This window comes from Amycolatopsis sp. CA-128772 (assembly GCF_002904295.1).
GTDB lineage: Bacteria > Actinomycetota > Actinomycetes > Mycobacteriales > Pseudonocardiaceae > Amycolatopsis.
On record NZ_PPHG01000031.1, the window covers coordinates 1 to 55657 of the forward strand.

The following is a 55657-nucleotide window of genomic DNA, read 5'->3' on the forward strand; positions in this document are numbered from 1 at the left end:
GCGGCGTTCTCTCGGGGTATAGAAGGTGTGGTGTGTCGTTGCACTGGCCTGTATCTGGGTGGGTGCTGCGATGGTTCTCTGGGGGTGTAGCTCTGTGGCTTCTTGTTGTTGATCAAGAAGGAGCAGAGATACAACGTGCGAACATTCAAGGTGCAGTTGCCGTCGGGCGGTCGGTACTGGACGGTGCTGGACAGTGAGCTGGACGTGGTGCCGGCGGCCGATCGGTATCTGCGCGAGCTGCGGTTCGGCCGAGATCGAGCCGAGTCGACGGTGAAGTCCTACGCCGGCGGCGTGGTGTTGTTCCTGCGGTGGTGCCTACGCACCGGCCGGGACTGGACGACCGCGGCCACCGAGATGGGCCTGTTCATGACCTGGCTGAAATACACCCCGGCCGAGGACCAGGATGTCGTGTGTGGGCCGGGAGCGACGCCGGTGCGTGGGCCGAAGCGGATCAACAGGGTGCTGGTGGCGACGCGAGGGTTCCTGACATTCGCCGTCGCTCAGGGAGAGGCCCCGCAGTGGGTGCTCGGCGTGCTCTACGAGCTGGCCGATGACCGGGACCTGCCCGAGGTCGCACGGGGCGAGGACGCCCGGCTGGCTCACCGGCTGCGCGCCCGGCATCAGCTTCACGAGCCGGAGACTGCGGTGGACCGGGCCAGCGACGAGGAGGTCGTCGCACTGTTTATAGCGTGTCGCTCGGCTCGCGACCGGCTGATCGTGCTGCTGCTGGCCAGGGCAGGTCTGCGCCGGGGCGAGGTCACCGGACTGCGGCGCAGTGACCTGCACCTGCTCCCGGACAGCAGGTCCCTGGGCTGTGAGGTCCAGGGCGCTCACCTACATATCGTGCGGCGGGAGAACAGCAACGGCGCCTGGGCGAAGTCCCGTTACACGCGCTGGGTGCCGGTGGATTTCCTGGTCGTGCGATCGATCGATCAGTATCTGCTCGAACGGCAGGACTGCCCAGCCGCGGCAGAGAGTGACTTTCTGCTGGTCAACCTGTTCCAGCAGCCGTTGGGCAGTCCGGTGACGCCGGATGCGCTCAATGAGCTGTTCGAGATCCTCTGCGCTCGAGCCGGAATCACACGCAGTATCACGCCGCACAAGTGCCGCCACGCGTTCGCCAGTAATCTCGCGGACTCCGGCGCGGCGCTGGACGAAATCCAGAAGCTGTTAGGCCACGTCAGCCCATCCTCGTCCCAGATCTACTTACATCCGTCGAAGGACCGGCTACGCGCCGCAGTCGAGCGCGTCCCCACCCCGCGGACACTGATCGAGGGCGTCCGATGACGGCGACCCTGGCCCTTGCCGCGCCGGGCGCGGACCAGCCGGACGACATCACCGCCGGCCTCTGGGCGGCCACCACCACGGAGTTCCTGGACCTGCTGAGCTGGTCTAGCGACCGGCAGACGGTGACGTTCCCGCAGGCACATCCGCTGCTGGGCTGGAACGAGTGCGCGGTGCTCGGCTGTGATCAGCGGTCGAGCCGGGTCGACGGCTTCTGCTCAGCCTGCAACATCCGTTGGAAGCAGCACGGCCGTCCACCGCTCGAGCGGTTCACCGCGGTCGCTCGCGTCCGAACCCGGCACAACACGATCGAGCTCTGCGCAGTTCCCGAGTGCCAGCGCCCCTGGTCGACCCGCGGTTACGCGCTCTGCAGCACTCACCGCTACCAGCGGGTTTACGTGCTCGACCTGCCGCTGGAGCAGTTCGTCGTTCACCCGGACGTGGTCGGGCTGCCTTCGTTCGGGCCGTGCGACGTCGTTGCCTGCACCCGCGACCGGGTCGGCAAGGGCAACTACTGCCACACCCACTCATTGCGCTGGCGCACCTTCCGACGCCGCAAGGACCTGGCCGAGATCGACGAGCAGCACTGGCGCCGCACCCAGCCGGCCGCGGCGATCGGATGCGAGGTCAGCCTGCGCGGGCTGCCGCCCCGCGTCGTCGCCGAGGTCCTCTACGGCCTGCAGCAACGCACGGCGGAGGGAGTGAAGTCCGAGCACAGCGAGTTCCGGCCGCTCTGCGACCACATCCGCAGCAAGGAACTCAGCTCGGTGGACGAGGTCGATCCTGCTGACCTCTCGCCCGGTTCCCGCGCACTGGGCAACGCGTTCGTGGTCGCGAGCCGACGGCTGCGCCTGAACCCCGAGACCGAACGGCACAAGGACGTCTGGGATGCGACCGTGTTCGGCGCCCGGGGCACCCTACGCTTCACCGGCATCTCCCAGCCCTGGCTGCGGGAAGCCGCGAAAGCCTGGGCGCACGAAGATCTGCCACGCCGACGCGGCGGAGGCGCAGCGAACACCTGCCAGAACAGGATCAACTGCCTCGCTTTGCTGTCTGACAGCCTGCGCCTGCAGCGGGAGGACCGCGGTGAGATTCCCGCCGCGCTGGCACGGGTGGACATCACCAACTTCCTCAACCGGCTGGCCCACCTGCAGGCCGAGGACGACATCAGCGCCTACCAGCGGCTCAACGCCATCCGGAACCTCCGCAAGATGATCGGCGAGATGCGCGCATTGAGCCTGACCAGGCCCGGACGCCCGCTACACGGCCTGCCCGACGACTTCACCATCACCGCCGAGGACATTCCCGACGAGCCCGAGGACTCCGAAGCCGGCAAAGACCTTCCCGTCGAGGTCATGCGGCACCTGTGTTCGCACCTGCAGCGGCTGGAAACCGCGAGCTGCCCGGAGATCCGCATCGCGGTCGAGCTGCTGATCGACACCGGCCGCCGCCCGGACGAGATCTGCCAGCTCAAGCTGGAATGCCTCGAACGCGACGGCGACGGGAAACCGGTCCTGATCTACGACAACATCAAGGCCAACCGGAAGGACCGGCGGCTGCCGATCCCCGGAGCCACCGCGGCGGTCATCGAGAAGCAGCAGCAACGCGTCCGCGACCGCTTTCCTGACGAACCAGCCGGCAAGCTCAAACTTCTGCCCGCTCCGACGAGGAACCCCCACGGCACGAAGTGCATCACCGACAGCTGGGTCTCGGGCCGCCACCGCGAGTGGGTCACCGCGTTCCCCGAGGTCGAGGTCCCGGCCGCGGTCGAGATCGACGGCAAGGTGGTGACGAAGATGCTGCCCTTCGACAAGAAGCGGATCATTCTCTACGCCTACCGGCACACCTACGCGCAACGGCACGCTGACGCCGGAGTCGCCGTCGACGTCCTGCGCGAGTTGATGGATCACCGGGTGCTCGAAACGACGCAGTCGTATTACCGCGTCGGCGAGGAACGCCGGCGGGAGGCCGTCGAGCGGGTCACGACCATGCAGTTCGACCGGCACGGCAACCGCATCTGGCGTGAGGCGAAAGCCCTGCTCGACTCCGAACACGCCCGCCGCGCGGTCGGCGAGGTCGCCGTCCCCTACGGCGCCTGCAGCGAGCCCAGCAACGTCGCCGCCGGCGGACACGACTGCCCGATCCGGTTCCGCTGCGTCGGCTGCGGTCACTTCAGCACCGACGTGTCCTACCTGCCTGACATGCAGACCTACCTCGGCGACCTGCTCCGCAACCGCGAGCGGCTGCTGGCCACCGTCGACGCGGACGAGTGGGCCAAGGCCGAAGCGATGCCCTCGGACGAGGAGATCAAGCGGGTCCGTCGGCTGATCAGCCGAGTCAAGGCCGACCTCGATGACCTCACCGCCGAGGAACGAGCCCAGATCGAGGAGTCCGTTGCCGTCGTCCGCAAGACCCGCAACCGGGTCGTCGGCCTCGGGATCCCGCGCATCCGCCAGCCGCTGCCCGACGTCCGCCAAGAAAGGACAGCATGACCAACCCGATGATCGAGGGGCGGCGCGCGGACTCGGCTCGCCGTCGGCAACGCGTGATCAAGGCGATCAACGCGGCCAGCACCGGCGGCGGCGAGATCAGCGTGTCGGCGATCGCGCGCGCCGCCGGCGTTGACCGGACCTTCCCTTACCGGCATCCGGATCTGCTGGCACTGATACACACCGCCCAAACAGACCCGCCCGCCGGGCGCGGCGGGCCGATGGTCAGTCGGGCATCATTGCAGGCCGACCTCGCCAACGCCCAGGAACGACTGTCTCGGCAGGCTGCCCACGTCAGACAGCTGGAACGCAAGCTCTCCGAGGTCCTCGGGGAGCAGGCTTGGCGCGAATCCGGACTCGGAGATCCCGCGGACATCGACCAGCTCCAACATCGGATCACGCAGTTGGAGCAACAGGTCGTCACCCTGCGAGACCAGGCCGAGGAACGCGATCAAGAACTCGAGGCTGCGCGGACCGCCAACCGGGAGCTCATCGCCAACCTCAACAAACGAGGCTGATCGCAGGCACGATCGCCCTTGCGGGTCGAACCGCGAGGGCGATCGTCCCGCACGTCACGATTGCCTTCAGGCAACGAGCTTATCTACTCTAATTGACCTGAATGACCAACTTCAGAACCAATCGCGAAGGCCAACTAAGCGTCGACAATCGCGCCACTATTGAAGCCCGGCCAAAACTATGCACACGCAGGAGTAACTTCAGTCAACTCGACCGTCGAAGTGACGCAGACGCTATCCGACAAGGCGGTGTTAGTCCACCGCAAGTCGTTCCACTGCGTTGCATCACGTTCCAATCTGTTCCATCTTGTTTCCCGTGTTGCCGAGAACTTGTCCCCGGCTCGCCCTGCCGCCATATAGTCATGGAGCGAGCCCGGACCTAGGGGACAACCTCAACGGGCAGACAGGCAAAGAAAGCTCACCGGCAGACAGGCAAGGGAAGAAGCACCAAGTGGAGACCTAGCTGACTGACTTGATAACCAGATCGATGGCAGAGGAGGGTTCGACATGCTGACAATCGCACACAAGTGCCGCCACCTGGCGCTCCTACTGCTGGACACGGTGCACCCCTCTCCTCTCCTGCTGTCACTCAGGCCAGCAGATTACCTGCACCGCCCGCTCAGGCCAACGACTCGGCGAACAGAAACCGCCTCGACGGACACGCCGCCAGGCATGCTGCTCGGCGGGCCACCAGGAGGCGTTTGCGCAGCTAGAGGCCATCCGGACACGCCACGCTCACGACGCGGCACCGTCCCGCCGGCACGCCAATGGCGCACTGGCTGGCTCAATACGCACCACATGCACGACGGCATCGGGCGACGCTCCCAGTCGCGCCCAGCCCCTCTCTCCGTCAGGGCGCGAGCCTGCAGCATTTTCGCTGTTCAGAAGCCTGTCCGCTGCCCCTAGGATCTCCTGAGCCTTCCTCAGCCCGCCGGATCCCTTGATCTAAGCCTCCGCGCGAGTAGTGTTAAGCATGCGCTCACGCGCGCTGCCCGCAGTCCCGCCAAGCTGCGCGCTTCAACCTCATAGTCTCCCGAGCTCGTCTCTCTGTTGGTCCAGGTGGCGGCATCGGGATTAAGAAGGCCCTCCGACTGCAATCGGGGGGCCTTCGCCATGTCTCCTCTACGTCTTCGCATACAAATGATGCATTACCTCGAGCATGATCGCTCACTTCGACACGCTTCAACAGGCCACACTCAGGCCGCGCTTAGGTTCCTCTAAGCTTTGCGCTTAAGCAAGATCAATTGTCGCTCTTCTGTCAACTTTGCAGACAGCCGTGAGTTACTCTCCAACCATTTGCGTTTGCAACTGAAATCGATTACCTATGACACCACCCGCGCGGACGGCCACGGTTCCGTCTCGACTGCACCGAGGGCGTTACAGGTCGACGCGGAGTATTTGACGGCGACCCCATCGTGCTGGAATGATGCCCTTGAGATCTCCCGCCTTGCAGGGCACTTGATCTCGCCCCCGAAAGGATCATGGGGGCTTCTTCACCCATCTGGCGAACCGACCGCCACCTGGACCACCGAGAAACGAGCAGGAGGGAGGTTCTCATGCTCACCAGATTTCTTTCTGCTTCGCTGGTTTTGATGTTCGTCCTCGCGTTCATCTGGGAAGGGTTGTCCTTCGGCTTCGGCCTGGAGGTCACCCTGGCCGCCGGTTTCACCGCCGGTCTCCTGGCCGCCGAAGTCGTCCGCCGGATCATCGGCGGCGACAAGGGCGGCGGTCCGTCGATCGACGACGGCCCGCAGCACCCGGTCCTGAGCTGAACCAAACGGTGATCGGGGTGGCGCCCTCCGGGCGCCCCCCGGTCCCGCCTCTTCACCGAGGAGCGACATCATGTTTACCAAGCAGCCCGCCTTGCACGAGTCCATCATGGACGAGCTCATCAGCTTCGCGACCGATCTGCGGTGGGTCCGTCGCCTCGCGGGCGACCCCTCCTACCGCGAACTCACGCGCACGATCCCGTGGTCGCCCGCGTCGATCACCCGGAACCTGAGCGGAACCAAGCTTCCCACGTGGAAGTTCGTCGAGCAGTTCCTCCAGGCCTGCGAAGTGGACGACGACGACATCGAGGCAGACTGGAAGCCCCGGTGGGTCACGATCGCAGGCATGATCACCCCGATCGACAGCAAGACGGCGCCGAATCACGCCGCAACTGCGGCGCGGCAGATCGCCGGGCCCGTTCCCGCCGGGGCCGCCTGCGAGATCTGCGGAGCCTGGGTCGTCGACCACGCGAAGCACGACGACTGGCACGAAAGCCTCCTGGCTGAGCGGAAGCCGACGCGGTCTTTCGTTCGACGCCTCGCAGGCTAGACACCACACTGAAGATCAACAGGGCCCCTGCCGGCGCGACCAGGCAGGGGCCCTGTCTTACGTTCCCGGCGGGCTGACCGTCGCCGCCGCCGTCTCCACCTCTCGTCCGCTGCGCTGAAGATCCAGACGGCAGGTCGCCTTGCGCAACACGTGTTGCACTCGGTAGTTTTGCCGCCCAAGGTCTTTGAGCTGCGAAAACTCCCGCTGCACCGCGACGCACTGCCGAAGATCCCCGAGAGAAGCGGCGATGAGCCGGTTGCGGACGAGGAACCGGTGCCGGGCCGGCGGAGTCCCGGGCGGGTACTCGCTGACGACCGCACCGCCGGACAGGACGATCCGTTCCAGCATCTTGACGTGCCCGGCCGGATAGCCGGCATCGACGGCGCAGCCCAGCACGGCAACGGTGACCCCGGACGCGGCGAGCGCGCCCCGGTGCGCAGCCCCGTCGATGCCGTAGGCGGCCCCCGAGAAAACCGGCACACCTCGGCCGGCCAGCGCGTAGGCGAACTCGGCGGCGTGGTGTTCGCCGTATTCGGTGGCGGCACGGGCACCGACCACGGCCACGGCCCGGTCGGCGGCGGTGCCGAGCCCGACATCACCGCACACCCACAAAGCCAGCGGCGGAACGGCTTCGGCCACCCCACGCCGTGCAGCGAGATCGAGCGCGAGAAGCGGCCAGGCCGGCCACTCGTCGTCTTCGGGCACGACCAGCCGAGCACCGGCCTCGGCGGCCCGGGCGAAATCCTGGGCGACGAGGTCGTAGTCCCGTCGCGCCTCGGTCGCTTTCAGCACTTCGGCCGGGCAATCACCACGCCGAACCCGAGCAGCGGCGGCTACCGGCCCATACTCGGCGACGAAGGCAACGAGAGCGGGCGCGGGTGGCTCGGCCACGCGCAGCAGGTAGGCGCGGGCTTGCCGCAACTCGTCGGCGCTCATGTCGCCGCCCATTCCCGGAAGGCCGACGCCGACAGGTGCTCGGGGAGGAACCCGAGCCCAGCCGACGCCCAGTGCAGGACCGCCCGCCACGGCCAGGAATCCGCGCCGGAAAGGGCAACACCGAGCCAACCCTTGTCGACCCGCGCCCGGTCGGCCGACGCGACCGGAGCCGCTACTCGCCCCAGAACCGTGCGCGCTCTGCACAACAGACTCATGCCGCCACCCGCTCGCGGAAGGCCAGGGCCGATCCGACCTGGTCGGCTCCCGGGCGGGACTCGCCGTCCAGGTCCGCCAACGTCCAGGCGATGCGCAGGCAGCGGTCGGCGCCTCGGCCGCTCAAAGCGCCTCGGTCCATGGCTCGGTCGAGCAGAACCGTTGCGTTGGCGGGTAGGGCGAACTGACGACGCAGGGCCGGCCCGGGTACCTCCGAGTTGGACAGCCAGCCGTGCTCGCTCCAGCGTCGGGCCGCGCGTTCACGCGCCGCCAACACCCGCTGACGGACCGGTTCCGATGGCTCCGCCTCGCCGGTGTGGTGCGCGCTGATCGCGCTGAGTGGGCGCAATCGGACTCTCAGGTCGACCCGGTCGAGCAGGGGTCCGGACAGCTTGCCCAGGTAGCGGCGGCGGGCGCTCGGCGAGCACACGCAGTCCGTGTCCTTCGGCGGTGCGCACGCACACGGGTTGGTCGCCAGGACCAGTTGGAAGCGAGCCGGGTAGGTGATCGATCCCTTCACCCGGGAAATGCGCACCTCGCCTTCCTCGAGGACGGTCCGGAGCGATTCGAGGCACTGGCCGCCGAACTCGCAGACCTCGTCGAGGAACAGGACTCCTCGGTGCGCCCGGCTGATCGCGCCCGGCGACGCGATTCCGCTGCCGCCACCGATCAGGGCCGGTACGGAGATCGAATAGTGCGGGGCCACGAACGGGGGCACCGTGACCAGGGGCGAGGACTTCGACAACGAACCGTCTACCGAGTGCACCGCGGTGACCTCCAAGGACTCCTCCTGCGTCAGCTGCGGGAGGAGGCCGGGAAGCCGCTTCGCCAGCATCGTCTTGCCCACTCCGGGCGGACCGGTGAGGAGAAGGTGGTGCCCGCCGGCCGCGGCGACCTCCAACGCCCAGCGGGCCTCCGGCTGGCCGATGACGTCCGCCAGGTCCGGCACGTCCGGCGGTGGTGCCGGGGCGGGTGGCTCCGGACGGGTCAGCTCGGCTTCGCGATTCAGCCATGCCACGAAGTCCCGCAGGTGAGGCGCGCCCGCGACTTCGATGCCGTCCACGAGCGCCGCCTCGACGAGGGAGTCCGTCGGCACCACGGCTCGTCCGTATCCGGCCGCCCGTGCGGCCAGGAGGCCCGGGAGGATGCCGCGGACCGCGCGGATCCGGCCGTCCAAGGCCAGTTCGCCGAGCAACACGGTGCCGAGCAGCCGCGTTGCCGGGACCGCACCCGATGCCGCGAGCACTGCCGCCGCGATGCCCAGGTCGAAGGCGGAACCCATTTTGGGGAGGTTCGCCGGGGACAGGCCGAGCGTGACCTTGCCGTCGGGCCACGGTTGCCCGGAATTGCGCACGGCGGAGCGGACGCGGTCCTTCGCCTCGCGCAACCCGGCGTCGGGCAGGCCCACGAGGGTGATCCGGCTCAGCCCGCCGCCGAGGTCGGCCTCGATCTCGATCACACGGCCGTTGATGCCGAGCAGGCCCGCGGACCAGGCTTTGGCGATGGGCATCAGAACGCCGCCTCGATGTGCTGGAGGCGGGCCTGGGCGCCGGGTTCCGCGAGGATCGTCACCACGTCGTAGCGGACTGGGCACCAGCCGATGCGGAATTCGCGTAGCCAGCGTTGGGCCGCGCGGCGGACGCGGCCCGCCTTCTCTTCCGTGACCGTCTCCGTGGGCAAGCCGAACTCCGTGCCCGAGCGGGTTTTCACCTCGCAGACGATCACCCGGGTGCGGTCGGTGAAGACCAGGTCCAGCTCGCCCTCCCGGCAGCGCCAGTTGCGGGCCAGCAGGACGAGGCCGCGGTCCCGGAGGTAGCGGAGGGCCAGGTCCTCACCCCAGGCGCCCAGGTCGCGGCGGTGTCTTGCGAGTTCGTCGGTGCCCGTCATCGTGTGCGCCCCCTCGGCCGTTCACGTCCGTCACCGGGGCGGTCCCGGCGATCACGGTGCGTGTGCGTTCGACGATGCCAGCGGGCGGCGGGGCTTCACCAGACCCGGATCGCCGACCTGTGGACAACCGGGGTGCTGGGGACAACTCACCCACGGATCGCGGTCGGGACGCCCGGACGGTCGGTGGGGTGTGCTACGCGGCGAGGGCGCACAACGAACCGCGCCGGCTCCCCGAGGGAGAGCCGGCGCGGTCGAAGCGGGAGGTCAGCCCGAGAACGGGCCGTCCTCAGGGAGGCGGAGGTCCGGCTTGTCCAGTTCCTCCACGTTGACGTCCTTGAACGTGATGACCCGGACGTGCTTGACGAAGCGGGCCGGGCGGTACATGTCCCAGACCCACGCGTCGGACATGCGGACCTCGAAGTACACCTCGCCGCCGCCGTCGCGGACCTGGACGTCCACCGCGTTGGCCAGGTAAAACCGTCGCTCGGTCTCCACCACGTACGAAAACTGGCCGACTATGTCGCGGTACTCGCGGTACAGCGAGAGCTCCATCTCGGTCTCGTACTTCTCGAGATCCTCTGCGCTCATGAAATCCGCGCCCCTCCTCGGGATCGTGCTGGTGCTCCGCCGGCAGAGCGTTCATTGTGACCCACACCCGCGGCCGGGGCATGCAGCGGCAGGCTGAGTTGTGGCTCCAATGCCTCGTCGAGGACCGCAGCCAGGCTCGCCGCGCCGGGCGTCTCCAAGGTCTTTTCCAACGCCGCATACGTGAGCAGGACCGGCCGCGCCGGACGCAGGCCGCGCTTGACCGCCACCGTGGCCACGTTCGTGTAGGACCAGCGGTGGACGTCGCTCGGGCCGTGCTCGCGCAGCGCCGCCAGGTGGTCGGACGTGCTGTAGCCCTTGTGCACGTCGAAGCCGTAGTGCGGGAGTTCCTCGTGGTAGCCCGCCATGATGCGGTCTCGCGTCACTTTCGCCAGCACCGACGCGGCCGCGATGCAGGCCACCGAACGGTCGCCCTTGATGACCGCCGCGTTCGGGGCCGTCAGGCCCGGGACGCGGAAGCCGTCGGTGAGGATGTAACCCGGGTGTACGCGCAGCGCCGCCGCCGCCCGGCGCATGGCCTCCAGGTTCATCACCCGGATGCCGTAGAGGTCGACCTCTTCGGTCGGGACGACGATCACCGAGTAGTCGACGGCGCGGGCGAGGACCAGGTCGTAGACCCGGTCACGCGCCTTGGCCGTCATCAGCTTCGAGTCCGTGAGCTCGGTCAGCTTCGCCGCGTCGCCCTGCTTGAGCACGCAGGCCGCGACCACCAGCGGCCCCGCGCACGCCCCGGCGCCGGCTTCGTCCACGCCGGCGACCGGGCCGAGGCCACGGCGGTCGAGCGCGCCCTGCAGACCCCAGAAGAGGTCGCCGCGCACCACGGCTCGCGGTGGCCGGATCGGCTCGGCCGCCGTCAGGGGAACGGGAAGTGTCAAGGCTGGATCACCCGTCTGCCGGCAAGGGTCGGGTGGCTAGGGTTTCCGCCCGGCCGCCCGGCGCAGTCCGGACTTGAGCTTGCGCCCGAGGAACAGCGCCGGCCACGCCGCCGCGATCCCGGCACCCAGCGGAAGCCCGCCCTGCCAGGCCGGCGCGCCCAGCGCCACCGGCTGCGCCGACTCCTGCGGGTTGTGGTCGCTGATCCCACCCCACCGGCTCGGCGGCAGGACGATGATCCGCGCCTTGCCGATGATGTTGTCCACCGGGACCGCACCGTTCACGCCGCCGCCGCCCTGGAACCGGGAGTCGTCGGAGTTGTTGCGGTTGTCGCCCTGAACCCAAACCATCCCAGCCGGCACCTTGACCGGGTCGAAGGTCTTCTGCTCCTGGACGGACGGGTCTTCCCAGTGGATGTACGGCTCGTCGAGCGCCTTGCCGTCCACGATCATCCGGCCCTGCAGGTCGCAGCACTGCACGGTCTGGCCGCCGACCGCGATCACCCGCTTGACGAAGTCGCGCTCGTCCGGCGGAGCGAACCCGACCAGCGAACCGAGACCGCGCAGGCCCTGCACGATGATGTTGCTCGACTCCTGCGGCGCGATCTCGTTGTTGATCCACGCCTGCGGGCCCTTGAACACGATCACGTCACCCGGAGCGGGCTCGGTGAAATCGTAGGTGACCCGGTCGACCAGGATCCGGTCCCCGGTGCACCCGGGGCATCCGTGCAGGGTGGCCTCCATGGAGCCCGAAGGGATCATGAAGACCTTCGCGAGGAATGTCTGGATCAGGATCGTGAGCACCAGGGCGATCACGAGCAGGATCGGCAGTTCCTTCCAGAACGACCGTTTCTTGGCGGGCTTGGCTCGCCGCCGGCGGGATCCCCCGCGCTCCTCGGAACGGGACAGCCTGGGCTTGTCCTCTTCGGAGCGATCGGGGTCATCCTCGGGAGCGTTCTGGGACACGGGTTCGGCCACGTCGTCAGGCTACCGGTAACCGGGTGGTGACTCAGTTAGCCGAGGCCGTCTCGCGGTTCTCGCGGCGCTCCTTGATCTTGGCCTTCTTGCCGCGGAGGTCGCGCAGGTAGTACAGCTTCGCGCGCCGCACGTCACCGCGCTTGTGGACCTCGATCTCGGCGAGGTTCGGCGAGTGCACCGGGAAGGTGCGCTCGACGCCGACGCCGAACGAAACCTTGCGCACGGTGAAGGTCTCCCGGATGCCACCGCCCTGACGGCGGATCACGACGCCCTGGAAGACCTGGTTGCGCTCGCGGTTGCCCTCGATGACGCGGACGTGCACCTTGAGCGTGTCGCCCGGGCGGAAGTCCGGGATGTCGGAACGCAGCGACTGCTTGTCCAGCGCGTCCAGGGTGTTCATCGGTGGTCCGTCCTCGTCTTCGGTATGGCTTGCGTACAGATCCCGGGCGCGCAACGGTGCCGCTGCGGGCGACCCAGGGGGCTGCTGGCGGGCTCGTGGACGACGAGGTCCACTCACGCCAACCTGTCAAGTATTACAGACCGGGATCGGGCCGGGAGAACCGGCCCTCGGCCTGCCCGGAGTCCAAGCCCTCCAGGACCCCGCGATCGTGCTTGTCGAGACTACCTTCCGGCAGCGCGGCCAGGAGATCCGGGCGGCGGCGGGCCGTGCGCTCGAGGGCCTGGTCACGCCGCCAGCGGTCGATCAGCGCGTGGTTGCCCGACCGCAGCACGTCCGGCACGGCCAGCTCCCGCCACACGTCCGGGCGCGTGTAGCTGGGCCCTTCGAGCAGGCCGTCGGAGAACGAGTCCTCGGCGGCCGAACGCGCGTTGCCCAGCACGCCGGGCAGCAGCCGGACGACGGCCTCGACGATGACCAGCACCGCCGCCTCGCCGCCGACCAGCACGTAGTCGCCGATCGACACCTCGTCGACGGGCATCCGGCGGGCCGCGTCGTCGACGACTCGCTGGTCGATGCCCTCGTAGCGGCCGCAGGCGAACACCAGGTGCTTCTCCGACGCGTACTCGTGCGCCAGCTCCTGGGTGAACGGGCGCCCGGCCGGCGTCGGCACGACGAGCCGCGTCCCGGGACGGCAGACTTCGTCCAGCGCCGGGCCCCAGATCTGCGGCTTCATGACCATGCCGGGCCCACCGCCGTACGGCGCGTCGTCGACCGCGCGGTGCACGTCGTGGGTCCAGTCGCGCAGGTCGTGCACGCCGACCTCGATGAGGCCGCGGTCGATCGCCCGGCCCAGCAGCGCGGCGCGCAGCGGGTCGAGGTATTCGGGGAAGATCGTGACGACGTCGATGCGCATCTCAGGCGTCCAGGAGCCCTTCCGGCGGGTCGAGCACGACCCGGCCGCCGGCGACGTCCACGGTGGGGACGATCGCGCGGACGAACGGCACCAGCACCTCGCGGCCGTCGACGTCGAGCTCCAGGAGCTCACCCGCCGGCGAGTGGACGATCTCGACGACCTTGCCCACGACGGTGCCGTCGGCCAGCTCGGCCCGCAGGCCGGCCAGCTCGTGGTCGTAGAACTCGTCGGGGTCCGTGGTCGGCGGCAGCGTGGCCGTGTCGGCCAGCAGCAGCGCACCCCGCAGCGTCTCGGCGACGTCGCGGGTCAGGACCTCCTCGAAACGCACCAGCAGCCGCCCGCTGTGTTCGCGGGCGGCTGCGATGGTGAGTTCCCTCTTGCTGCCGTCACGCAGCTTCGTCGTGACGGCCGCACCGATCTTGAACCGCTCGTCCGGCGAGTCCGTGCGCACGTCCACCGCGAGTTCCCCGCGGATTCCGTGTGCCTTCGCGATGCGGCCTACTACGACGTCCATCCTGACCGTTTCCGAAAAGGCGCTCAGCGGTCGGTGTCGACGACGTCAACGCGGACGCCGCGGCCACCGATGCCACCCATGACGGTGCGCAGGGCGGTCGCCGTGCGACCACCCCGGCCGATCACCTTGCCGAGGTCGTCGGGGTGCACGTGCACCTCGAGCGTGCGGCCACGACGGGTGGTCAGCAGCTCGACCCGGACCTCGTCCGGGTTGTCGACGATCCCGCGCACCAGGTGCTCGAGGGAGTCCGCGAGGAAACTCACTCGGACTTCTCGCCCTCAGCGGCCTCCGCCTTCTCGGCCTCGGCCTTCTTCGGGGCGGACTTCTTCTTCGGCGTGGTGGCCTCGGTGGAGGGCTCCTCGCCGGCCGCGGCCAGCGCCGCGTTGAACAGGTCCTGCTTGGACGGCTTCGGCTCGGCCACCTTCAGGGTGCCCTCGGAGCCCGGCAGGCCCTTGAACTTCTGCCAGTCACCGGTGATCTCCAGCAGGCGCTGGACCGGCTCGGTCGGCTGCGCGCCGACACCCAGCCAGTACTGGGCGCGCTCGGAGACGACCTCGATCAGGCTCGGCTCTTCCTTCGGGTGGTACTTGCCGATCGTCTCGATGGCCTTGCCGTCCCGGCGGGTGCGCGCGTCGGCGACGATGATGCGGTAGTACGGCGCACGGATCTTGCCGAGGCGCTGCAGCTTGATCTTGACGGCCACGGGTGTGGGTTCTCCTCGAGTCTCTCTGGTGCTGGGGTGGGCGCACGCGGGCCGAGTGGGGACACGGACGCGGGCACCCGGAGGTCAGGAGCTTTCGCACGGTGAGAGGGTCCGGCGGAAGCAGGCAGTGACCCATTCTGCCAGACGGCACCCGCGCCACCGGAAAGAGGCTCAGAAAGAGGCCACTCCGAGCGCCCCGAGCAGGATGGTCAGCGCGGGCAGGAAGTTGTTGACCTGGTGCGCGACGATACTGCCCGGCAGCCGTCCGGTGACCAGCCGCACCAGGCCGATCGGCACCGCGATGACCAGCAGCAACGTCGTCCGCAGCGGCTCGAGGTGACTGGCCGCGAACACCGCCGTGGACAGCAGGAACGCCGCGACGCGGCCCCAGCGCTCGCTGCGCCACTGCAGCTGCTCGGCGGCGCCCCAGAGCAGGCCGCGGTAGATGACCTCCTCGCAGATCGGGCCGAGCAGCCAGAGGTAGACGAACATCACGACGGCCGCGGAGATCGACATCCGGCGGTCCTCGACCAGCGCGCTGATCGCCGACGTCGCGTTCGCGTCGCCGACCAGGTGCGTCCACAGGTAGGCCGCGACGGTGGTGAAGACGAGCCCGACGCAGCCGTACCGGACCCCCGTCTTGACGTCGGCCCAGCGCCACTCGAGCCGCAGGTCCACGACGGGCCCGTTGCCGCGCACGTAGGTGATCAGCACGGCCACGCCGGCCGCGATCATCGTCGGCAGCATGGTCCCGAGCAGCACGACGCGCATCGGCAGCGGACCGGGCCCGGTGTCGCCGACCAGGGCGGACACGAAGGCCGCGGACGCCAGCAGCACCACTTCGACGAGGAGGAAGGCCCCGAACCCCCACCGGTGCCGCGGCGGGGACGGCAGGAAGGCGGTCGCGGCGGGCTCCTCGGGCTCGGGGAGCGGCGTCGGGCCGGCAGCCGGGTCCCGGGGCTGGGAAGTGGTCACGCCTTGCCCTCCGCGTCGCTCGGCTCCTGCGTCGAGCCTAGCCGCCGGGATGTGATCGCACAGTATCCGTCCAGCTACTGTCCATCGAACTTCGCAACGATCAGTGCGCGACGAACAGCAGCACCGCGGGCGGCAGGTTGTTGGCCGCGTGGGCGATCACCCCGGCGCTGACCCGGCCGGACAGGTGCCGGGCCAGCCCGATCGCGAGGCCCTGGCCGAACAGCGCGATGGTGCGGGTCGGCTCGCCGTGCAGCTGGGCGAACACCAGCGAGGTGAGCACGAGCACCACCCACGGCGGCACCCGGTGGAACGACAGCGCGTTCCACAGGGTGCCGCGGACCAGCAGTTCCTCGGTGATCGGCGCGCCGGCGATGACGATCACCGCGGCGAGCACCAGCCACACCGTGTCGCCGTCGAAAGTGTCGGCGAGGTCGGTGAGCGGGCTGTCGGAGACGTCGTCGGCACCGTAGACGGCGATCAGCATCAGGTTGAGCAGGTAGCCGACGACCAGCGCGAGCACCCCGCAGGCGAGCCCGATCCGGACGTCGCGCCAGGTCGGCTTGAGCCCGAAGTCCGCGCGCAGGCCGTCGCCCCAGAGCCAGGACGCCGTCGCCGGGCCGAGGCCGAGCAGCAGGTTGGGCACGAAGGCCAGGAGCAGCAGCGGGCCGATGTCACGCAGCTCGAGGGGGTCGAATTCGCCGACGTTGCGGTTGACCGCCGCGGCGATGATCAGGTTGGTCAGGTAGTAGCCGGCGATCCCCGCGAAGAACGCCACGAAACACCAGTGCGCCCCCAGCACGCGCCGTGCGCCGTCGTCGTCCGTCACGCGCTCCACGCTAAAGTGCCGCCCCCGCAAGGAAATCAGCGGGGGTCTAGGCGTAGACGACCCCGCCGAGGACGATGTGCGAAGGATGCCGGAGGACGCCCAGGTCCTTCCGCGGATCCCCCGGGTAGACGAGCAGGTCGGCGGGGGCGCCGTCGGCGATGCCGAGGTGGCCGAGCCAGTCGCGGGCGGCCCAGGACGCGCTCGCGAGGGCCGCCTCGCGCGTCATGCCGGCGCGGTGGAGCGCCTCGATCTCGTCGACGAGCCGGCCGTGCTCGACCATGCCGCCGGCGTCGCTGCCCGCGAAGACGTGTACGCCCGCTTCGATGGCCGAAGCGACCAACCCGCCGACGCCGGCGTGCAACGCGCGCATGTGCGCCGCGTACGCCGGGTACTTGCCCGCCTTGTCCGCGATGCCGGGGAAGTTTTCGATGTTGATCAGCGTCGGGACCAGGGCGACGTCGTGGCGGGCCAGCTCGGTCAGCTGGTCGGCGCTCAGGCCGGTGCCGTGTTCGAGGCAGTCGATGCCGGCCGCGATCAGCCCGGGCAGCGCGGCTTCGCCGAACACGTGCGCGGTGACGCGGGCGCCGTTCTCGTGCGCGACCTTGACGGCTTCGGCCAGGACGTCGTCCGGCCACAGCGGCGCGAGGTCGCCCGCACCGCGGTCGATCCAGTCGCCGACGAGCTTCACCCAGCCGTCGCCGTCACGGGCCTGCCCGGCGACGGCCTCCGGCAGCTGGGCGGGGTCGTCCAGCTCGATCCCCAGGCCGGGGATGTACCGCTTGACCAGCGCGAGGTGCTGCCCGGCGCGGATGATGGTCGGCAGGTCGGCGCGCCGCTGCAGCGGGCGGACGTCGATCGGGAGACCGCAGTCGCGGATGAGCAGCGTGCCCGCGGCACGATCCTGCAGAGCTTGCGCGGCCGCCTCGTCCAGGGACACCGGCCCGCCGACGCCGATACCCGGGTGGCAGTGCGCGTCGACCAGGCCGGGCACGAGGAAGACGTCCCGGCCGAGGCTTTCGGCGTCCGGCACCGGCTCGAACGAGATCCGGCCGCCGGTGATCCACAGCTCCCCCGGCTCGCCGCCGGGCAGGAGCACCCCGGCGGCGTGGAGCGCGGTGCTCAATTGTCCTTGGGGTTCTTCGGGAGCTTGAACTTCGTCGGGTCGAAGCCCGGGACGTCGTTCATGCCGCCGAGCTGCGACAGGTCGGGCATGCCGCCCGGCATCTGCCCGCCCGGGGGCAGCATCGGCATGCCGCCGGGGAAGCCGCCGCGGACCTTGGGCTGCGTGGGGCCGCGCCCCTTCTTGCCCTTCTTGCCCTTGCGAGACTTGGAGCCGCCGCCCCCGCCGCCGAAGCCGAACCGGCCGGCCATCTGGGCCATCATCTTGCGGGCCTCGAAGAACCGGTTGACCAGGTCGTTGACCTCGCGGACGGTGACGCCGGAGCCGTTGGCGATGCGCAGCCGCCGTGACCCGTTGATCATCTTGGGGTCTTCGCGCTCGGCCGGGGTCATGCCGCGGATGATCGCCTGCAGCCGGTCCAGGTGCTTGTCGTCGACCTGGGCCAGCTGGTCCTTCATCTGGCCGGCGCCCGGGAGCATGCCGAGCAGGTTGCCGATCGGGCCCATCTTGCGGACCGCGAGCATCTGCTCGAGGAAGTCCTCGAGGGTGAGCTGGCCGCTCGACAGCTTCTCGGCGGCCTTCTCGGCCTGCTTCTGGTCGAAGGCCTGTTCGGCGTGCTCGATCAGGGTGAGGACGTCACCCATGCCGAGGATCCGCGACGCCATCCGGTCCGGGTGGAAGGTGTCGAAGTCCTCGAGCTTCTCGCCGTTGGAGGCGAACAGGATCGGCTGGCCGGTGACTTCGCGGACGCTCAGCGCGGCACCACCGCGGGCGTCGCCGTCGAGCTTGGTGAGCACGACGCCGCTGAAGCCGACGCCGTCCTGGAACGCCTGGGCCGTGGTCACGGCGTCCTGGCCGATCATCGCGTCGACGACGAACAGGACCTCGTCCGGCTCGACCGCGTCGCGGATGTCGGCGGCCTGCTTCATCAGCTCTTCGTCGACACCCAGGCGGCCCGCGGTGTCGACCACGACGACGTCGTGCTGCGCGCGCTTGGCCTCGGCGATGGCGCGGCGGGCGACGTCGACCGGGTCGCCGACGCCGTTGCCGGGCTCGGGCGCGAAGGTGACGACGCCGGCGCGCTCGCCGACGACCTGCAGCTGCGTGACGGCGTTCGGGCGCTGGAGGTCGCAGGCGACCAGCATCGGCGCGTGGCCCTGCTTCTTCAGCCACAGCGCGAGCTTGCCGGCGAGCGTCGTCTTACCGGCACCCTGGAGGCCCGCCAGCATGATCACGGTCGGCGGGGTCTTGGCCAGGTTGAGCCGCCGCGTCTCGCCGCCGAGGATCGCGACGAGCTCCTCGTTGACGATCTTGACGACCTGCTGCGCGGGGTTGAGCGCCTGGGAGACCTCGGCGCCCTTCGCCCGCTCCTTGATCTTCGCGATGAAGGCCTTGACCACGCCGAGGGCGACGTCGGCCTCCAGCAGCGCGATGCGGATCTCGCGCGCGGTGGCGTCGATGTCGGCGTCGGACAGCCTGCCCTTGCGCGTGAGCGTCTGCAGGGCGGCGGTGAGCCGATCGGAGAGGGTGTCGAACACGGGTGTGCACGCTCCAGCTGGGTCGAGAGTGGCGCGCCGGACCGGGCCGGCTCTGACGAGAGTAGTCGCTCCGGCTCGGTCTCTCCGCGGGTACGCACCCGGTAGTACGCCTACGTTAACTACTGTTCGAACCACTTTCGTGTGGTGCTGCCGAATTTGGTGGCGCTGCGACCGTATTTTAGTAAACATAGGTGCATGACCTCAGTCCCCGTCCTGCGCGAACCGGCCACCGACGCCGACGAGCCGGTGCCGCTCCGGCGGATTGCCGGCTTGTTCCGCCCGCACCGCGGGCCGCTCGGCGCGCTGTTCGCGCTGATCGTCGTGCAGGCGGGCCTCGGCGTCGTCTCGCCGTTCCTGCTGCGCGAGATCCTCGACGACGCTCTTCCGCACCGCGACACGCTGCTGATCAGCCTGCTGGCGGCCGGGATGATCGTCTGCTCGGTCGGCAGCGGCTCCTTCGGCGTCGCCACCACCGGGCTGTCCAACACCATCGGGCAACGGGTCATGAACGAGCTGCGCGTCTCCGTCTACGGCCACCTGCAGCGGATGTCGCTCGGCTTCTTCACGCGGACGAAGAGCGGCGAAGTGCTTTCGCGGGTGTTCAACGACATCGGCGGGGTCGACAACGTGATCACCACGACCGCCGGGTCGATGGTGCAGAACGCGACCACGACGATCGCCATCGCCACCGCGCTGGTCCTGCTCGACTGGCAACTCGCGGCGCTCTCCCTGGTCGTCGTGCCGCTGTTCCTGCTGTTCACCCTGCGGCTGGGCCGGAAACGGCGGCAGCTGGCCCGCGGCCGGACCCGCCGGATGGCCCGGCTGACGACGATGGTCGAGGAGTCCCTGTCGGTCACCGGGGTGCTGCTCGCCAAGACGATGGGCAACGAGCGGGCGATGCGCGAGCGGTTCGGGGCGGAGTCGCGGGAAATCGCGTCGCTGGAGCGGGACGCGGCGCTGGCGGGCCGCTGGCACCGGGCGTCGCGGGCGATGAGCCTGACCGTCATCCCGGCGCTGGTCTACTGGATCGCCGGGCTGGCGCTGGCGGGCGGGGCGTCGCCGATCTCGCTCGGCACCGTCGTGGCGTTCACCAGCATGCTCAACCGGCTGGTCGCGCCGGCGAGCGCGATGCAGACGATCGGGCAGAACGTGGCGACGTCGAAGGCGCTGTTCGGCCGCATCTTCGAGGTGCTGGACCTGCCGGTGGAGATCGCGGACAAGCCGGGTGCCCGTGAGCTGGAGGTGCGCCGCGGCGACGTCTCGATGCGCGGCGTCTCGTTCAGCTACGACGAAGGCGGGCCGCCGACGCTGCACGAGATCGACCTCGACGTGCCGGCCGGGACCACGACGGCCCTGGTCGGCTCCACTGGCTCGGGCAAGACGACGCTCGCCTACCTGGTCGCGCGGTTGTACGAGGTGAGCAGTGGTTCGGTGACGATCGACGGCACCGACGTCCGGGACGTCACCCTGGCGTCGCTCGCAGCCGGCGTGGGGCTGGTGTCGCAGGAGACCTACCTCTTCCACGACACCGTGCGGGAGAACCTGCGTTTCGCCAAGCCGGACGCGACGGACGACGAGATCGAGCGGGCGGCGAAGGCCGCGCACATCCACGACACCCTGGCCGGTCTGCCCGAGGGGTACGACACGGTCGTCGGCCAGCGCGGCTACCGGTTCTCCGGCGGCGAGAAGCAGCGGATGGCGATCGCCCGGATCCTGCTGCGCAACCCGCCGGTGCTCATCCTCGACGAGGCGACCAGCGCGCTCGACACCCGCACCGAACGTTCGGTGCAGGCCGAGCTCGACCGCCTCGCCGCGGGCCGCACGACGCTGACGATCGCGCACCGGCTGTCCACTGTGGAACACGCGGACCAGATCGTGGTGCTGGACGAAGGGAGGATCGCCGAACGAGGAACACACGACGAGCTGCTGACGCGCGGCGGGCGTTATGCCCGGCTGGTGCGGGGAACCCCTTAACCTGGGGCCATGCAGCCTGACACCCTCCACGCGGACGCCGAACTCGCCGACCTGGCCCGGCGGGTGCGCGAAGGCGTCGGACGGCTGAACTGGCGGATGCGCGGCGAGGCGGACCAGGGCAACCCGGGGCCGGCGGTGCTCGCGGTGCTGAGCCGGCTCTACCGGGCGGGCACGCAGACGCCGACCGAGCTGGCCGAGGCGGAACGGCTGCAGCCGCAGTCGCTCACCCGGATCCTGACGTCGCTCACCATCCGCGGGCTCGTCGATCGGGAGCCGGATCCCGAAGACGGGCGCCGTTCGCGGATCAGCCTCTCCGAGGAGGGCCTGGCCGTCCTGCGCCGGTACAGCTACCAACGCGAACGGTGGCTGGCCAACGCGCTGGAGTCGACGTTGTCGCCGACCGAACGGCAGCTGCTGCGGCTGGCTGCGGACCTGCTGATCCGGGTCGCGGACGCCTGAGGCGCTCGGCTCGGGGCGCCGGCCGCGGCCGGCGTGCGGACGCCTGAAAGCTGCCGTGGAGACCCCTCGATCCCTCCACGGCAGCCTTCGGACACCCCCTTGCCCCCACCGCCTCCCCGCGGTGTGGGTCGGGTTCCGGAACGGGCCGCTCCTCCTCCGGCCCGCCCCGGAACCCTGGTGCCCGGACGGCTCACCTCCCCAGGGGCCGTCCGGACTTCCCTCCTGGCCGGTGGTCCGGTACCCGCCGGCAGGACAAAGTCTGCCGCGCGGAGAGCGGCGAGTTGAGTGTGAGAACCCTCAATTACCCGTGGGTAGTAATACTCAGCCGGACGTCTTCATGCCCCTGCGCGTCGCCGCGCGCTTTGCCGTCGCACGTGCCTTCGCCGCCCTGGACGCGGCAGCCTTGGCCTTTGCGACGGCCTCGTTGCGCGCGCCCTCCGCTTCGGCGGCGCTCTCTTGCAACGCCGCGAGCAGGCGGGTTACTCCCTCGGTCTGCTCGGCGGCCGTCGGCTGGACGACCTCGGCCCCGTCGATCTTCGCCTGGACCAACGCCTGGAAAGCTTCGCGGTAACGGTCGGGGTAGCGGCCGGGGTCGAATTCGCCCGTCAGCTCCCCGACCAGGTTCACCGCGCGCCGCAGCTCGCCGGGGCGGATGTCGACGTCGGCGTGCCGGAAGGGGAAGTCGGGCTCGCGCACCTCGTCCGGCCACCGCATGGTCTCGAGCACGATGACCTGGTCGCGCACGCGCAGGGCGCCGAGCGTCTCGCGGCGGCGCAGCGCGACCGTGACCAGCGCGAGCCGGCCCGACTGCTGGAGGGCCTCGCTGAACAGCACGTACGGCTTCGTGCCCGCCGGCTCGGGTTCGAGGTAGTAGCTCTTCGCGAACCAGATCGGATCGACGTCGGCGAGCGGGGCGAACCCGCGGATGGCGATCGTGCGGCCCGGCATCGGGAGCGACGCCAGTTCGTGGTCGGACAGCAGGACGACGTCGCCGCCGGGGACCGGGTAGCCGCGGACCATCTCTTCGGGCGGCACTTCGGCGCCGTCGACCTCGCAGACCCGCTTGACCCGGACGCGGCCGCCGTCGGCTTCGTGCACCTGGTGCAGCGGGAGCTCGCGCTCTTCGGTGGCGCTGTACGCCTTCACCGGAACGGCGTAGCTGCCGAACCCGATCGTGCCCGTCCACACCGCACGCATGCGAACCACCTCCGCAGCTCCCAGGCTAGACAGCCACCCGCGCGGATCGACAGCTACAAACGGGTGTCAGGCGCGACGGCCTCGCTCACACATTCGAACGACGGCGTGACCTCGTCGAGCGCCTCCGCGGAGCAGCGGGAGGCGATGGCCGCCGCGCGGAGCACCTCGGTGACCACTTCGACGTCCAGCGGCGGGGCCGCGGCGAGCGCGGCCGAACCACCTTCGACGCGGGCGGCGAGGCCGGCGAGCGCGTGGGAGATGGCCTCCTGGCCGGCCACCAGCTGGGCGACGACGTCGGTGAGTTCGCCGGTCGTGGCGCCCGGGCCGCCGCACCGCAGGCCGGCGGCGAGTTCCTCGGCGCAGGTGCGCAGGTGGGTGGCGACAACCGTCGGCGGCAGCGTCAGCCGATCTTGCATCGATCACCTCTCGGGCCGGCGAAAGCAGCCATAGTGCCACCGCACGCGCCGTCACCGGATCCGACACACCGCCACTCACATATTTGACCGAGCGTTCTCGATAGCGCTAGGGTTTCGATCATGTCGCGGGTCAAGGAGTTCGACGTCGGCGAAGCCTGCGAGGGGGCACTCACGCTCTTCCGGCGCCAGGGTTACGAGGCGACGTCGGTCAGCGACCTCGTCGCGCACCTCGGCGTCGCCAAGGCCAGCCTGTACGCGACCTTCGGCACGAAGCACGACCTGTACGTCACAGCGTTGAAGCGCTACGCCGAACAGGCCGACGCGCGGGTGATGGCGCAGTTGTCGGAGCCGGGTTCGGGCGTGGCCGCGGTGCGCCGGCTCTTCGACGGCTACGTCGGGGAAATCCTCGGCGACGAGGCGAGGATGGGCTGCTTCGTCGTCAACGCGGCGATCGAGCTGCTCCCCCGCGATCCCGACGTCGCCCGGCTGGTGGAACGCAGCTGGGACACCCTCGAGGTCGCGCTGACCATGGCGCTGGAACGCGCGCGAGCCCAGGGCGAACTACGCCACGGCAGCGAGCCGGCAACGCTGGCGCGGTTCCTGCTGACCGTGCTGCAGGGCCTGCGCGTCCTGGGCAAGGGCGTCGACGCGGCGGGCCGGGTGCACGCGGCCGTCTCGCAGGCCATGCGGCTTATTCAAGACTGATCGGACCAGAAAGAAGGTACACGATGGGGGCACGTTTCGCGGGCAAGGTCGTCCTGGTGACGGGCGGCGGCTCGGGAATCGGACGGGCGACGGCGCGGGCGTTCGCGGCCGAAGGCGCGACGGTGGTCGTCGCGGGGCGCGACGAGCGGCGGCTCGAGTCGGCGGTGCGGGAGATCGGCGGCGACGCGAGCGCGGTGACCGTCGACGTGACCGGCTCCGCGAGCGTGGCGCGGATGGTGGAGACGGTCGTCGCGCGGCACGGCGGGCTCGACGTCGCGTTCAACAACGCGGGCATCCTCGGGTCGCCGGCGCCGGTCGCGGACCTCGGCGAGGACGACTTCGGCGCGGTGCTGGACACGAACGTCACCGGGACGTGGCTGTGCCTGAAGCACGAGGTCGCGCACATGCGGGCGCACGGCGGCGGCGCGATCGTCAACATGGCGTCGAACATCGGCGCGCACGGCAGGCTGCCGAACCTGGCGGCCTACGCGGCGTCGAAGGCCGCGGTGAGCGCGCTGACCAGGACGGCGGCGCGCGACCACATCGGCGACGGCGTCCGCATCAACGCGGTCAGCCCGGGGGCGACCGACACGGACATGTCCCGCCGCCCCGGCGAGACGGACGCGGACCGCGCCGCGCGGCTGAAGGACGCGATCCCGCTGGGCCGGGTGGGCGCCACGGCCGAAGTGGCCGCCGCGGTGCTGTGGCTGGCTTCGGACGAGGCGGCGTTCACCGTGGGGCACGACCTGGTGGTCGACGGCGGCGCGACCGCCTGAGCGGCCCACCCGGACGCGGGGACCGTTTCACGACTCACGGTTGCGCATGGCGGCTCTCCTTTCGGGCGCGGTGACGAGGGGCGGCGGCTCAGGACTCGCGGTTACGCACGGTGGCTCTCCTTCCGGGACGCAGGGCACGGCGGGCACTCGTTCAGGACTCGCGGTTACGCACAGCGCATCTCCTTCCGGGGCGTGATGGCGGGGTTTGCGGCAGCCTCAGGACTCGCGATTGCGCACGACGGCACTCCTCTCGAACGCGGGGACAAGGGGGCTCCGGCGGCTCAGGACTCGCGGTTGCGCATGACGGCCTCCCTCCGGCGGATCGCGCGGACTTCGGGACTCGGGGGCCTCAGGACTCGCGGTTGCGCATGGCGGCGGCCTCCCTTCACTGCTCCGAACGTGTGGCAATCATCGATCGCGGCCGTCCGGTGTGGTGGGGTGGTTGTGGATCGTCGGATCACCCCCAGGGGAGTTGCACCGCCTTGAGTATGGACGGCGCCCGTCCGGCCGAACGCCACCCGGCCCGGATCCGAGGGGCGCTGAACCCTGCTCGCTGGACGCTCTGGCGGCAGCGGCGGTCACTCGTCTTCTACTGCTTCCTCGTCGAATCCGCCGCGCTCGTCGCCACCGTCTGGACCGCCGTCGCGGTGCCCGTGCGGGGCTGGGACCTGATCGTCTTCGGCGTGCTCGCCGGGCTCGGCGTGCTGCAGGCCGAGCTGGGGCGGCAGGTCGAGCGCGTCCGGCGGCTGGTTTCCGACACCCCGCACATCAACCTGACGTCGGTCTGGACGTTCGCCGGGGTCCTGCTCCTGCCGCCGGCGCTCGGGGCCGCGCTCGTCGTCGTCCTGTACGTGCACCTCGGGACCCGGAGCCTGGCGCGGATCAAGCGCGTCCCGCCGTTCCGGATCGCGCTGAACGCCACGCTGGTCGTCGTCACCTGCTACTCGGCCGACTTCGTGCTCGCGCGGCTGGGGGTCGGCGACATGCCCGCCGCGCTGACCGCCGGCTGGCGCGGCGTCACCGCGATCGCGCTCGCGGCCGGGACGTACTTCCTGGTCGCGGCGATCACGATCCTCCCGGCGCTGACCATCACGACCCGCTCGGTCAAGGCGTTCTTCGGCGGCCTCGGCGACAACCTCCTCGAGGTCGCGACGCTCTGCCTGGGCATGCTGACGGCGCTGACGCTGGCGACGCTGCCCGCGCTGGCCGTCGCGATCGTGCCGCCGCTGCTGGTGCTGCACCGGGCGGTGCTGATCAAGCAGCTGGAGATCGCCGCGACGACCGATGAGAAGACCGGCCTGTTCAACACGACCGGCTGGCACCTGCTCGCCTCGCGCGAGCTGGCCCGGGCGCAGCGCAGCACCCGGAGCACGTTCGGCGTCCTGATGATCGACCTGGACCACTTCAAGCTGATCAACGACCAGCACGGCCACCTGGCGGGCGACACGGTCCTGCGCGCGGTCGCGGCGACGATCAAGAGCGCGGTCCGCGACTACGACTCGGTCGGCCGCTTCGGCGGCGAAGAGTTCGTGGTCCTGCTCCCGGACATCGGCCCGGTGGCGGTCCTGGCGGTGGCCGAGCGCATCCGGTCGGCGATCGAGGCCCTGAAGGTCGAGTACGAGGACGGCACCGAGGTCCGGGTGATCGCGAACCTGTCGGCCTCGATCGGCGTGGCGACCTACCCGGACGGCGGAACGGCCGTCGACCGCCTGCTGCAGGCCGCGGACAAGGCCCTGTACCGAGCCAAGAACGCGGGCCGCAACCAGGTGGTCGACGGCACGGCGACCGCCTAGGAAGCCGCCGGTTCCAGCCGCCAGAGGTCGCCGAGCACCTTCAGCAGGAGCTCTTGCCGCTCCTCGAGCACCGCGGGGGTCCAGACGTCGCTCGCGGCCACCTGGGAAGTCAGCACGAACGGCGCCCAGCTGGTCTTTTCGAAGTACTTGGTCTTCTTCGCCTCGAACTCGAGGTTGCTCGCTTGGGAATTCTTCCGCTTCGAGAGCAGAACCAGGTTCGCCAGGCGATGCACCCAGTAGGCCCGCTCCTGCGCGGTGAACGCCGTGGTCCACCCACTGCCCGCGGTCGGGTTCTGCGGCAGGACGTGCTCGACGCTGATCGACGGGTAGTCGTCGTAGCTCGCCCCGCCGTCCGACAACGCCGAGTCCAGGCGTTGCAGCACGTAGAGCCGGACGCGAAGCACCGTGTAGATCTCGGCGTCCAGCTTGCCGAGAGTCTCGTCCTGCTCGGCGGCGGACAGTTGCAGCGGCGACTCGGGCGAGTAGAGATCGCGGTCGTTCTCCATCCAGTCGAGCACGCGTCCGTAGCGCTCGATCCGGCGGGTGATGTCCACGCGGCGGACGAGCATGCTGCCGGCGAGCCGCTCGAGGTCGGTCAGGAACCGCAGCAGCGACGCCGAGTCGGCCGTCGGACGGCTGAAGGCGCTGATCGCCGGCGGGATCCAGTCCGTGTTGCCCAGCTGGTTCAGCCAGCCCAGCAGCCGGTTGATCGCTTTGGCGTCCGGTCCCCCGGCGTAGCCGGCCCGCGTGACCACCTCGAAGGCATCCGAGAAGGGGACGAGCACGTCGTCGACGAACCTCTTGCCGTCAGGAACCTTCTGCAGCACGGAGGCCCGGAACTCCTTGAGGATCGACTCGCGGGCTTTGGTCTTCGCGTAGACCATGCGGATGTGGGAGAAGAGGTCGCCGAAGTCGTCGCGCCCGAGGTCGTTCTCCTCCTGCACCCACTTGTTCGTGTAGGCCTCTTGCTCGGCGGCCGGGATCGCCCCGATGATCTCCGACTTCAGGATGTCGGTGTGCGTGAGGTCCAGGCCGCGTTCGTTGAGCACCGTGAAGATCCGGTAGGCGGACTCGAAGTCGGCCGTCGACACGACGACGAGGTAGGTGTGCCGGTCGATGAACGACACCAGCCGCTGGCACTCCTCGACCCCGAGCTCGCTCAACCGGTTCTGGAGCAGCACAGCGTTCTCGACCAGACGCGTGCGGCTGTCGGGGCGCACGTCGACCAAGGACGGCAGCGACTCGTTGCCGGAGCGTTCCTGGATGTACTTCTCGAAAAAGCCCTGGTCCTGGTCACGCAGGCGAAGGCGTGGCTGGTCCGCGGTCCCCTTGATCGGGTCGCCCTCCTGGAAGATCCGGCCTTCGAGGGACGCGGCGAAACGCGGCGAGACGTACTCGCGGAGAACGCTGAGGAGCACGGTCAAGGTGGTGAGGCGCTGCTGCCCGTCGATGACCGCCGCGTGGGCTTCCTTCTCGTCCTTGACCAGGACGATGCTGCCGAGGAAGTAGGGATCGGCTTCGGTCAGCGAATCCTTGGCCCGGGAGGCGGCGAGCAGATCGTCGAACATCTCGCCCGCCTGCTCGGTAGTCCACGCGTACGGTCGCTGGTAGCGGGGAATGGAGAAGTGGTAGGCGTCGGTGAAGATTTCGCCGACGGTGTGCTCCGCTGCTTGGATTCTGGTCCCGGCCATGCGAGTGAACTCGCAGGAAGAGGATCACTTGTTACACCAGTTACCGCATTGTTCGCAGCTGCGGGCTCCCGCAGCTGCGAACAAAGCCCTCAGGAAGCCGCGGCCAGGACGGCCTGCTCCACCTCGCGGCGCCAGCCCGGCTCGATGCGGCCGCTTCTGGGCGTTACCGCGAACGAGTCCACCACCGCTCCACCGAGCGTTGATGCCTTCGCCCAGCGGACCTCCGCATCACACCTGCGCAACGCTCCCGCCACCCGGAACAGCAAGCCGATTCGGTCCGCTGCGCGTAGCTCCAGGACCACCGTGTCCGGGCCTGATGTTTCGTCGTCGAACCACAGCACCTTCGGGGCCACCGGGGCCGATGGGGTGCCGTAGTCGCGTTCCTTTGCCGCCAGGCGCTGGGTCAGGGGCAGGGTTCCCGCCACCGCGCGGGCGAACTGCTCGCGCAACAGCGTTGCGTCCGGCAGGGAACCGAACTTCGGGGACGCCGTGAACAACCCCGCCCGGCCGCCCTCGTGGCCGCGCAGGACCGCCGAGTGGACCTCCAGGGAGTTCAGGGCCAGCACGCCCGCCGCCGGGGCGAGGAGCTCCGCGCGGGCCGGGACCGCCAGCAGGACCGTCACCACCTTCCCGTGCGAGCTGATCCGGATCTCGCCCGTGCCCGACGCCACCGCCGCGGCGACCAGCTCTCGCTGTTCGTCGTCCATCGGTGTGGGGGCGGTGAAACCCCGGCCGTGCAGGACTTCTTCGCACCCGGACACCAGCTCGGCCAGCAGGCGGGCCTTCCAGTCCGTCCAGACGCCCGGGCCCGTCGCCAGCGAATCCGCCTGGGTCAGCGCGTGCAGCAGCTCGACCAGGACGATGTCGCTGTCCAGGGTCTTCACCACCCGCGCCACCGTGGCCGGTTCGCTGATGTCGCGGCGGGTTGCCGTGTGCGCCAGGAGGAGGTGGTGGCGGACCATCGCCGACACCGTGGCCGTGTCGGCCGGGGTGAGGCCCAGGCGGGTCGCGACCTGGGCGGAGATCTTGGCGCCCAGCTCCGAGTGGTCGGCGTCGCGGCCCTTGCCGATGTCGTGCAGCAGCGCGCCGATCAGCAGCAGGTCGGGGCGCGACACCGTGGTGGTCAGCTTGGCCGCCTCGACGCAGGTGCGGACCAGGTGGCGGTCGACCGTCCACTGGTGCACCGGCGACCGCGGCGGCAGATCGCGGACCGCGCCCCACTCGGGGAACAGCCGGGACCACAGGCCGGTCCGGTCGAGCGACTCCACCGCGTCGACCAGGCCCTCGCCCGCGCCCAGCAGCTCGACCAGCGCGTTCAGCGCCTCGGCCGGCCACGGGGCACGCAGCTCCGGCGCCGACTCGGCCAGCGCCTTGAGCGTGCCGAGCGCGATCGGCTTGCCCGTGCGCGCCGACGCCGCCGCGACCCGCAGCAGGAGGGCCGGGTCCTTCGCCGGGACCGCGTCGCGGGCCAGCGCGACCTCGTTCCCGTGCAGCACCACGTTTTCCGCCAGCGGCGTCCGCGACGGCCGCCGCCCGAAGCGCGGCCGCGGTGGCTCCACAGTGGACCGCAGGGCGACGTCCAGCGCGTACGCGATCGTGCGGCCGGCCCCGGAAAGCTTGCGGGCCAACGTGAACCGGTCGCCGAAGCCGAGTTCGGCCGCGACCAGCTCGGCCTCCGGCGCCGACAGCACGTCCCGTTCCCGCCGGATCTCGCGCCGCAGCTCGGTGCGGACGTCGAGCAGGAGTCCCTTGGCTTCCAGGAGTTCCTCGCCCGGCCGCGCGGTGAGCTGCGCCGCGGCGAGGGCTTCCAGGACGGCGAAGTCCCGCAGGCCGCCGCGCCCGTGCTTGAGGTCGGGTTCGGCGGACTGCGCGATTTCGCCGCTGCGGGCCCAGCGCTGCCGGACCGACGCCGTCATGTCCGGGATCTGCTTGCGCGCCGTGCGGCGCCACTGGTCCCGCGCCGCGGACACCAGCCGGCCGCTCAGCTCGGCGTCCCCGGCGAGGTGCCGGGCGTCGAGCAGGCCCATGGCCACGCGCAGGTCCTCCGAAGCGACCTTCAGCGCTTCACCCGGTGTGCGGACCGAGTGGTCGAGCCCGACTTTCGCGTCCCACAGGGGATACCAGAGCGCGTCCGCGATCTCGCCGACGCCGCTGTTGCCGTTGTGCACCAGCAGCAGGTCGAGATCGGAGAACGGCACCAGCTCCCGGCGGCCGAGCCCGCCCACGGCGACCAGCGCGACACCCGGTTCCGCGGTGTCTACACCGGCCGCCGAGGCGCCCCTGCTCAGCCAGAACTCGTAGAGGTCGACCAGGGCCGCCCGCAGTGCGGACGCCCCCAGCCTCCCGTGCCTGCCCTCGAGCAAGCGCTCGGTGGCCTTGACCAGTTCGCCCCCGTCGGCCATCCCAGACGCCTTATAGGGCGTCCGTGCCGCGCTCGCCGGTCCGTACCCGGATGACCGTCTCCACCGGCGTCACCCACACCTTGCCGTCACCGATCTTGCCGGTGTGCGCGGCCGTGGTGATGGCGTCGAGGACCTTTTCCACGTTGGCGTCGTCGGTGACGACCTCGATCTTCAGCTTGGCCACGAAGTCCACCGAGTACTCGGCGCCGCGGTAGACCTCGGTGTGGCCCTTCTGCCGCCCGTAGCCCTGAACTTCGCTGACCGTCATGCCCAGCACGCCCAGCTGCTCCAGCGCGGAGCGGACGTCGTCGAGCGTGAACGGCTTGACAATCGCCGTGATGAGCTTCATGCCTTGCTCTCCTCGAGTTTCGCGGCCGGGGTGGCGGACTTGACCGGGATGGTCGTCGGGTGGCCGAGGCCACCGCCGGACCCGGTGAAGTCGTACGCGCTTTCCGCGTGCTGGGCTTCGTCGATGCCGCTGACCTCGTCCTCGGTGCTGACGCGGAAGCCGCCGGCCTTCTTGATCACGAAGCCGATGATGAAGGACAGCACGAAGGAGTACGCGAGCACCGCGCCCGCGGCCGCCGCCTGACGCCCCAGCTGGGTGAACCCGCCGCCGTAGAACAGGCCGTCCGCACCGAGCGAGTTGACGCTGGTGGTGCCGAAGAAGCCGATCAGCAGCGTGCCGACGATGCCGCCGACCAGGTGGACGCCCACGACGTCGAGCGAGTCGTCGAAGCCGAACTTGAACTTGAGCGAGATGGCCAGTGCGCAGACCGCACCGGCGATGAGGCCGATCGCGATGGCCCCGAGCGGGCTCACGAAACCACAGGCCGGGGTGATGGCGACCAGGCCGGCGACCGCGCCGGAAGCCGCGCCGAGGGTGGTCGGCTTGCCGAACTTGAGCTGCTCCACGACCAGCCAGCCGAGGACGGCCGCGGCGGTGGCGACGGTGGTGTTGGTGAACGCGACGGCGGCGAGGTCGTTGGCGGCCAGCGCCGAACCGGCGTTGAAGCCGTACCAGCCGAACCACAGCAGCGACGCACCGAGGAGCACGAACGGCACGTTGTGCGGCCGGCCGGTGTCCTTCGGCCAGCCCTTGCGCTTGCCGAGCACGATGGCGAGAGCGAGACCCGCGGCACCGGCGTTGATGTGGACCGCGGTCCCGCCGGCGAAGTCGAGCGCCTTCAGGTTGTTGGCGATCCAGCCGCCGACGGCGTTCTCGCCGATGAAGCCGTTGAACGAGAACACCCAGTGCGCGACCGGGAAGTACACGACCGTCACCCAGATGACGACGAACAGCGTCCAGCCCCAGAACTTCGCGCGGTCGGCGATGGCGCCGGAGATCAGCGCGGGCGTGATGATCGCGAACATCAGCTGGAACATCACGAAGGCGAGGACGGGCAAGCCGTCCGAGCCGGGCCAGGCGACCGCTGGCGAGGTGTCGGTGGCGGCGACCGCGAAGCCGGCGAGCTTGCCGAAGGTGTTTTCCAGCCCGGCGAAGTGGAAGTTACCGAGCAAACCGCCGAAGGCGTCGTCGCCGAAGGACATCGAGAAGCCGTACAGGGCCCACAACACCCCCACGACGGCCAGCGCGATGAAGTTCATCATCAGCATGTTCAGGACGCTCTTCGCGCGGACCATGCCGCCATAGAAGAACGCCAGTCCTGGGGTCATGAGCATGACCAGCGCGGCGCTGGCCAATACCCACGCGGTGTCTCCTGCGTTCAGCACATCGTCCTCCCGTGCCCTGGGTTCGTGCGTTGGCAGTTTTGGCGCGCGGTGTTTCACGGGGCGGCTCGCGAGGTTTCGCCCGCGTGAACTGTCCGCGCCCGGTTGTTACGGCCAGGTTTCCCCCGACCCCGCCTCGGGTGTCCGGTTGCGAAACGTCGTGGTCGAATAGCCCCATGACACCGGCCGACCACGGGAATGACCCACTGCCACCCCCGGTGGTCGCCGCACTGCGGTGTTCGGTGTGCGGCGACCCGATCGGCGCAGCGGGACGCACGCTGCGTTGCGGCAACCGCCACTCGTTCGATCTAGCGCGCCAGGGTTACGTGAACCTGTTGCACGCGCGAATCCCGGCCGGGACCGCGGACACCGCGCCAATGGTCGCCGCGCGCGCGGGCTTCCTCGCGTCGGGCGCGTACGAGCCACTGGCGGACGAGCTGGCCCGGGTCTGCGCGGAAGCCGGCGGCCTGGTGATCGACGCGGGCGCGGGCACGGGGTACTACCTCGCGCGGGTGCTGGAGACGTCGGAGGCGTTCGGGCTCGCGCTCGACGTCTCGGCGGTCGCGCTGCGGCGGGCGGCGCGGGCCCACCCGCGGCTGGGCGCGGCGGTGTGGAACCTCTGGGAGCCGTGGCCGGTGGGCGACGGTGTGGCGTCGGTCGTGCTGAACGTCTTCGCGCCGCGCAACGGACCGGAGTTCCACCGCGTGCTGCGGCCCGGGGGCCTCCTCGTGGTCGCCGCGCCGGCCCCGGACCACCTCCGCGAGCTGGGCGACCTGGTCCTGGCCGTCGACGAGCGCAAGGACGAGCGCCTCGACGCCACCCTGGGCGAGTACTTCACGCGCACGGACCGCACGGAAGTCCGGCGCGAGGTCGAGCTGACGCCGCGGCAGATCCGCCAGGCCGTCGAGATGGGACCAGCCGGGTTCCACCTGGACCGCGACGGCCGCCGGGAGCGCCTGGACGCGCTGAGCGAACCCCAGGTCGTCACGGTGTCGTTCACCGTCTCGTCGTATCGGAGGAAGGGATGAAGCCGGACTGGACGGTGTCCGCGTCCCGGCTCGCCGACAACGACTGGGTGCGGGCCCGCATCGGCGGCGCGGCGAAGCTGTACGGCTGCGCGCGGCCGGAGGTGCTGGGGACGATCTGGTGGTACTCGCTGTCGTCGGTCCTGGTCGCCCCGGCGGTCGAAGGCCTGGTGGCCGGGACGCCGGTCGATCCGTCGCTGGACGCGATGGAGCTCGACCTCGTCGCCGACGGGCGGTTCCTCGGTGCCCGGTCCACCCGTCCGCTCGACGGCGGCCTCCCCGCGCTCGGCGCCGCGTTCACCGGCGCCCTCGGGACCGCGATCGCCACCATCGCCGCCGTCAGCGGGGCTCGGGAGCGCGCGCTCGGGGCCATCGCCACGGACTCGATCGGCAACCGGCTGCTCTGGACGCCCGATCCCGAACGCGCAATGGCCCTCGCCGAGCCCCTGGTCGCCGCGATCGACCTGGGCCTGCCGAAGCCGCGCTTCGTGCGCGTCGGCCGTACGCCCGCGGTACGGCGTGCTTCGTGCTGCCTGATCTACGAAGCCGGCAACCCCAAGTGCGTGAGCTGCCCGCGTCAGACGCCCGAAGAGCGCGAAGCCCGCCTTCGCGCCGCCCTGGGTTAGAGAACCGCCAGCTCCAGCGCGGCGAGCCGCTCCGGGTCGGCGATGACCTCGATGCCCGTGATGCGGTCGCCGTCGACCTGGAACGCCAGGACCACCGCCAACCGGCCCTCGCGCACCATGAGCAGGCCGGGGGCGCCGTCGACCAGGGCGAGTTCGCTCGCGCGGGCCCGCTCGGACGCCAGGATCGCGCCCCGGCGGACGCTCTCGACGCCGCGCAGCTCGATCGGCGCCGGGCTCGGGCCGGCGAACCGGTCGGCGTGCAGCACCACGTCCGGGTCGAGCAGCGCCAGGAGCGCCTCGAAGTCGCCGCCGCGGGAGGCCGCGAGGAACGCTTCGACGACCTTGCGCCGCCGGGGCAGGTCCGCGGCCGCCGCCTCGCCGCCCTTCACCCGGCGGCGGGCGCGGCTCGCCAGCTGCCGGGTCGCGGCCGGGGTCTTGCCGATCACCGGCGCGATCTCGTCGAACGGCACCGCGAACATGTCGTGCAGCACGAACGCGACGCGCTCGGCCGGACCCAGCGCGTCGAGGACGACCAGCAGCGCCAGCCCGACCGTGTCGGCCAGCTCCGCCTCCTGGCCGGGGTCGCGGCGGTCGTCGTCCGGCTCGGGCTGCCCGTCCAAGGGCTCTTCGCGGTGGTTGCGCCGCGTGCGCAGCAGGGACAGGCAGATCCGGGCGACCACGGTGGTCAGCCACGCGGGGAGGTTGTCGATCCCGGCCGCGTCGGTGCGGTGGAACCGCAGCCACGCCTCCTGGACGGCGTCGTCGGCTTCGGCCGCCGAACCCAGCATCCGGTAGGCGACCGCGCGCAGCCGCGGCCGCTCCTGCTCGAACCGCTCGGTCAGCGTGTCCACTGTGTCCTGTTCCTTCCGCCGTGCGTCGTAGCAGTAGACCCCGCGGCGGCCGCCGATGTGCCCGGAACGCGTGTGATCCCGGTCATCCCCCGGCGGTCCGGCGGAGTACCTCGGCGAGCAGGGCCGCGGGCTCGGACACCGGCCCCGGGAGGCGCGCGAGCACCACCCGCCGCCGCTCCGACGGGCCGCCGCGGACCTCCAGCACGCGCACTCCCGGCGGCACGGCCTCGGCCAGCGAAGCCGGCAACGTGGTGAGGCCGCAGCCGGCGGCGACGAGGTTCAGCTTCGCCAGCCAGTCGCGGGCGGTGTGGGCGATCTCGGGCCGCTCGTCGAGCCCCGGCCACACGCCCATCAACGTCGTCTCCCCCGCCGACGGCCCGGCGATCCAGCGCTGCCCGCGCAGGTCCGCCACGTCGACCTCGCCGGCGCCGGCCAGCGGGTGGCTCGCGGGCACGGCGAGGCGGAGGCTGCGCTCGGACAGGGTCTCCAGGCGCAGCGCCGGCGTCTCGGCGTCCGGCGGGCGGAACGGCGGGACCGAGCCGAGCAGGGCCAGGTCGACCGTGCCCGCGCGCAGGGCCCGGACCAGAACCGGCGTCGTGCCCTCCCGGGTGACCACGGTGACGGCCGGGTGCGTGCGGCGCAGCTCGGCGACGACGCGCGGCACCAGCACCGCGCCCGCGCTGGGGTACCAGCCGAGGCGCACCGTCCCGGCGTCGGCGGGCAGCCCGGCCAGCTCGCGCCCGGCGGCGTCGATCTCGTCGAGCACCGCGACGGCGCGCCGCAGCACGATGGTGCCGGCGGCGGTGAGCCGGACACCGTCCGGCCGCCGGTCCAGCACCGGTGTGCGGGCCACCCGTTCGAGCGACGCGATCTGCCGCGACACCGCGGACTGCGTGTAGCCCAGCGCCGTCGCGGCGGCGGTCAGGGTGCCGCGTTCGGCGACCTCGCGGAACACGCGCAGGGCCACCAGGGAGACGTCGCCGAAGTCCATGACGTTCACGCATACCAGGGTTGCCGGATTCTCGCTTTTCGCATGGCTGCCGCGGATCTAGCGTGGCCGGTATGACACGTACCGCCGTGGTGACCGGGGCCAACCAGGGCCTCGGCTTCGCCCTCGTCCGCGGGCTCGCGGCCCGCCTCGCCCCCGAAGACCTCGTCCTGCTCACCGGCCGCGACGCCGGCCGGGTGGCCGCGGCCGCCGCCCGCGTCGCCGCCGATCCGGCGACGCGCAGCCGCGTCGAAGGGCGCGTCCTCGACGTCTCCGACGCAAGCGCCGTCGCCCGCTTCGCCGAGCCGGCCGACATCGTGCTCTCGAACGCCATCGGGCCGCTCGACCCGGACCGTCCGCAGGCCGAACAGGCCGACGTCTTCCTCGACGTCGCCAACAGCGGCACGCACGCGGTGCTGCGGTCGTTCGGGCCGGTCCTGCGCCCGGGCGGGCGGCTGCTGGTCGTCGCCAGCTCGCTGGGCACCCTCGGCCACCTGCCCGAGCCGCTGCGGCCGCGCTTCGACGGCGTCTCGCTGGACGACGTCGAGAAGGCAGTCGAGAACTGGCGCGCGGCGATCCACGACGGCACCGCCGCTGCGGCGGGCTGGCCGGACTGGATCAACGTGCCGTCCAAGGTCGCCCAGGTGGCGGCGGTGCGCGCGGTGGCGGCCGAACGCCGGGACGGCGACCTCGCGAACGGCACCCTGGTGGCGGCGGTCTGCCCGGGCCTGGTCGACACGCGGGCGTCCCGGCCGTGGTTCAGCGACTTCAGCCAGGCCCAGCCGCCGGACGAGGCGGCGCGGAAGGTGCTGGACCTGGTGTTCGCCGACGTCGACCCGGCCACCTACGGCGAACTGGTCCGGTTCGGCCGCGTGCTGCCGTGGCGGAGCTGACCCCGGTTCACAGCACGCAGAACTCGTTGCCCTCCGGGTCGGCCATGACGAAGTGGTCGGGGCGGCCGTCCAGCTCGTCCTGGCGCAGCACCGTCGCGCCCGCGGCGGTCAGCCGGGCGACCGCCTCCACCACCCGCTCCCAGCGCGTGTCCCACGGCACCTCGCGCCCGCCGCCGGCCTGGACGTCCAGGTGGAGACGGTTCTTCGCGGTCTTGCCTTCGGGCACCTTGAGGAAGCTCAAGCCCGGCAGGACGCCTTCCGGATCGCTCAGGTACGCGCCGTCGTCCCACTCCTCCTCGGGCACGTCGTGCTCGGCGAACCACGCCTCCCAGCTCGCGAACCCCGCCGGGGGCGGCCGTTCGATGTAGCCGAGGGCCACCGACCAGAACCTCGCCAAAGCGCGGGGTTCCGCGCAGTCGATCGTCACGCTCCAGCGCACCGTCACGGACTGGAGCGTAACCTCGCCCACGCCCCGGGAGGGCGTGTCATCCGGGGGATGATGCGGTTACCGTGGGCGGCGATGAGTGAACGCAGCTGGGGCTTCCGCACCCGCGCCCTGCACGCGGGCGGCACCCCCGATCCGGCCACCGGTGCGCGGGCCGTGCCGATCTACCAGACCACCAGCTTCGTCTTCGAGGACGCGGCCGACGCGGCGAACCTGTTCGCGCTGCAGAAGTACGGCAACATCTACAGCCGGATCGGGAACCCGACCGTGGCCGCCTTCGAGGAGCGGATCGCCAGCCTCGAAGGAGCCATCGGCGGGGTCGCCACCGCGAGCGGGCAGGCCGCCGAGTTCCTCACCTTCAGCGCGCTCACCGAGGCCGGGGACCACATCGTCGCCGCGAGCGGCCTCTACGGCGGCACCGTCACCCAGCTCACCGGCACGCTCCGGCGCTTCGGCGTCGAGACCACCTTCGTCAGCGGCGGCATCGACGACTACGCCGCGGCGATCACCGGCCGGACGCGGCTGCTCTACACCGAGATCATCGGCAACCCCGGGGGCGGCGTCGCCGACCTGGCCGCGCTGGCCGACCTCGCGCACGCGCACGACATCCCGCTGGTCGTCGACGCCACCCTCGCCACGCCGTACCTGTGCCGCCCGATCGAGCACGGCGCCGACATCGTGCTGCACTCGGCGACGAAGTTCCTCGGCGGCCACGGGACGACGCTCGGCGGGATCGTCGTCGAATCCGGGAAGTTCGACTGGGGCAACGGGAAGTTCCCGCGGATGACCGAGACCGTCGACAGCTACGGCGGCCTCCGCTATCGGGAGAACTTCGGCGAGTACGCGTTCTGCACCCGGCTGCGCGCCGAGCAGCTGCGGGACATCGGCGCGGTGCTCTCGCCGCACTCGGCGTTCCTGCTGCTGCAGGGCGTCGAGACGCTCCCGCAGCGGATGGACGCGCACGTCGCCAACGCCCGCGCGGTCGCCGAGTACCTCGAAGCCGACCCGCGCGTGGCCTGGGTGTCCTACGCCGGGCTGCCGTCGCACCCGCACCACGACCTGGCCCGGAGGTACCTGCCCGCCGGGCCGGGCGCGGTGTTCTCCTTCGGCATCGACGGCGGCCGGGCGGCGGGCGGGAGGTTCGTCGAATCGGTGGAGCTGCTGTCGCACCTGGCGAACGTCGGGGACGCGCGGACGCTCGTCATCCACCCGGCGTCGACCACGCACGCGCAGCTGTCGGCGGAACAGCTCGCCGCCGCGGGCGTCGGGCCCGACCTGATCCGGCTGTCGGTCGGTTTGGAGGACGTCGACGACATCCTCTGGGACCTCGACCAGGCGCTCGGCAAGGCGGTGGCCGGATGACGCACGACGTCGGTGCCGTCGAGCGGCGGGCGATCCTCCAGCGGACGAAGTCCGTGACGCTGATCGGCGCGTCGGCCAACCCGGCGCGGCCCAGCTACTTCGTCGCGACCTACCTGCTTTCGTCGACGCGGTACGAGGTCCACTTCGTCAACCCGCGGCTGGACACGCTGTTCGGGAAACCGGTGTACGCGTCGCTGAAGGACGTGCCGGGCGAGCCCGACCTGGTCAGCGTGTTCCGCAGGCACGACGACCTGCCGCAGGTCGCCGAGGAGGTCATCGACGCCGGCGCGCGGACGCTGTGGCTGCAACTCGGGTTGTCACACGAGCCGGTGGCCGGCCGGGCGCGGGACGCCGGGCTGGACGTCGTGATGAACCGGTGCGTGAAGATCGAGCACGCGCGCTTCGCGGGCGGGCTGCACCTGGCCGGGTTCAACACGGGCGTGATCAGCTCGCGGCGGCAGTCGGCGCCCTGATCGGGGAAGAGAACGGCCGTTCCCGGTGTTGGCCCCGGGTATGACCTTGGGGATCACGTTCTCCGGCGGCCCGACCGCCCTCCTGGAACTCGGCGGCGTCCGGCTGCTCACCGACCCGACCTTCGACGCCCCCGGCGACCACCCCGTCGGCGAGCGCGTGCTGGTCAAGACTGAGGAATCGGCGCTGACCGAAGAGGCGACCGGGGTGGTGGACGCGGTGCTGCTGTCCCACGACCAGCACCCGGACAACCTGGACGACCGCGGCCGCGCGTACCTCGCGACGGTGCCGTTGACGCTGGTCACGCCCAGCGGGGCGGCGCGGCTCGGCGGGACGGCCCGCGGGCTGGCGCCGTGGGATTCGACGCGGGTCGGGGCGCTGACGATCACGGCGGTTCCGGCGCTGCACGGACCCGAAGGCGCTTCGCGGCTCACAGGAGACGTCACGGGGTTCGTGCTGACCGGCGACGGGCTGCCGACGGTGTACGTGAGCGGCGACAACGCGTCGGTGGACCTGGTGGGCGAGATCGCGGCGCGGTTCCGGGTGGACATCGCGGTGCTGTTCGCCGGCGCGGCCCGCACGGTGTTCTTCGACGGCGCGCCGCTGACGTTGACCAGCGTGGACGCGGTGGAGGCGGCGAAGGTCCTGGGCGCGGCGAAGGTGGTCCCGCTGCACTTCCGGGGCTGGCAGCACTTCAGCGAGGGGCCGGACGTGCTGCGGAAGGAGTTCGAGGCGGCGGGGCTGGCGGACCGGCTCGTCCTGCTGGAGCCCGGGCAGCACGCGGAGGTCTGACGGGGGCGTGAGAGGCTGGCGGCATGGCCAAGCCGACTCCACTGCAGTTCCGGAACATCCTCGTCGCCCTCCTCGCGGCGGCGGGCTTCGTCTGGAGCGTCGTGGTCGGGCTGCCGTGGTGGGTGAGTGCCATCGTCGGGTGCGCCTGCGTCCTGTCGCTCGCCTCCGCCTACCTCAACCGGCCCGGCGCGAACTGACGCGTCTTCGCGAAATGGCCTCGGCTGACGTTGCGCCATGACGACGATCTGGGGCGTTCACAACGACCAGCCGCACCTGGACCTGGTCGGGAACGGGTTCGTCTCGATCGGCTGGGACGACCTCGGCGACCTCTCGGAGCTGAAGGATGACCGCGACGACGCCAAGGACCGGGTCGTCCGGGGATACCCGGACCTGAAACCGGGAGCCATCCCGGTCACCGCGGGAACGTTGCTCTCGTTCCGGTACCGGATGCAGCCCGGCGACATCGTGATCCACCCCCACAAACCGGACAGCACCCTCAACTTCGGCCGCATCACCGGTGACTACTACCACCAGGCCGGCGTCTCCCTCCACGCCAACCGGCGACCGGTCGAGTGGCTGCGAACCGGTGTTCCCCGGACGACCTTCTCGCAGAGCGCTCGCTACGAGATCGGTTCGGCCGTCACGGTCTTCCAGGTCAAGCGACACCGGCAGGAATTCCTCGGCTTCCTGAAGGGGCTGCCGACGTCGGCGGCCCCCGCCGAGGCCGAACCGGAGGCCGCCGCCGACGAAGCGGCCGAGCAACCGGATGCCGAACGGATCGAGACCTACACCCACGACTTCGTCATCGACACCCTGATGAAAAAGCTGGAGGGCGTCGACTTCGAGCACTTCGTCGCGCACCTGCTCGGCGCCATGGGGTACCGGACCGAGGTGACCAGCCCGTCACGCGACGGCGGCTACGACATCATCGCCTCGCACGATCCCCTGCTGCTGAAGCCGCCGATCATCAAGGTCCAGTGCAAGCGCACGACTTCGTCGATCGGGCGCCCGGAGGTGCAGCAGCTCACCGGGGCGTTGGCCGCCGGCGGATCCGAGCTCGGCCTGTTCGTGACGTTGGGCAGCTACTCCGCCGACGCACAGCACGAAGAACGGCACCGCCAGAACCTCCGGCTCATCAACGGCCGTCAGCTGGTCAAGCTGATCTTCGAGCACTACGGCAAGTTCAGCCTCGAGTACAAGCGGCTCCTTCCGCTGCGGTCCGTCTACGTCGTCGACAACACCGCGAACTAACGCGTCTTCGCGAAGCGGGCCTTCAGGTTCGTGCGGCCCGCTTCCGTGAGCCGGCCGAACAGCCGCAAGCGGGCCAGGCCGCCGTCCGGGTAGATGTCCAACCGGGCCTCCGTCACCTCCGGGCCGTCCGGGAGGGCGAAGCGGTGGCGCGTGTCCGGCTGCAAGCGCGTCTTCGGCAGCAGCGGGACCCATTCGCCGTACGTTTCGCGGCCGCTCACCGAGGCCCAGCCCGGTGCGTTGCCCTTCAGGTTGCTCGTGTCCAGCTCCACGAACCGGACGATGCCGGCGCCGGCCAGGCGCAGCGTCACCCAGTCGTTGCCGTCGTCGCGGCGGCGGGCCGTCTCCCAGCCCTCCGCCTGGTGGGCCGCCAGGCCCGGCGACAGGATGTTGTTCGGCGACGAATAGAACCGGTTGCTGCAGCCCGTGACGACCGCGCCGTTCTCCAGGGCCGCCAGGTCGAGTGCGTCCAGGTCGAGCAGCGCCGGGTCCGGGATCGGTGCGCCGTGCACGCGCAGGCGCGCCACTCCCCCGTCCGGGTGCTGGGTCAGCCGGACGTGCGTGTAGCGCCGCGATCCGTTGACCGCGTAGAAGTTCTCCGTGTGCCCCGAGGCCGGCGCGCGGTCGACCAGGACGTCCCAGTCCGCCGCCACCACCTCCGCCGCCGACGGGTAGCCCGGCAGCGACGTCGCCTCGACCGAGACGTGCGGCGGGTAGTTGCCCTTGAAGAACGCCGTGTCGACGACGACGCCGGTGACCGTGCCGGCCAGGCCGAGCCGGACGATGGCCTGGTCGTCGCCCGGTTCGCGGTGACGGCGGGTCTCCCAGCCGTCGTAGACCTGGCCCTTCGGGCCGAACGTCTCCGCCCGGTGCGCCGGCACCCAGGGGTTGACCAGGTTCTCCTTCTCGGCGAACAGCTCGTCGGTCGCCCACATCACCGTGCCGCCGAAGCGGCGGGACGCGAGGTCGGGCAGTTCTGTCCACTCCGGACGGTCGGACACCAGAGCCTCCATTTCAGCAGTTCCCCCGGGTCAGCAACGCACCGCGCGGCTCGTCGCCGGTGATTTCCGTGCCCCGCAGCCAGGTCGAGCGCACGACGCCGGCGAGCGGCCGCCGGTCGTACGCGCTGACCGGGTTGCGGTGCTCCAGTTTCGCGACGTCCACGACAAAGGCCTCGTCCGGCGCGAACACGCAGAAGTCGGCGTCGTACCCCACGGCCAGGTGCCCCTTGCGGCGCATCCCCGCCTGTGCGGCCGGCCGCTCGGCCATCCACCGGACGACGTCGGTGAGCGCGAACCCGCGCTGCCGCGCTTGCGTCCAGATCGCCGGCAGCCCCAGCTGCAGGCTGGAAATCCCGCCCCACGCCTGGCCGAAGTCGCCGCTGTCGAAGCGTTTCAGCTCCGGCGTGCACGGCGAATGGTCGCTGACGATCGTGTCGATGACGCCGTCGGCGAGCCCCTGCCAGAGCTGTTCGCGGTTGGCCGCCTCGCGGATCGGCGGGCAGCACTTGAACTGCGTCGCGCCGTCTCGGATCTCCTCGGCGACGAAGCTGAGGTAGTGCGGGCAGGTCTCCGCCGACAGCCGGACGCCGTCGCGCCGCGCCGACGCGATCAGCGGCAGTGCGTCCGAAGAGGACAGGTGCAGGATGTGGGCCCGCGCGGCGTGGCGGCGGGCCGCCTCGATCACCTGCGAGATCGCGTGGTTCTCGGCCGTGCGCGGCCGAGAGTGCAGGAAGTCGACATAGCGACCGCCGTGGGGCTCCGGTGCTTCGTCGATCTCGGTTGCGTCCTCGGCGTGGACGATCATCAGCGCGTCGAAGGAACTGAGCTCCCGCAACGCTTCGTCGAGCCCGGCCGGGTCGAGCGGCGGGAATTCGTCGACGCCGGAGTGCAGCAGGAAGCACTTGAAGCCGAACACCCCGGCTTCGTGCAGGCCGCGCAGATCGGTCACGTTGCCGGGGATCGCGCCGCCCCAGAAGCCGACGTCGACGTGCACCCGGCCGGCCGCCGCCGTGCGCTTGACCTCCAGGGCCGCGACGTCGACGGTCGGCGGCAGGCTGTTCAGCGGCATGTCCACGATCGTGGTCACCCCGCCCGCCGCGGCCGCGCGGGTCGCCGTCTCGAAGCCCTCCCACTCGGCGCGGCCGGGGTCGTTCACATGGACGTGCGTGTCGACCAGCCCCGGCAGCAGCACGACGTCGTCGCCGAGGTCGAGGACGCGGTCGCCGGCCAGAGCCGCGTCGCCGGGTTCGACCGCGACGATCCGGCCGCCGTCGACCCCGACGGTCGCCGGGCCTTCGCCCGCGGCCGTCACGGCCCGGGCGGCACGCACCACAAGATCCATCCGAAAACCCTTCTGCGGGAGGATGACCACCGCCGATTTCACAGTACGGAAAGGCGGTTTCGCACAACGACAGTAACCACGGCGCGCGCCGCTCGTCAACGACGGACATAGCGCGTTACGGTCATCCTTGTGCGGCTTGAAGCGGAGTTCACCAGCGAACCGTTCCACGGCGAAGGTTCGCCGCCCGAGCACGCCGTCGCCGCGCGTGACGCCGCCGCGGAAGCCGGGCTGGACACCGATTTCGGGCCACTCGGCACCCTCGCCCGCGGCGAGGCGAAGGAGCTGCTCGAAGCCCTCCCGGCGATTGCGAAGGCGGCCCTGGAGGGTGGCGCCACACGGGTCACGCTGCAGCTGCGCCGGGCCGACGACCCGGGCAGCGCACCCGTCGTCGAGCTGAACGACGCGCTGGCCCGGCTGATCGCCGACGTCGAGCGCGAACTGGGCGCCAAGCTGGGCGAACTCGACCGCGCGGGCAAGCAGCGCGCGGTGCGGCTGTTGCGCGAACGCGGCGCCTTCGGGCTGCGGAAATCCGTCTCGTCGGTGGCCGACGCGCTGGGCGTCACGCGGTTCACCGTCTACAACTACCTCAACCGCGAAGCGGACTGACCAGCGCTTTCAACAAAATGTTGACGGAACTCGGGCGCCGACGTACGGTCAGCTCGTGCTGCTCACCGAGTTCAACACCACCGACGTCCGCCCGCTGCTGACGGACTGCCTCGCCGTGCCCCGGTGGGTCGACGCCGTGCTGGCCGGGCGCCCCTACGCCGACGTCGACGCGTTGACCGCCGCCGCGGACCTGCCGCTGAGCAGCGACGAGATCCGCCAGGCCATGGCCGCGCACCCCCGCATCGGGGAAAAGCCGGCGGACGGCTGGGCCCGCTCCGAACAGTCCGGTGTGGACAATGCGGACGCGTTCGCCGCGGCGAACGCCGAGTACGAAGCCAAGTTCGGCCACGTGTACCTGGTCTGTGCGACCGGCCGCAGCGGCGACGAGCTGCTGAAGATCCTCCGCGAACGACTCGGCAACGACCCCGCGACCGAGCTGGCCGTCGCCGGCCGCGAACTGCTGAAGATCGCCGGACTCCGACTCGCGAAAGCGGTGACCGCGTGAGCCTCGTGACCACCCACGTCCTCGACACGGCGACCGGGCGCCCGGCACCGGGCATCGCCGTCCGCTTCGAAACCGCCGGGGGCAAGCCGATCGCCGAGGGCCGCACCGACGACGACGGCCGCATCCGCGACCTGGGGCCGGAAACCCTCGAGCCGGGCACCTACCGCCTGGTCTTCGACACCGGCGCCTATCTGGGCCCGGACGCCTTCTTCCCCGAGGTCACGCTGGCGTTCCGGATCTCCGACCCCGCGGCGCACCACCACGTGCCGCTCCTGCTCAGCCCGTTCGCCTATTCGACCTACCGAGGGAGCTGACCGTGGCCGTCACCCTGGGCCCCAACCAGTACGGCAAGGCGGAGGTCCGCCTGGTCACCGTGCGCCGCGAAGGCGCCGTGCACCACCTCAAGGACCTCACCGTGTCGACGTCGCTGCGCGGCGAACTGGCCGCGACGCACCTGACCGGCGACAACGCCGGCGTGCTGGCGACCGACACGCAGAAGAACACCGTGTACGCCTTCGCGAAGGAGGCGCCGGTCGGCGAGATCGAGGACTTCGGCCTGCGCCTGGCCCGCCACTTCGTCGGCACGCAGCAGAACATCACGGGCGCGCGGATCAAGATCGACGAGCACGGCTGGGACCGCATTCCGGTCGGCGGCGAGCCGCACGACCACGCGTTCAGCCGCTCCGGCGACGAGCGCCGCACGACGGCGGTGACGGTCCGGGACGGCCGCGCGTGGGTCGTGTCGGGCATCGACGGCCTGACCCTGCTGAAGTCCACCGGTTCGGAGTTCCACGGCTTCCCGCGCGACCAGTACACGACGCTGGCGGAAACCGACGACCGGATCCTGGCCACGGCCGTCACGGCGAAGTGGCGTTACCAGGGCGAGGACATCGACTGGGCGGCGAGCCACCGCGAGATCCGGCGGCTGATGCTGGAGACGTTCGCGACGAAGCACAGCTTTTCTTTGCAGCAGACGCTGTACGCGATGGGGGCGGCGGTGCTGGAGGGCCGGCCGGAGGTGGCCGAGGTGCGGTTGTCGCTGCCGAACAAGCACCACTTCCTGGTCGACCTGAGCCCGTTCGGGCTGAAGAACGACAACGAGGTGTTCTACGCGGCGGACCGGCCGTACGGGCTGATCGAGGGCACGATCCTGCGCGATGACGCCGAGGCCCCGGGCCCGGCCTGGGACATCCACTGAGTTGATAGAACGCTCTATCATCGAGGGGTGGCAGGGACCAAGGAACGCATCATGGCCGCCGGCGCCGAGCTCTTCCGGCGCAACGGCTACGCCGGCACCGGGCTGAAGCAGATCGTCACCGAGGCCGGCGCCCCCTTCGGGTCCCTGTACCACTTCTTCCCCGGCGGCAAGGAGCAGCTCGGCGGGGAGGTCATCCGCACCTCCGGGCTGGCCTACATCCGGCTCTTCGACCTCTTCATCGTGCCCGCGCCGGACGTGATCAGCGGGATCGAAGCCTTCTTCGCCGCCGGGATCGCGACGCTGGAAGCCACCGACTACGTCGAAGGGTGCCCGATCGCCACCGTGGCGCTCGAGGTCGCCGCGACCAACGAACCCCTCCGGCAGGCCACCGCGGACGTCTTCACCGCCTGGATCGACGCCGGCACCGAGAAGTTCGCGAAGTTCGGGCTGCCGCGGGAAGCCGCCCGGACCCTCACCATCACCGCCGTCAACAACCTCGAAGGCGCTTTTGTCCTCTGCCGCTCGCTGCGGGACACCGAGGCCATGGCCGTCGCCGGGGCCGCGACCGTCGACGTCGCCCGACGACTCCTTCAGGAGCGCACACAACTTTAGTCGGGGATCCAACACAAATCACCAAAGTGGCGCTTGACCGCGCAGCATCCGACACGGATGCTGCCCAGTGCTGGTCAAAAAGTGGTCTAGTCCTCCTGCCTCACACCGCCGTCCGGTTGGAGCCGCCATGCGCCGAGTCCTCGCCGTCCTCGCCACCGCCGTCGCCGCCGTCGGCCTGGCGAGCCCGCCCGCCGACGCCCTCGAAAACGGCCTCGCCCGCACCCCGCCGATGGGGTGGAACACCTGGAACACCTTCGAGTGCAACATCAACGAGACCCTGGTCAAGCAGACCACCGACCTGATGGTCAGCTCCGGGATGCGCGACCGCGGCTACACCTACGTCAACCTCGACGACTGCTGGATGACGCGCTCGCGCGACAGCGCCGGCAACCTCGCCGCCGATTCCGCGAAGTTCCCCAGCGGCCTCAAGGCCCTCGGCGACTACATCCACGCCCGCGGCATGAAGTTCGGCATCTACGAGAGCGCGGGCACCGAAACCTGCCAGCACTACCCGGGTAGCCTCGGCCACGAACAGGCCGACGCCAACCTCTTCGCGAGCTGGGGCGTCGACTACCTCAAGTACGACAACTGCGGCAGCCCGGCCGGCGAAAACCAGCAGGGCTACATCCGCCGTTACTCCGCGATGCGCGACGCGCTCAAGGCGACCGGCCGCCCGATCGCCTACAGCATCTGCGAATGGGGCAACTTCAGCCCGTCGACCTGGGCGCCGGACGTCGGCAACCTGTGGCGCACCACCGGCGACATCACCAACAACTGGGGCAGCATCGACTCGATCTACCACCAGAACGTCGGGCTTGCCGCCGCTGCGAAACCGGGTGCCTGGAACGACCCCGACATGCTGGAGGTCGGCGACGGCATGGACTTCCAGGAAGACCGCGCGCACTTCACGCTCTGGGCCGCGATGGCCGCGCCCCTGATCGCCGGTGCCGACCTCCGCAGCGCCAGCGTGGCCACCTTCTCGACGTACCTCAACGGCGACGTCATCGCCGTCGACCAGGACCCGCTCGGCAAGCAGGCAACGCGGATCTCGTCGTCCGGCGGGCTGGACGTGCTGGCGAAACCGCTGCAGAACGGCGACGTAGCTGTGGTGCTGTTCAACGAGAACAGCACCACGAAGACCGTCTCGACGACGGCGGCCGCGGCCGGGCTACCCGCTGCGCCGAGCTACCGGCTGACCAACCTGTGGTCGAAGGAGCTGACCACGAGCACGGGGACGATCAGTGCCGCCGTGCCGTCGCACAGCACCGTCATCTACCGCGTCAAGGCGAATTCGTCGGGCACCAGCGTCGGCACCGCGCACCCGATCCAGGGCGCGTCCTCGTCGCGCTGCATCGACGTCAACGGCGGCTCGGCGACCCCGGGGACCAAGGTCGACATCTGGGACTGCGACGGCGGCGGCAACCAGGCCTGGACGTTCACCAGCGCCGGTGAGCTCAGGTCCGGCGGCCTCTGCCTCGACGCCGGCGGCGGCACCAGCGCGGCCGGGACGAAGCTCGTCACCTGGACCTGCCACGGCGGCGCCAACCAGAAGTTCCAGCTGGCCGCCGACGGCTCGATCACCCAGGCCGGCCTGTGCATCGACGTCACCGGCGGCGACAAGCCCGCCGGCAACGTCAACGGCGTCCAGCTCGAACTGTGGAACTGCAACGACGACGCCAACCAGAACTGGCAGCTCCGGTAGTGGTGAGGTCCAGGGACGTCGTCCCGAGTCGAGGTGACCGCTGACGGCCTGTTCTGCAGTCAGGTGAAGGCCTCCGGATGTGAAGCGAGCTGTCTAGGAACCGCTTCACCGACCGGAGGCCTTCGTCTTTCACACTGACCCCACGCACCGACTCCGGTCGGCTACCGGCGAAGGCGCCGCCAGGATGGCTGACCGCAGCTGCTGATCCACGTCGATGTCACCGAGTTCGGCAACATCCCCGACGGCGGCGGGCACCGGTTCGTCGAACGGTTCCACCGCACCTTGCCAGCGGGCTGGGCCTACGCCCGCCTCCCCGACGGAAACCCTGCGGCGGGCCGCGTTACCAGGCTGGCTGCCCTTCTACCGTTACCACCGATCCTCCAGCTCAACCGGCGCAAGCCGCCGGTCACCCGGCTGACCACCCCCCTGGACACTCCCGCTGGATCAGGTCGCGGTCAGGTGCTCCGGCCGGACCGGGACGCGGGCGAGGGCGAGCCCGGTCGCGGCCCGGATCGCGGCCACGATCGCCGGGGTCGAGGAGATCGTCGGCGGCTCGCCGACCCCGCGCAGGCCGTACGGCGCGTGGGGGTCCGGGCGCTCCAGGACGTCGATGCTCATCGGCGGCATGTCCAGGACCGTCGGGATCAGGTAGTCGGTGAAGGAGGGGTTCCGGATCTTCCCGCCGGAGGTCTGGATCTCCTCCATCACCGCGAGCCCGAGGCCCTGCGCCGAGCCGCCCTGGATCTGGCCGAGCACGGCTTGGGGGTTCAGCGCCTTGCCGACGTCCTGGGCGCAGTCCAGCGCGACCACCTTGACCAGGCCGAGCTCGGTGTCGACGTCGACGACCGCCCGGTGCGCGGCGAAGGCGTACTGCACGTGCGCGGTGCCCTGCCCGGTTTCGGGATCCAGCGCAGAAGTCGGCCGGTGGCGCCACTCCACGGTTTCGTCGTAGACGTCGTCCGCGAGCACGTCGGCCAGGTCGGCGACCACCTGGCCGTCGGCGGCGACGAGCTTGCCGCCGACCACCCGCACCCGCTGGTCGAACCGGGACAGCAGCCGCGCCCGGACCGCCGCGCACGCGGCCTGCACCGCGCCACCGGTGACGTAGGTCTGGCGTGACGCCGACGTCGAGCCGCCGTTGCCGATCGAGGTGTCCATCGGCAGGATCGTCACCTGGTCGACGCCCAGCTCGGTCCGCACGATCTGCTGCATGATCGTCACCAGGCCCTGGCCGACCTCGCAGGCCGCGGTGTGCACGGTCGCGGCCGGTTCGCCGCCGACCAGCTGCAGGCGCACGCGGGCCGTCGAGTAGTCGTCGAAGCCTTCGGAGAAGCAGACGTTCTTGATCCCGACCGCGTACCCGACGCCGCGCACGACCCCTTCGCCGTGCGTCGTGTTCGACACCCCGCCCGGCATGTGCCGCAGGTCGAACGGCCGGTCCGATGGCATCGGCATGTCCCGCACGCGGTTAAGCAGCTCGGCGACCGGCGCCTCCGCGTCGACGACCTGGCCGGTCGGCATCAGGTCGCCTTCGCGCATCGCGTTGCGGACGCGGATCTCCACCGGGTCCAGGCCGCAGGCCGCGGCCAGCTTGTCCATCTGGGACTCGTATCCGAACGCCGCCTGCACCGCGCCGAACCCGCGCATGGCGCCGCACGGCGGGTTGTTGGTGTAGGTGCCCCAGCAGTCCACCGCCACACTGTCCACTTTGTACGGTCCGACGCCGAGGGTCGCGGCGTTCGCGACCACCGCGCCGGTCGAGGACGCGTACGCGCCGCCGTCCAGGAAGAGCCGCGTCTTCACGTACACGAGCCGGCCGTCTCCGGTCGCCCCGTGCTCGTAGTACATCTTCGCCGGGTGGCGGTGAACATGGCCGTAGAAGGACTCTTCGCGGTTGTAGACCATCTTCACCGGCTTGCCGGTGTGCAGCGCGAGGAGGCAGGCGTGGACCTGCATCGACAGGTCTTCGCGGCCGCCGAACGCGCCGCCGACACCGCCGAGCGTCAGCCGCACCTTCGCCACCGGCAGGCCCAGGGCCGCGACGATCTGCTGCTGGTCGACGTGCAGCCACTGCGTCGCGACGTACAGGTCGACGCCGCCTTCGGTGTCCGGCACGGCCAGCCCGGACTCGGGACCGAGGAACGCCTGGTCCTGCATGCCGACCTCGTAGACGCCGGAGACGACGACGTCCGCGGTGACGTCCTGCGGACCGCGGCGGATCTTCACGTGCCGGACGACGTTGCCGCCTTCGTGCAGCGAAGGCCCTTCGCCTGCGACGGCGGCTTCGGAGTCCGTCACCGGCTCGAGTTCTTCGTAGGTGACGCGGATCCGTTTCATCGCGCGGCGCGCGGTCTCCGGGTGGTCGGCGGCGACCAGCGCCACCGGCTCACCCTGGTACCGCACGACGTCGGACGCGAGCACCGGCTGGTCGGTGTGCTCGAGGCCGTAGCGGTTGACGCCCGGGACGTCCTCGTACGTCAGCACCGCGTGGACACCCGGTACGGCGAGGGCTTCGGCGATGTCGATCGCGGTGATCCGCGCGTACGGGTGCGGGCTGCGCAGGGTCACGCCCCACACCATGTCCTCGTGCCAGAGGTCCGAGGAGTAGGCGAACTCGCCGCGCACCTTCACCGTGCCGTCGGGGCGGCGCGGCGAAGCACCGACGCCGTTCGCGGTCGGCGTCGTGACGGAGGTGGTGGTCATCGGTCCTCCCGCAGTCTCGCGCTCGCGGCCGCCAGCTCGCGGGCGATGGCGGACTCGTCGGCTTCGCGCAGGGTGCCGTCCTCGACGACGGCCTTGCCGCCGACGAACAGCCGGCGCAGCGGCGGCGTGGTGCCGAGCACCAGCGCCGCGACCGGGTCGGTGATGCCGGCGTAGTTCAGCCCGGTCAGGTCCCAGACGGCGAGGTCGGCGAGCTTCCCGGGTTCGATCGACCCGAGGTCGCCGGCCCGGCCGAGGCAGCGCGCGCCGCCCATCGTGCCCATCCACAGCGCCTCGCGCGTGGTCAGCCCGCGGGGTCCGCCGCGCTGGCGGGCCTGCAGCAGCGCCTGGTGCAGCTCCTCGCCGAGGCCGCCGGACTCGTTGGACGCGGCGCCGTCGACCCCGAGGCCGACCGCCACCCCCGCGTCGAGCAGGTCGCGGACCGGGGCGATGCCGCTGCCGAGCCGTCCGTTGGACGTCGGGCAGTGCGCCGACCCGGTGCCGGTCGCGCCGAACCGGCGGATCGCCTCGGGCGCGAGGTGGACGGTGTGCGCCAGCCAGACGTCGTCGGCGAGCCAGCCCAGCTTGTCGGCGTACTCGGCGGGCGTGCAGCCGACCTCGGCGAGGCACTGGCGTTCTTCGTCGAGGGTCTCGGCGAGGTGGGTGTGCAGGCGGACGCCCTTGCGGCGGGCCAGCTCGGCGGCGCCGGACATCAGCCGCTCGGTGACCGAGAACGGCGAGCAGGGGCCGGCCGCGATCTGCAGGTGCGCCCCCGCGGCGTCGTCGTGGAAGCGGTCGATCGCCGCTTCGGTGCCGGCCAGCGCGTCGTCGGTCGTCTCGACGAGGTTGTCCGGCGGCAGGCCGCCGTCGGACTCGCCGCGGTCCATCGACCCGCGCACGACGTGCAGCCGGACGCCGATCCGCTGCCGGGCCGCGGCCAGCGCCGCGACCTGGTCGCCGCCGTCGCGCGGGAAGACGTAGTGGTGGTCGGCGACGGTGGTGCAGCCGGTCAGCGCCAGCCGCGCCATTCCGGCGGTGCCCGCGGCGTGCGTGATCCCGTCGTCGAGGCGGCCCCAGACCGGGTAGAGCTGCTTGAGCCACTCGAACAGCGTGTGGTCGGCGGCCATGCCGCGGGTCGCCCACTGGTAGAGGTGGTGGTGGGTGTTGATCAGGCCGGGCGTGACCAGGCAGCCGTCGGCCTCGACGCGTTCGTCGAACTCGCCGGTGAACACGCCTTCGCCGACTTCGGCGATCCGGTCGTTCTCGACGACGACGTGGCCGCTCGCGTACTCCTCGCCGGTGACCGTGGCGATGGCCGCGTTCGCGATGAGCGTCCTCACGCCACGCCTCCCTTGGCCACCGCGCGCACCGCGTCGAGGATCTTCTCGTAGCCGGTGCAGCGGCAGAGGTTGCCGGCCAGGGCTTCGCGGATCTCCTCGTCACTCGGGTCGGGCACGCGGTTCAGCAGGTCGTGTGCGGCGACGACCAGGCCCGGCGTGCAGAACCCGCACTGGACGGCGCCGGCATCCACAAAGGACTGCTGGACCGGGTCGAGCGTGTCGCCGTCGGCCAGCCCTTCGACCGTCCGGACCCCGCGGCCCTCGGCCTGCCCGGCCGCGACCAGGCAGGCGCACACCGGGACGTCGTCGAGGTAGACCGTGCAGGACCCGCATTCGCCCTGCTCGCAGGCGTTCTTCGAACCCGGCAGCCCGAGCCGCTCCCGCAGCACGTACAGCAGGCTCTCGCCTTCCCAGACGTCGTCCGCCTGCCGCGGCTCGCCGTTGATCGTGACATTCAGGCGCATGCGCGCTCTCCCGTCCGGTATTCGTCCCACGCCCAGGTCAACGTACGCCGCGCTAGTACCCCGAGCGCGTGCTTCCGATACGCGGCGCTGCCCCGGACGTCGTCGATCGGGGCCGCGGCCGCGCCGACCAGGTCGCCGAAGCGGCGTTTCAGCGAGTCCGGCAGCGGCTCGGGTGACGTCCAGGGCAGCTCGGCGGCCAGGAAGTCCTCCGCCTCCCGGGCGCGGCGCGGGGTCGGCGCGGCGGAGCCGATCGCCGCGCCGACCCCGCCGTGCCGGAGCGAAAGCGCGAACGAGCAGACCGCGATGACCATGGCGTTGCGCGTGCCGACCTTGGCGAACTGCTGCGGCCCGGCGTGCGCGGGCAGGTGGACGGCGGTGATCAGCTCGTCCGGGGCGAGGGCGTGGCGTTTCACGCCGACGTAGAACTCCTCCGCCCGGAGGAGGCGGGTCCCCCGGACGGAGGCCACCTCGATCCGCGCGTCCAGGGCGAGCAGCACCGGGTGCGTGTCGCCGGCGGGCGAGGCGGCGCCGAGGTTGCCGCCGACCGTGCCGCGGTTGCGGATCTGCGGCGACCCGACCGTGCGGGAAGCCATGGCCAGCGCCGGGACGGATTCACCCAGCTCGGTGATGACCCGGGAGTACGGGACGCCGGCGCCGAGCCGGATCGTGCCGTCCGTGTGGTCCACAGTGGACCACTCGGCCAGCTCGGGAACCGTGGTCAGGTCGAGCAGGGCCCCGGGGCGCCGGTGGTCGAAGTTGAGCTCGACCATGACGTCGGTGCCGCCGGCGATCGGCACGGCGTCCGGCCGCGCGGCCTTGAGGGCCAGGGCCTCCGCGAGCGTCGCGGGACGCAGGAACTCCACGGGCGTGCTCCTTCGTGAGGGGCGATAGCCCAGTAGACGACGGACCGGGCGCGGGCGGCAACGGCTGTGACCATGAAACGCACAGCAGCGGACCCGGGTGCGGTTGTGCTTTCCTACAAGCCTGATGACGACCGTGAAAACACTCCTGGGGCTGCCGGGGCTGCGGCTGCGCCCGCGGGCCGGGACCGACCTGCTCGACCGGCCGGTGACGCGCATCTACGTCACGGAGCTGTCCGACCCCGGGCGGTACCTGTCGGCCGGTGAGCTGGTCCTGTCCGGTCTGCTGTGGTGGCGCGCCCCGGGGGACGCCGAGCCGTTCGTGGCGGCGCTGGCCCGCTCGGGCGCGGCGGCGCTGGCGGCGTCCGGCGCCGACTCGGACGGCATCCCGGACGACGTGGTCGACGCCTGCGTCCGGCACCGGATCCCGCTCCTGGAGGTCCCGGCCGACCTGTCGTTTTCGGTGATCACCGAGCAGGTGGTGCTCGCGCTGGCGGCGGCGTCCGACAGCGCCCGCAAACGTCTGCAGGCCGCGGCGGAGGCCCCGGTCGAGACGCTCCTGGAGCGCGCGTCGGCGGAGCTCGGGCTGCCCTGCTGGGTGCTGTCGGGCCTGGGCCGGGTGACCGCCGGGACGGCCCCGCTGCCGATGCCGGCGGAGGACGTCGTCCGCCGGTACGCGGCCCGCGAGCCGGGGCCGCTGACGCTGGTCCCGGTCGAGGGCCGGCACGCGGTGCCGTGGCTGATCGCCGCCGGCGGGCCCCTGAGCACCGGGCAGGCGGAGCTGGCCGAGGAACTCGCGGGACTCGTCGGGGTGACGCGGGCCCGCGCCGGCCGGGCCGAGCCGCCGGTGCCCGCCGAAGCGTGCGTGGTCGCGTTGCGGACGTCGGGCAGCGACGAGAGCCGGGACGTCCTGGGCGAGTGGCTGCCGGACGCGGTCCTGCTCGAATCAGCCGGGGAAACGTCCTTCGCGGCGACGGCTGTGCCGCCTTCCCCGGCGGCGTTGTCCATTGTGGAGCCGCTGCTCCGGGCCACGCGGATCCTGTGCGGCATCAGCGATCCGGGCTCGCGGGACGAAGCCACGGAGAGCGCGCGGAACGCGGTGGCGGCGGCAGCGCGGCGCCCGGGCCGGGTGGCGGTGGTCCGGGCGGCCGAGGTGGACGTGCACGAGCTGCTGCTGGCCGGCGCCCCGGACGGCCTGCGCGCAGCGTTGCGGCGTCGTGTGCTCGGGCCGCTGCTGGCGTACGACGCCGAGCAGCACACGGACCTGGTGCACACGGTCCGGGTGTTCCTGGAGTGCTCGGGCTCCCCGACCCGCGCGGCGAAGGCCCTGCACGTACACGTGAACACGCTGCGTTACCGGATCGGCCGGGCGGGCGAGCTGCTCGGCGCGGATTTGACGGAGTTCACGGATCAGCTGGATGTGTACCTCGCGTTGCGCGCGGGGGACTGAGATCCGCGCCGGGCGGGGCTCCGCGGGCCGGCGGCGCCACCGCCCCGGAAGCCTGCCGAACAGCGAACCCACCCCGTTGCGCGCGACAAGCAGCCGGCTGTGCACCCCTCAGCGGCCACCTCGCGTTGCGCGCCGGCGGGTAGGCGGGAGGATGAGGGCGTGGACCCCGAAATCACTTCGGCCCGGCAGGCGGCGAACGATGCCCGCGTGCAGGCCTTCGGGCGGCTGCAGGGGGCCGCGAACCGGCTCGAATACCTGCTCGGCCGGGCGCTGGAGCGGGAATGCGGGATCACCCACCTGATGTACGAGGTGCTGCTGATCGTGGGGCGCGCCGGTGAGGAAGGGCTGACCATGCGCTCGATCGCGCAGGAGCAGGTGCTCACCACCGGCGGCGCGACCCGGCTCGTCGACCGGATGGAGGCGCTCGGGCTGGTGACCCGCACCGCCGACCCGCGCGACCGCCGCGTGCAGCTCGTACGGCTGACCGGGCTCGGCGAGGAAACCACCGTGCGGGCCAGCCGGCTGCACGTGGAAAACATCGAGGAGTTCTTCTTCCGGCCCCTGCCCGAGGGCCACCGCGAGCGCTTCGCCGAAGACCTCCGGACGCTGAGCCACTTCGCCCGTGACGCCCTCCCCCGGCTGCGCTAGCCGTGGGCAAGCGGAAAACGCCCCGCGGCGAGCTGCCGGCGACAGCCGAGGGCTTCGCCACCGCGCTGCTGGCCGCCGCCCGCGCCGGTGATGACGCACGGTGGCTCGCGCCGGGCTTCGAGCTCCCCGCCGAGCTGGCCCGGGGTGCGGAACTGGCCGCGCAGCCGCTGGTCGGCCGGGCCCGCCGGGGCGGCTGGCCGCCCGAGGACCTGCGTCAGGCCGCGAGCCGCCGCGTCGACGAGTTCGCCGGCTCGTACGTGCTCGACGCGCTCGCCGAAGCGGATGGCGTCCGCTGG

56 protein-coding genes and 1 pseudogene (1 of these 57 cut by a window edge) are annotated in these 55657 nt (G+C 71.0%); 27 read left to right on the top strand and 30 right to left on the bottom strand.

The window, feature by feature from the left end; genetic code table 11:
* The first annotated feature begins 108 nt into the window (after positions 1-108).
* From C2L59_RS14850 to C2L59_RS14870, 5 genes are all read left to right on the top strand, one after another.
* Positions 109-1287, top strand: coding sequence for a site-specific integrase (locus tag C2L59_RS14850; RefSeq protein ID WP_233223440.1), 1179 nt, complete (start codon positions 109-111; stop codon positions 1285-1287).
* A complete protein-coding gene (locus C2L59_RS48120) occupies positions 1284-3776 on the top strand; it encodes a site-specific integrase (protein WP_199199038.1) in 2493 nt (830 codons plus the stop codon). Before C2L59_RS14850 ends, C2L59_RS48120 begins: the two co-directional genes overlap by 4 nt.
* Positions 3773-4291, top strand: a complete 519-nt coding sequence (locus C2L59_RS14860) for a DUF6262 family protein (RefSeq protein ID WP_103349652.1) — start codon at positions 3773-3775, stop codon at positions 4289-4291. Before C2L59_RS48120 ends, C2L59_RS14860 begins: the two co-directional genes overlap by 4 nt.
* 1553 nt (positions 4292-5844) lie before the next feature.
* Complete coding sequence (locus tag C2L59_RS14865) at positions 5845-6060, top strand: hypothetical protein (protein WP_146060324.1); 216 nt, start codon at positions 5845-5847, stop codon at positions 6058-6060.
* Positions 6061-6130: 70 nt separating this feature from the next.
* Entirely contained in the window at positions 6131-6607 is a 477-nt protein-coding gene (locus C2L59_RS14870) for a helix-turn-helix domain-containing protein (RefSeq protein WP_103349654.1), read from the top strand.
* A 240-nt stretch (positions 6608-6847) separates the two neighbouring features.
* On the opposite strand, the pseudogene C2L59_RS14875 reads toward C2L59_RS14870, so the two are convergent.
* The 15 genes and pseudogenes from C2L59_RS14875 to ffh form a co-directional block, all read right to left on the bottom strand.
* Positions 6848-7543, bottom strand: a pseudogene (locus C2L59_RS14875) (DNA-processing protein DprA); the annotation flags it as partial.
* A 211-nt stretch (positions 7544-7754) separates the two neighbouring features.
* Positions 7755-9266 (bottom strand): YifB family Mg chelatase-like AAA ATPase, encoded by a 1512-nt coding sequence (locus tag C2L59_RS14880; protein ID WP_103350099.1) that lies wholly within the window; start codon positions 9264-9266, stop codon positions 7755-7757.
* The gene (locus tag C2L59_RS14885; RefSeq protein ID WP_103350100.1) at positions 9266-9643 is read right to left on the bottom strand and encodes a YraN family protein; all 378 of its coding nucleotides are present in this window, start codon (positions 9641-9643) and stop codon (positions 9266-9268) included. The genes C2L59_RS14880 and C2L59_RS14885 overlap by 1 nt, the downstream gene beginning before the upstream one ends.
* Before the next feature lie 264 nt (positions 9644-9907).
* A complete protein-coding gene (locus tag C2L59_RS14890; RefSeq protein WP_003096226.1) occupies positions 9908-10231 on the bottom strand; it encodes a DUF2469 domain-containing protein in 324 nt (107 codons plus the stop codon).
* Positions 10228-11070 carry a ribonuclease HII gene (locus C2L59_RS14895; protein WP_103350101.1) on the bottom strand — a complete coding sequence of 281 codons (843 nt, stop codon included), beginning with the start codon at positions 11068-11070 and terminating at the stop codon, positions 10228-10230. Before C2L59_RS14895 ends, C2L59_RS14890 begins: the two co-directional genes overlap by 4 nt.
* 90 nt (positions 11071-11160) lie before the next feature.
* Positions 11161-12099 (bottom strand): signal peptidase I, encoded by a 939-nt coding sequence (gene lepB, locus C2L59_RS14900; RefSeq protein ID WP_103350102.1) that lies wholly within the window; start codon positions 12097-12099, stop codon positions 11161-11163.
* A 31-nt stretch (positions 12100-12130) separates the two neighbouring features.
* Complete coding sequence (gene rplS, locus C2L59_RS14905; RefSeq protein WP_013223853.1) at positions 12131-12499, bottom strand: 50S ribosomal protein L19; 369 nt, start codon at positions 12497-12499, stop codon at positions 12131-12133.
* 133 nt (positions 12500-12632) lie between these two features.
* The gene (trmD, locus tag C2L59_RS14910) at positions 12633-13412 is read right to left on the bottom strand and encodes a tRNA (guanosine(37)-N1)-methyltransferase TrmD (protein WP_103350103.1); all 780 of its coding nucleotides are present in this window, start codon (positions 13410-13412) and stop codon (positions 12633-12635) included.
* A gap of 1 nt (position 13413) precedes the next feature.
* Positions 13414-13926 carry a ribosome maturation factor RimM gene (rimM, locus tag C2L59_RS14915; RefSeq protein ID WP_103350104.1) on the bottom strand — a complete coding sequence of 171 codons (513 nt, stop codon included), beginning with the start codon at positions 13924-13926 and terminating at the stop codon, positions 13414-13416.
* 23 nt (positions 13927-13949) lie between these two features.
* Complete coding sequence (locus C2L59_RS14920; protein WP_003103110.1) at positions 13950-14189, bottom strand: RNA-binding protein; 240 nt, start codon at positions 14187-14189, stop codon at positions 13950-13952.
* Positions 14186-14629, bottom strand: a complete 444-nt coding sequence (rpsP, locus tag C2L59_RS14925) for a 30S ribosomal protein S16 (RefSeq protein ID WP_103350105.1) — start codon at positions 14627-14629, stop codon at positions 14186-14188. Before rpsP ends, C2L59_RS14920 begins: the two co-directional genes overlap by 4 nt.
* 171 nt (positions 14630-14800) lie before the next feature.
* Positions 14801-15604 (bottom strand): CPBP family intramembrane glutamic endopeptidase, encoded by an 804-nt coding sequence (locus C2L59_RS14930; RefSeq protein ID WP_103350106.1) that lies wholly within the window; start codon positions 15602-15604, stop codon positions 14801-14803.
* Between the two features lie 100 nt (positions 15605-15704).
* Positions 15705-16430, bottom strand: coding sequence for a CPBP family intramembrane glutamic endopeptidase (locus C2L59_RS14935; RefSeq protein ID WP_103350107.1), 726 nt, complete (start codon positions 16428-16430; stop codon positions 15705-15707).
* A gap of 46 nt (positions 16431-16476) precedes the next feature.
* On the bottom strand, positions 16477-17553 hold the full coding sequence (locus C2L59_RS14940) for an amidohydrolase family protein (RefSeq protein ID WP_103350108.1): 1077 nt from the start codon (positions 17551-17553) through the stop codon (positions 16477-16479).
* On the bottom strand, positions 17550-19088 hold the full coding sequence (gene ffh / locus C2L59_RS14945; protein WP_103350109.1) for a signal recognition particle protein: 1539 nt from the start codon (positions 19086-19088) through the stop codon (positions 17550-17552). The genes C2L59_RS14940 and ffh overlap by 4 nt, the downstream gene beginning before the upstream one ends.
* A gap of 195 nt (positions 19089-19283) precedes the next feature.
* Between ffh and C2L59_RS14950 the strand changes: the two genes are divergently transcribed.
* Together C2L59_RS14950 and C2L59_RS14955 are read left to right on the top strand one after the other, a co-directional pair.
* Complete coding sequence (locus C2L59_RS14950; protein WP_103350110.1) at positions 19284-21062, top strand: ABC transporter ATP-binding protein; 1779 nt, start codon at positions 19284-19286, stop codon at positions 21060-21062.
* Between the two features lie 9 nt (positions 21063-21071).
* A complete protein-coding gene (locus C2L59_RS14955; protein ID WP_103350111.1) occupies positions 21072-21521 on the top strand; it encodes a MarR family winged helix-turn-helix transcriptional regulator in 450 nt (149 codons plus the stop codon).
* Positions 21522-21842: 321 nt separating this feature from the next.
* Here the strand turns inward: C2L59_RS14955 and C2L59_RS14960 are convergent, their stop codons facing one another.
* Entirely contained in the window at positions 21843-22718 is an 876-nt protein-coding gene (locus C2L59_RS14960) for a Ku protein (protein ID WP_199199080.1), read from the bottom strand.
* A 53-nt stretch (positions 22719-22771) separates the two neighbouring features.
* The gene (locus tag C2L59_RS14965) at positions 22772-23134 is read right to left on the bottom strand and encodes a hypothetical protein (protein WP_103350112.1); all 363 of its coding nucleotides are present in this window, start codon (positions 23132-23134) and stop codon (positions 22772-22774) included.
* Between the two features lie 120 nt (positions 23135-23254).
* On the opposite strand from C2L59_RS14965, the gene C2L59_RS14970 reads away from it, so the two are divergent.
* The 3 genes from C2L59_RS14970 to C2L59_RS14980 all read left to right on the top strand — a co-directional run bounded on the left by C2L59_RS14970 (position 23255) and on the right by C2L59_RS14980 (position 26408).
* Positions 23255-23839 carry a TetR/AcrR family transcriptional regulator gene (locus tag C2L59_RS14970; protein ID WP_103350113.1) on the top strand — a complete coding sequence of 195 codons (585 nt, stop codon included), beginning with the start codon at positions 23255-23257 and terminating at the stop codon, positions 23837-23839.
* 23 nt (positions 23840-23862) lie between these two features.
* Positions 23863-24615 carry a glucose 1-dehydrogenase gene (locus C2L59_RS14975; RefSeq protein ID WP_103350114.1) on the top strand — a complete coding sequence of 251 codons (753 nt, stop codon included), beginning with the start codon at positions 23863-23865 and terminating at the stop codon, positions 24613-24615.
* Between the two features lie 488 nt (positions 24616-25103).
* Positions 25104-26408, top strand: a complete 1305-nt coding sequence (locus C2L59_RS14980) for a diguanylate cyclase (RefSeq protein WP_103350115.1) — start codon at positions 25104-25106, stop codon at positions 26406-26408.
* Here the strand turns inward: C2L59_RS14980 and C2L59_RS14985 are convergent.
* The 4 genes from C2L59_RS14985 to C2L59_RS15000 form a co-directional block, all read right to left on the bottom strand.
* Entirely contained in the window at positions 26405-28099 is a 1695-nt protein-coding gene (locus tag C2L59_RS14985) for a DUF262 domain-containing protein (protein WP_103350116.1), read from the bottom strand. The genes C2L59_RS14980 and C2L59_RS14985 overlap by 4 nt on opposite strands.
* A gap of 89 nt (positions 28100-28188) precedes the next feature.
* Entirely contained in the window at positions 28189-30501 is a 2313-nt protein-coding gene (locus tag C2L59_RS14990) for a [protein-PII] uridylyltransferase (protein ID WP_103350117.1), read from the bottom strand.
* A gap of 10 nt (positions 30502-30511) precedes the next feature.
* Positions 30512-30850: a P-II family nitrogen regulator gene (locus tag C2L59_RS14995; protein WP_103350118.1), complete on the bottom strand. Its 339-nt coding sequence runs from the start codon at positions 30848-30850 to the stop codon at positions 30512-30514.
* Positions 30847-32235 (bottom strand): ammonium transporter, encoded by a 1389-nt coding sequence (locus C2L59_RS15000; RefSeq protein ID WP_199199081.1) that lies wholly within the window; start codon positions 32233-32235, stop codon positions 30847-30849. The genes C2L59_RS14995 and C2L59_RS15000 overlap by 4 nt, the downstream gene beginning before the upstream one ends.
* A gap of 173 nt (positions 32236-32408) precedes the next feature.
* On the opposite strand from C2L59_RS15000, the gene C2L59_RS15005 reads away from it, so the two are divergent.
* Positions 32409-33260, top strand: a complete 852-nt coding sequence (locus C2L59_RS15005) for a putative RNA methyltransferase (protein WP_370444744.1) — start codon at positions 32409-32411, stop codon at positions 33258-33260.
* Positions 33257-33883 carry a (2Fe-2S)-binding protein gene (locus C2L59_RS15010; RefSeq protein WP_103350120.1) on the top strand — a complete coding sequence of 209 codons (627 nt, stop codon included), beginning with the start codon at positions 33257-33259 and terminating at the stop codon, positions 33881-33883. The genes C2L59_RS15005 and C2L59_RS15010 overlap by 4 nt, the downstream gene beginning before the upstream one ends.
* Here C2L59_RS15010 and C2L59_RS15015 read toward each other — a convergent pair.
* Both C2L59_RS15015 and C2L59_RS15020 read right to left on the bottom strand, forming a co-directional pair.
* Positions 33880-34734 (bottom strand): sigma-70 family RNA polymerase sigma factor, encoded by an 855-nt coding sequence (locus tag C2L59_RS15015; protein ID WP_103350121.1) that lies wholly within the window; start codon positions 34732-34734, stop codon positions 33880-33882. The two genes, C2L59_RS15010 and C2L59_RS15015, sit on opposite strands and share 4 nt — an antisense overlap.
* An 82-nt stretch (positions 34735-34816) precedes the next feature.
* On the bottom strand, positions 34817-35725 hold the full coding sequence (locus C2L59_RS15020) for a LysR family transcriptional regulator (protein ID WP_199199085.1): 909 nt from the start codon (positions 35723-35725) through the stop codon (positions 34817-34819).
* A 71-nt stretch (positions 35726-35796) separates the two neighbouring features.
* Between C2L59_RS15020 and C2L59_RS15025 the strand changes: the two genes are divergently transcribed.
* On the top strand, positions 35797-36615 hold the full coding sequence (locus C2L59_RS15025) for an SDR family NAD(P)-dependent oxidoreductase (protein ID WP_103350123.1): 819 nt from the start codon (positions 35797-35799) through the stop codon (positions 36613-36615).
* 7 nt (positions 36616-36622) lie between these two features.
* On the opposite strand, the gene C2L59_RS15030 is transcribed toward C2L59_RS15025, so the two are convergent.
* Positions 36623-37060: a VOC family protein gene (locus C2L59_RS15030; protein WP_233223505.1), complete on the bottom strand. Its 438-nt coding sequence runs from the start codon at positions 37058-37060 to the stop codon at positions 36623-36625.
* A 75-nt stretch (positions 37061-37135) separates the two neighbouring features.
* Between C2L59_RS15030 and C2L59_RS15035 the strand changes: the two genes are divergently transcribed.
* Genes C2L59_RS15035 through C2L59_RS15050 form a run of 5 tightly spaced genes read left to right on the top strand, consistent with a single transcriptional unit; the run spans position 37136 to position 40936 of the window.
* Positions 37136-38422 carry an O-acetylhomoserine aminocarboxypropyltransferase/cysteine synthase family protein gene (locus tag C2L59_RS15035; protein ID WP_103350124.1) on the top strand — a complete coding sequence of 429 codons (1287 nt, stop codon included), beginning with the start codon at positions 37136-37138 and terminating at the stop codon, positions 38420-38422.
* The gene (locus tag C2L59_RS15040; RefSeq protein WP_103350125.1) at positions 38419-38895 is read left to right on the top strand and encodes a CoA-binding protein; all 477 of its coding nucleotides are present in this window, start codon (positions 38419-38421) and stop codon (positions 38893-38895) included. The genes C2L59_RS15035 and C2L59_RS15040 overlap by 4 nt, the downstream gene beginning before the upstream one ends.
* Before the next feature lie 40 nt (positions 38896-38935).
* Positions 38936-39685, top strand: coding sequence for an MBL fold metallo-hydrolase (locus C2L59_RS15045; protein WP_103350126.1), 750 nt, complete (start codon positions 38936-38938; stop codon positions 39683-39685).
* 23 nt (positions 39686-39708) lie between these two features.
* Entirely contained in the window at positions 39709-39882 is a 174-nt protein-coding gene (locus C2L59_RS48125) for a hypothetical protein (protein ID WP_199199082.1), read from the top strand.
* Between the two features lie 37 nt (positions 39883-39919).
* Positions 39920-40936, top strand: a complete 1017-nt coding sequence (locus C2L59_RS15050) for a restriction endonuclease (protein ID WP_103350127.1) — start codon at positions 39920-39922, stop codon at positions 40934-40936.
* Here C2L59_RS15050 and alc read toward each other — a convergent pair.
* Both alc and allB read right to left on the bottom strand, forming a co-directional pair.
* The gene (gene alc / locus C2L59_RS15055) at positions 40933-41946 is read right to left on the bottom strand and encodes an allantoicase (RefSeq protein ID WP_103350128.1); all 1014 of its coding nucleotides are present in this window, start codon (positions 41944-41946) and stop codon (positions 40933-40935) included. The two genes, C2L59_RS15050 and alc, sit on opposite strands and share 4 nt — an antisense overlap.
* 1 nt (position 41947) lies before the next feature.
* Complete coding sequence (gene allB / locus C2L59_RS15060) at positions 41948-43276, bottom strand: allantoinase AllB (RefSeq protein ID WP_103350129.1); 1329 nt, start codon at positions 43274-43276, stop codon at positions 41948-41950.
* A 129-nt stretch (positions 43277-43405) separates the two neighbouring features.
* Here allB and C2L59_RS15065 point away from each other — a divergent pair, with 129 nt between their 5' ends.
* The 6 genes from C2L59_RS15065 (at position 43406) to C2L59_RS15090 (ending at position 47899) form a co-directional block, all read left to right on the top strand.
* Entirely contained in the window at positions 43406-43882 is a 477-nt protein-coding gene (locus C2L59_RS15065) for a helix-turn-helix domain-containing protein (RefSeq protein ID WP_103350130.1), read from the top strand.
* Positions 43883-43937: 55 nt separating this feature from the next.
* Positions 43938-44387 carry a 2-oxo-4-hydroxy-4-carboxy-5-ureidoimidazoline decarboxylase gene (uraD, locus tag C2L59_RS15070; protein WP_103350131.1) on the top strand — a complete coding sequence of 150 codons (450 nt, stop codon included), beginning with the start codon at positions 43938-43940 and terminating at the stop codon, positions 44385-44387.
* The gene (uraH, locus tag C2L59_RS15075) at positions 44384-44701 is read left to right on the top strand and encodes a hydroxyisourate hydrolase (RefSeq protein ID WP_103350132.1); all 318 of its coding nucleotides are present in this window, start codon (positions 44384-44386) and stop codon (positions 44699-44701) included. The genes uraD and uraH overlap by 4 nt, the downstream gene beginning before the upstream one ends.
* Before the next feature lie 2 nt (positions 44702-44703).
* Entirely contained in the window at positions 44704-45585 is an 882-nt protein-coding gene (pucL, locus tag C2L59_RS15080; RefSeq protein WP_103350133.1) for a factor-independent urate hydroxylase, read from the top strand.
* A gap of 51 nt (positions 45586-45636) precedes the next feature.
* Positions 45637-46197, top strand: a complete 561-nt coding sequence (locus C2L59_RS15085) for a TetR/AcrR family transcriptional regulator (protein ID WP_103350134.1) — start codon at positions 45637-45639, stop codon at positions 46195-46197.
* Between the two features lie 127 nt (positions 46198-46324).
* Positions 46325-47899, top strand: coding sequence for a ricin-type beta-trefoil lectin domain protein (locus C2L59_RS15090; protein ID WP_103350135.1), 1575 nt, complete (start codon positions 46325-46327; stop codon positions 47897-47899).
* A gap of 444 nt (positions 47900-48343) precedes the next feature.
* Here the strand turns inward: C2L59_RS15090 and pucD are convergent, their stop codons facing one another.
* From pucD to C2L59_RS15115, 4 genes are read right to left on the bottom strand one after another with little or no spacing between them, the layout of a single operon-like run.
* Positions 48344-50602 carry a xanthine dehydrogenase subunit D gene (gene pucD, locus C2L59_RS15100; RefSeq protein WP_103350136.1) on the bottom strand — a complete coding sequence of 753 codons (2259 nt, stop codon included), beginning with the start codon at positions 50600-50602 and terminating at the stop codon, positions 48344-48346.
* Positions 50599-51939 (bottom strand): 8-oxoguanine deaminase, encoded by a 1341-nt coding sequence (locus C2L59_RS15105; RefSeq protein ID WP_103350137.1) that lies wholly within the window; start codon positions 51937-51939, stop codon positions 50599-50601. Before C2L59_RS15105 ends, pucD begins: the two co-directional genes overlap by 4 nt.
* A complete protein-coding gene (locus C2L59_RS15110; RefSeq protein ID WP_103350138.1) occupies positions 51936-52403 on the bottom strand; it encodes a (2Fe-2S)-binding protein in 468 nt (155 codons plus the stop codon). Before C2L59_RS15110 ends, C2L59_RS15105 begins: the two co-directional genes overlap by 4 nt.
* The gene (locus C2L59_RS15115) at positions 52394-53266 is read right to left on the bottom strand and encodes a xanthine dehydrogenase family protein subunit M (RefSeq protein WP_103350139.1); all 873 of its coding nucleotides are present in this window, start codon (positions 53264-53266) and stop codon (positions 52394-52396) included. Before C2L59_RS15115 ends, C2L59_RS15110 begins: the two co-directional genes overlap by 10 nt.
* 124 nt (positions 53267-53390) lie before the next feature.
* On the opposite strand from C2L59_RS15115, the gene C2L59_RS15120 reads away from it, so the two are divergent.
* From C2L59_RS15120 to C2L59_RS15130, 3 genes are all read left to right on the top strand, one after another.
* Positions 53391-54713, top strand: a complete 1323-nt coding sequence (locus C2L59_RS15120; protein ID WP_103350140.1) for a PucR family transcriptional regulator ligand-binding domain-containing protein — start codon at positions 53391-53393, stop codon at positions 54711-54713.
* Positions 54714-54872: 159 nt separating this feature from the next.
* On the top strand, positions 54873-55361 hold the full coding sequence (locus C2L59_RS15125; protein WP_103350141.1) for a MarR family winged helix-turn-helix transcriptional regulator: 489 nt from the start codon (positions 54873-54875) through the stop codon (positions 55359-55361).
* A 2-nt stretch (positions 55362-55363) separates the two neighbouring features.
* Positions 55364-55657, top strand: partial view of a DUF2786 domain-containing protein gene (locus tag C2L59_RS15130; protein ID WP_103350142.1) — the 5' portion only. It continues 789 nt past the right edge of the window; 294 of the gene's 1083 nt are visible here — the first part of the coding sequence; the start codon lies at positions 55364-55366; its stop codon lies beyond the right edge, outside the window.

Coding starts and splice junctions, on each gene's coding strand:
- C2L59_RS48120 (WP_199199038.1), top strand. CDS start 1,284: ATGACGGCGACCCTGGCCCTTGCCGCGCCGGGCGCGGACCAGCCGGAC.
- C2L59_RS14860 (WP_103349652.1), top strand. CDS start 3,773: ATGACCAACCCGATGATCGAGGGGCGGCGCGCGGACTCGGCTCGCCGT.
- C2L59_RS14865 (WP_146060324.1), top strand. CDS start 5,845: ATGCTCACCAGATTTCTTTCTGCTTCGCTGGTTTTGATGTTCGTCCTC.
- C2L59_RS14870 (WP_103349654.1), top strand. CDS start 6,131: ATGTTTACCAAGCAGCCCGCCTTGCACGAGTCCATCATGGACGAGCTC.
- C2L59_RS14880 (WP_103350099.1), bottom strand. CDS start 9,266: ATGCCCATCGCCAAAGCCTGGTCCGCGGGCCTGCTCGGCATCAACGGC.
- C2L59_RS14885 (WP_103350100.1), bottom strand. CDS start 9,643: ATGACGGGCACCGACGAACTCGCAAGACACCGCCGCGACCTGGGCGCC.
- C2L59_RS14890 (WP_003096226.1), bottom strand. CDS start 10,231: ATGAGCGCAGAGGATCTCGAGAAGTACGAGACCGAGATGGAGCTCTCG.
- rplS (WP_013223853.1), bottom strand. CDS start 12,499: ATGAACACCCTGGACGCGCTGGACAAGCAGTCGCTGCGTTCCGACATC.
- trmD (WP_103350103.1), bottom strand. CDS start 13,412: ATGCGCATCGACGTCGTCACGATCTTCCCCGAATACCTCGACCCGCTG.
- rimM (WP_103350104.1), bottom strand. CDS start 13,926: ATGGACGTCGTAGTAGGCCGCATCGCGAAGGCACACGGAATCCGCGGG.
- C2L59_RS14950 (WP_103350110.1), top strand. CDS start 19,284: ATGACCTCAGTCCCCGTCCTGCGCGAACCGGCCACCGACGCCGACGAG.
- C2L59_RS14955 (WP_103350111.1), top strand. CDS start 21,072: ATGCAGCCTGACACCCTCCACGCGGACGCCGAACTCGCCGACCTGGCC.
- C2L59_RS14960 (WP_199199080.1), bottom strand. CDS start 22,718: ATGCGTGCGGTGTGGACGGGCACGATCGGGTTCGGCAGCTACGCCGTT.
- C2L59_RS14965 (WP_103350112.1), bottom strand. CDS start 23,134: ATGCAAGATCGGCTGACGCTGCCGCCGACGGTTGTCGCCACCCACCTG.
- C2L59_RS14970 (WP_103350113.1), top strand. CDS start 23,255: ATGTCGCGGGTCAAGGAGTTCGACGTCGGCGAAGCCTGCGAGGGGGCA.
- C2L59_RS14975 (WP_103350114.1), top strand. CDS start 23,863: ATGGGGGCACGTTTCGCGGGCAAGGTCGTCCTGGTGACGGGCGGCGGC.
- C2L59_RS14980 (WP_103350115.1), top strand. CDS start 25,104: ATGGACGGCGCCCGTCCGGCCGAACGCCACCCGGCCCGGATCCGAGGG.
- C2L59_RS14985 (WP_103350116.1), bottom strand. CDS start 28,099: ATGGCCGGGACCAGAATCCAAGCAGCGGAGCACACCGTCGGCGAAATC.
- C2L59_RS14990 (WP_103350117.1), bottom strand. CDS start 30,501: ATGGCCGACGGGGGCGAACTGGTCAAGGCCACCGAGCGCTTGCTCGAG.
- C2L59_RS14995 (WP_103350118.1), bottom strand. CDS start 30,850: ATGAAGCTCATCACGGCGATTGTCAAGCCGTTCACGCTCGACGACGTC.
- C2L59_RS15005 (WP_370444744.1), top strand. CDS start 32,409: ATGACACCGGCCGACCACGGGAATGACCCACTGCCACCCCCGGTGGTC.
- C2L59_RS15010 (WP_103350120.1), top strand. CDS start 33,257: ATGAAGCCGGACTGGACGGTGTCCGCGTCCCGGCTCGCCGACAACGAC.
- C2L59_RS15020 (WP_199199085.1), bottom strand. CDS start 35,725: ATGGACTTCGGCGACGTCTCCCTGGTGGCCCTGCGCGTGTTCCGCGAG.
- C2L59_RS15025 (WP_103350123.1), top strand. CDS start 35,797: ATGACACGTACCGCCGTGGTGACCGGGGCCAACCAGGGCCTCGGCTTC.
- C2L59_RS15035 (WP_103350124.1), top strand. CDS start 37,136: ATGAGTGAACGCAGCTGGGGCTTCCGCACCCGCGCCCTGCACGCGGGC.
- C2L59_RS15040 (WP_103350125.1), top strand. CDS start 38,419: ATGACGCACGACGTCGGTGCCGTCGAGCGGCGGGCGATCCTCCAGCGG.
- C2L59_RS15045 (WP_103350126.1), top strand. CDS start 38,936: ATGACCTTGGGGATCACGTTCTCCGGCGGCCCGACCGCCCTCCTGGAA.
- C2L59_RS48125 (WP_199199082.1), top strand. CDS start 39,709: ATGGCCAAGCCGACTCCACTGCAGTTCCGGAACATCCTCGTCGCCCTC.
- C2L59_RS15050 (WP_103350127.1), top strand. CDS start 39,920: ATGACGACGATCTGGGGCGTTCACAACGACCAGCCGCACCTGGACCTG.
- alc (WP_103350128.1), bottom strand. CDS start 41,946: ATGGAGGCTCTGGTGTCCGACCGTCCGGAGTGGACAGAACTGCCCGAC.
- allB (WP_103350129.1), bottom strand. CDS start 43,276: ATGGATCTTGTGGTGCGTGCCGCCCGGGCCGTGACGGCCGCGGGCGAA.
- C2L59_RS15085 (WP_103350134.1), top strand. CDS start 45,637: ATGGCCGCCGGCGCCGAGCTCTTCCGGCGCAACGGCTACGCCGGCACC.
- C2L59_RS15090 (WP_103350135.1), top strand. CDS start 46,325: ATGCGCCGAGTCCTCGCCGTCCTCGCCACCGCCGTCGCCGCCGTCGGC.
- pucD (WP_103350136.1), bottom strand. CDS start 50,602: ATGACCACCACCTCCGTCACGACGCCGACCGCGAACGGCGTCGGTGCT.
- C2L59_RS15110 (WP_103350138.1), bottom strand. CDS start 52,403: ATGCGCCTGAATGTCACGATCAACGGCGAGCCGCGGCAGGCGGACGAC.
- C2L59_RS15120 (WP_103350140.1), top strand. CDS start 53,391: ATGACGACCGTGAAAACACTCCTGGGGCTGCCGGGGCTGCGGCTGCGC.